The 56284-nt window shown below is 62.3% G+C and carries 53 protein-coding genes, 3 tRNA genes, 1 other RNA gene and 1 pseudogene (2 of these 58 cut by a window edge); 32 read left to right on the plus strand and 26 right to left on the minus strand.

The annotated features are described in order from the left end of the window. Positions 1-448: the 5' portion of a TetR/AcrR family transcriptional regulator gene (locus HUK73_RS05135; RefSeq protein WP_176590942.1), read on the minus strand. The gene continues 140 nt to the left of window position 1, outside the view; only the first 448 of its 588 coding nucleotides appear in the window; its start codon is at positions 446-448; its stop codon lies beyond the left edge, outside the window. 118 nt (positions 449-566) lie between these two features. Here HUK73_RS05135 and HUK73_RS05140 point away from each other — a divergent pair, with 118 nt between their 5' ends. The 4 genes from HUK73_RS05140 (at position 567) to HUK73_RS05155 (ending at position 6904) form a co-directional block, all read left to right on the plus strand. Then, positions 567-1742, plus strand: a complete 1176-nt coding sequence (locus HUK73_RS05140) for an efflux RND transporter periplasmic adaptor subunit (protein WP_176590943.1) — start codon at positions 567-569, stop codon at positions 1740-1742. A gap of 3 nt (positions 1743-1745) precedes the next feature. Beyond that, entirely contained in the window at positions 1746-4922 is a 3177-nt protein-coding gene (locus HUK73_RS05145) for an efflux RND transporter permease subunit (RefSeq protein WP_176590944.1), read from the plus strand. Positions 4923-4928: 6 nt separating this feature from the next. Then, entirely contained in the window at positions 4929-6329 is a 1401-nt protein-coding gene (locus HUK73_RS05150) for an efflux transporter outer membrane subunit (RefSeq protein ID WP_176590945.1), read from the plus strand. Between the two features lie 80 nt (positions 6330-6409). Next, positions 6410-6904 (plus strand): methylated-DNA--[protein]-cysteine S-methyltransferase, encoded by a 495-nt coding sequence (locus HUK73_RS05155; protein WP_176590946.1) that lies wholly within the window; start codon positions 6410-6412, stop codon positions 6902-6904. Positions 6905-6908: 4 nt separating this feature from the next. Here the strand turns inward: HUK73_RS05155 and HUK73_RS05160 are convergent. From HUK73_RS05160 to dapB, 4 genes are all read right to left on the minus strand, one after another. After that, positions 6909-6985: transfer RNA gene (locus tag HUK73_RS05160), tRNA-Arg, on the minus strand. A gap of 74 nt (positions 6986-7059) precedes the next feature. After that, positions 7060-7443, minus strand: a complete 384-nt coding sequence (locus HUK73_RS05165; protein WP_176590947.1) for a hypothetical protein — start codon at positions 7441-7443, stop codon at positions 7060-7062. Positions 7444-7538: 95 nt separating this feature from the next. Further along, positions 7539-8189, minus strand: coding sequence for an endonuclease III (nth, locus tag HUK73_RS05170; RefSeq protein ID WP_176590948.1), 651 nt, complete (start codon positions 8187-8189; stop codon positions 7539-7541). 4 nt (positions 8190-8193) lie between these two features. Then, positions 8194-8958 (minus strand): 4-hydroxy-tetrahydrodipicolinate reductase, encoded by a 765-nt coding sequence (gene dapB, locus HUK73_RS05175; protein WP_176590949.1) that lies wholly within the window; start codon positions 8956-8958, stop codon positions 8194-8196. An 83-nt stretch (positions 8959-9041) separates the two neighbouring features. On the opposite strand from dapB, the gene HUK73_RS05180 reads away from it, so the two are divergent. Further along, the gene (locus HUK73_RS05180; protein WP_176590950.1) at positions 9042-9740 is read left to right on the plus strand and encodes an NAD-dependent deacylase; all 699 of its coding nucleotides are present in this window, start codon (positions 9042-9044) and stop codon (positions 9738-9740) included. A gap of 16 nt (positions 9741-9756) precedes the next feature. On the opposite strand, the gene HUK73_RS05185 is transcribed toward HUK73_RS05180, so the two are convergent. From HUK73_RS05185 to HUK73_RS05195, 3 genes are all read right to left on the minus strand, one after another. Further along, the gene (locus HUK73_RS05185) at positions 9757-10782 is read right to left on the minus strand and encodes a FecR domain-containing protein (protein ID WP_176590951.1); all 1026 of its coding nucleotides are present in this window, start codon (positions 10780-10782) and stop codon (positions 9757-9759) included. After that, positions 10700-11305 carry a sigma-70 family RNA polymerase sigma factor gene (locus HUK73_RS05190; RefSeq protein WP_176590952.1) on the minus strand — a complete coding sequence of 202 codons (606 nt, stop codon included), beginning with the start codon at positions 11303-11305 and terminating at the stop codon, positions 10700-10702. The genes HUK73_RS05185 and HUK73_RS05190 overlap by 83 nt, the downstream gene beginning before the upstream one ends. Before the next feature lie 159 nt (positions 11306-11464). Further along, positions 11465-11656, minus strand: a complete 192-nt coding sequence (locus HUK73_RS05195) for a hypothetical protein (protein WP_176590953.1) — start codon at positions 11654-11656, stop codon at positions 11465-11467. 144 nt (positions 11657-11800) lie between these two features. On the opposite strand from HUK73_RS05195, the gene HUK73_RS05200 reads away from it, so the two are divergent. The 6 genes from HUK73_RS05200 to HUK73_RS05225 all read left to right on the plus strand — a co-directional run bounded on the left by HUK73_RS05200 (position 11801) and on the right by HUK73_RS05225 (position 19697). Next, positions 11801-11885, plus strand: a tRNA-Leu gene (locus HUK73_RS05200). Between the two features lie 67 nt (positions 11886-11952). After that, the gene (gene tig / locus HUK73_RS05205) at positions 11953-13563 is read left to right on the plus strand and encodes a trigger factor (RefSeq protein ID WP_176590954.1); all 1611 of its coding nucleotides are present in this window, start codon (positions 11953-11955) and stop codon (positions 13561-13563) included. Between the two features lie 160 nt (positions 13564-13723). Further along, the gene (locus tag HUK73_RS05210; protein ID WP_176590955.1) at positions 13724-14701 is read left to right on the plus strand and encodes a glycosyltransferase family 2 protein; all 978 of its coding nucleotides are present in this window, start codon (positions 13724-13726) and stop codon (positions 14699-14701) included. 93 nt (positions 14702-14794) lie between these two features. Further along, positions 14795-15430, plus strand: coding sequence for an ATP-dependent Clp endopeptidase proteolytic subunit ClpP (gene clpP / locus HUK73_RS05215; protein WP_176590956.1), 636 nt, complete (start codon positions 14795-14797; stop codon positions 15428-15430). 133 nt (positions 15431-15563) lie between these two features. After that, positions 15564-16832 carry an ATP-dependent Clp protease ATP-binding subunit ClpX gene (gene clpX, locus HUK73_RS05220; RefSeq protein WP_176590957.1) on the plus strand — a complete coding sequence of 423 codons (1269 nt, stop codon included), beginning with the start codon at positions 15564-15566 and terminating at the stop codon, positions 16830-16832. Positions 16833-17195: 363 nt separating this feature from the next. Next, complete coding sequence (locus HUK73_RS05225) at positions 17196-19697, plus strand: TonB-dependent receptor (protein WP_176590958.1); 2502 nt, start codon at positions 17196-17198, stop codon at positions 19695-19697. Positions 19698-19756: 59 nt separating this feature from the next. Here the strand turns inward: HUK73_RS05225 and mtgA are convergent, their stop codons facing one another. Together mtgA and HUK73_RS05235 are read right to left on the minus strand one after the other, a co-directional pair. Continuing rightward, positions 19757-20452, minus strand: a complete 696-nt coding sequence (mtgA, locus tag HUK73_RS05230; RefSeq protein WP_176590959.1) for a monofunctional biosynthetic peptidoglycan transglycosylase — start codon at positions 20450-20452, stop codon at positions 19757-19759. A 50-nt stretch (positions 20453-20502) separates the two neighbouring features. Continuing rightward, positions 20503-21264: a molybdopterin-binding protein gene (locus HUK73_RS05235; protein ID WP_176592822.1), complete on the minus strand. Its 762-nt coding sequence runs from the start codon at positions 21262-21264 to the stop codon at positions 20503-20505. Positions 21265-21353: 89 nt separating this feature from the next. Here HUK73_RS05235 and map point away from each other — a divergent pair, with 89 nt between their 5' ends. From map to HUK73_RS05255, 4 genes are all read left to right on the plus strand, one after another. Beyond that, the gene (map, locus tag HUK73_RS05240; protein WP_176590960.1) at positions 21354-22184 is read left to right on the plus strand and encodes a type I methionyl aminopeptidase; all 831 of its coding nucleotides are present in this window, start codon (positions 21354-21356) and stop codon (positions 22182-22184) included. 241 nt (positions 22185-22425) lie between these two features. Further along, positions 22426-22764 carry a P-II family nitrogen regulator gene (locus HUK73_RS05245; RefSeq protein WP_150291796.1) on the plus strand — a complete coding sequence of 113 codons (339 nt, stop codon included), beginning with the start codon at positions 22426-22428 and terminating at the stop codon, positions 22762-22764. Positions 22765-22860: 96 nt separating this feature from the next. Further along, positions 22861-24273, plus strand: a complete 1413-nt coding sequence (glnA, locus tag HUK73_RS05250) for a type I glutamate--ammonia ligase (RefSeq protein WP_176590961.1) — start codon at positions 22861-22863, stop codon at positions 24271-24273. A gap of 127 nt (positions 24274-24400) precedes the next feature. Next, positions 24401-25459, plus strand: coding sequence for a nitronate monooxygenase family protein (locus HUK73_RS05255; protein ID WP_176590962.1), 1059 nt, complete (start codon positions 24401-24403; stop codon positions 25457-25459). On the opposite strand, the gene HUK73_RS05260 is transcribed toward HUK73_RS05255, so the two are convergent. Together HUK73_RS05260 and HUK73_RS05265 are read right to left on the minus strand one after the other, a co-directional pair. Next, a complete protein-coding gene (locus HUK73_RS05260) occupies positions 25456-26109 on the minus strand; it encodes a histidine phosphotransferase family protein (RefSeq protein WP_176590963.1) in 654 nt (217 codons plus the stop codon). The genes HUK73_RS05255 and HUK73_RS05260 overlap by 4 nt on opposite strands. Before the next feature lie 96 nt (positions 26110-26205). Then, the gene (locus HUK73_RS05265) at positions 26206-26604 is read right to left on the minus strand and encodes a Mov34/MPN/PAD-1 family protein (protein ID WP_176590964.1); all 399 of its coding nucleotides are present in this window, start codon (positions 26602-26604) and stop codon (positions 26206-26208) included. 17 nt (positions 26605-26621) lie between these two features. Between HUK73_RS05265 and HUK73_RS05270 the strand changes: the two genes are divergently transcribed. Together HUK73_RS05270 and rpoH are read left to right on the plus strand one after the other, a co-directional pair. Continuing rightward, positions 26622-27572 (plus strand): RluA family pseudouridine synthase, encoded by a 951-nt coding sequence (locus HUK73_RS05270; RefSeq protein ID WP_176590965.1) that lies wholly within the window; start codon positions 26622-26624, stop codon positions 27570-27572. Between the two features lie 75 nt (positions 27573-27647). Beyond that, positions 27648-28562 (plus strand): RNA polymerase sigma factor RpoH, encoded by a 915-nt coding sequence (rpoH, locus tag HUK73_RS05275; protein ID WP_176590966.1) that lies wholly within the window; start codon positions 27648-27650, stop codon positions 28560-28562. Between the two features lie 81 nt (positions 28563-28643). Here the strand turns inward: rpoH and HUK73_RS05280 are convergent, their stop codons facing one another. Continuing rightward, positions 28644-30299, minus strand: coding sequence for a M28 family peptidase (locus tag HUK73_RS05280; RefSeq protein ID WP_176590967.1), 1656 nt, complete (start codon positions 30297-30299; stop codon positions 28644-28646). A 118-nt stretch (positions 30300-30417) separates the two neighbouring features. Here HUK73_RS05280 and HUK73_RS05285 point away from each other — a divergent pair, with 118 nt between their 5' ends. Beyond that, the gene (locus tag HUK73_RS05285; RefSeq protein WP_255326199.1) at positions 30418-32403 is read left to right on the plus strand and encodes an alpha/beta fold hydrolase; all 1986 of its coding nucleotides are present in this window, start codon (positions 30418-30420) and stop codon (positions 32401-32403) included. A gap of 221 nt (positions 32404-32624) precedes the next feature. On the opposite strand, the gene HUK73_RS26515 is transcribed toward HUK73_RS05285, so the two are convergent. From HUK73_RS26515 to rpsD, 4 genes are all read right to left on the minus strand, one after another. Then, positions 32625-33287 (minus strand): reverse transcriptase domain-containing protein, encoded by a 663-nt coding sequence (locus tag HUK73_RS26515; RefSeq protein WP_369805511.1) that lies wholly within the window; start codon positions 33285-33287, stop codon positions 32625-32627. 46 nt (positions 33288-33333) lie between these two features. After that, entirely contained in the window at positions 33334-33951 is a 618-nt protein-coding gene (locus HUK73_RS26520; protein ID WP_218036423.1) for a reverse transcriptase domain-containing protein, read from the minus strand. Positions 33952-34505: 554 nt separating this feature from the next. Then, positions 34506-35948 (minus strand): group II intron reverse transcriptase/maturase, encoded by a 1443-nt coding sequence (gene ltrA / locus HUK73_RS05295; RefSeq protein WP_176590909.1) that lies wholly within the window; start codon positions 35946-35948, stop codon positions 34506-34508. A gap of 474 nt (positions 35949-36422) precedes the next feature. Beyond that, a complete protein-coding gene (gene rpsD / locus HUK73_RS05300) occupies positions 36423-37037 on the minus strand; it encodes a 30S ribosomal protein S4 (protein ID WP_176590968.1) in 615 nt (204 codons plus the stop codon). Between the two features lie 181 nt (positions 37038-37218). On the opposite strand from rpsD, the gene HUK73_RS05305 reads away from it, so the two are divergent. Continuing rightward, positions 37219-37518, plus strand: coding sequence for a chorismate mutase (locus HUK73_RS05305; RefSeq protein WP_176590969.1), 300 nt, complete (start codon positions 37219-37221; stop codon positions 37516-37518). 101 nt (positions 37519-37619) lie between these two features. Here the strand turns inward: HUK73_RS05305 and HUK73_RS05310 are convergent. The 4 genes and pseudogenes from HUK73_RS05310 to rpiB all read right to left on the minus strand — a co-directional run. Beyond that, positions 37620-38333 (minus strand): annotated as a pseudogene (locus HUK73_RS05310) (RNA methyltransferase); the annotation flags it as partial. A 19-nt stretch (positions 38334-38352) separates the two neighbouring features. Beyond that, positions 38353-38814, minus strand: coding sequence for a transcriptional regulator NrdR (gene nrdR / locus HUK73_RS05315; protein ID WP_176590970.1), 462 nt, complete (start codon positions 38812-38814; stop codon positions 38353-38355). Positions 38815-38820: 6 nt separating this feature from the next. Continuing rightward, positions 38821-40134 (minus strand): serine hydroxymethyltransferase, encoded by a 1314-nt coding sequence (gene glyA, locus HUK73_RS05320; RefSeq protein ID WP_176590971.1) that lies wholly within the window; start codon positions 40132-40134, stop codon positions 38821-38823. 11 nt (positions 40135-40145) lie between these two features. Next, positions 40146-40583, minus strand: coding sequence for a ribose 5-phosphate isomerase B (rpiB, locus tag HUK73_RS05325; RefSeq protein ID WP_176590972.1), 438 nt, complete (start codon positions 40581-40583; stop codon positions 40146-40148). Positions 40584-40686: 103 nt separating this feature from the next. On the opposite strand from rpiB, the gene HUK73_RS05330 reads away from it, so the two are divergent. After that, the gene (locus tag HUK73_RS05330; protein ID WP_176590973.1) at positions 40687-40881 is read left to right on the plus strand and encodes a hypothetical protein; all 195 of its coding nucleotides are present in this window, start codon (positions 40687-40689) and stop codon (positions 40879-40881) included. Here the strand turns inward: HUK73_RS05330 and HUK73_RS05335 are convergent. Together HUK73_RS05335 and HUK73_RS05340 are read right to left on the minus strand one after the other, a co-directional pair. Continuing rightward, positions 40878-41963, minus strand: coding sequence for an HPP family protein (locus HUK73_RS05335; RefSeq protein WP_176590974.1), 1086 nt, complete (start codon positions 41961-41963; stop codon positions 40878-40880). The two genes, HUK73_RS05330 and HUK73_RS05335, sit on opposite strands and share 4 nt — an antisense overlap. Positions 41964-42108: 145 nt before the next feature. Next, complete coding sequence (locus tag HUK73_RS05340) at positions 42109-42765, minus strand: alpha/beta hydrolase (protein ID WP_021319762.1); 657 nt, start codon at positions 42763-42765, stop codon at positions 42109-42111. A gap of 146 nt (positions 42766-42911) precedes the next feature. On the opposite strand from HUK73_RS05340, the gene HUK73_RS05345 reads away from it, so the two are divergent. The 12 genes from HUK73_RS05345 (at position 42912) to HUK73_RS05400 (ending at position 52843) form a co-directional block, all read left to right on the plus strand. Then, positions 42912-43955, plus strand: coding sequence for a cysteine desulfurase family protein (locus HUK73_RS05345; RefSeq protein ID WP_176590975.1), 1044 nt, complete (start codon positions 42912-42914; stop codon positions 43953-43955). Continuing rightward, a complete protein-coding gene (locus HUK73_RS05350) occupies positions 43952-45040 on the plus strand; it encodes a cysteine desulfurase family protein (protein WP_255326201.1) in 1089 nt (362 codons plus the stop codon). Before HUK73_RS05345 ends, HUK73_RS05350 begins: the two co-directional genes overlap by 4 nt. Before the next feature lie 74 nt (positions 45041-45114). Then, complete coding sequence (locus tag HUK73_RS05355; RefSeq protein ID WP_176590977.1) at positions 45115-45450, plus strand: 2Fe-2S iron-sulfur cluster-binding protein; 336 nt, start codon at positions 45115-45117, stop codon at positions 45448-45450. Between the two features lie 31 nt (positions 45451-45481). Then, the gene (gene blaSGM, locus HUK73_RS05360) at positions 45482-46384 is read left to right on the plus strand and encodes an SGM family class A beta-lactamase (RefSeq protein ID WP_255326333.1); all 903 of its coding nucleotides are present in this window, start codon (positions 45482-45484) and stop codon (positions 46382-46384) included. 42 nt (positions 46385-46426) lie between these two features. Beyond that, positions 46427-46524, plus strand: an RNA gene (ffs, locus tag HUK73_RS05365) — signal recognition particle sRNA small type. 96 nt (positions 46525-46620) lie between these two features. Further along, on the plus strand, positions 46621-48234 hold the full coding sequence (locus HUK73_RS05370) for a DNA polymerase III subunit gamma/tau (protein ID WP_176590978.1): 1614 nt from the start codon (positions 46621-46623) through the stop codon (positions 48232-48234). Continuing rightward, a complete protein-coding gene (locus HUK73_RS05375; RefSeq protein WP_176590979.1) occupies positions 48231-48554 on the plus strand; it encodes a YbaB/EbfC family nucleoid-associated protein in 324 nt (107 codons plus the stop codon). Before HUK73_RS05370 ends, HUK73_RS05375 begins: the two co-directional genes overlap by 4 nt. A 130-nt stretch (positions 48555-48684) precedes the next feature. Next, positions 48685-51081 carry an endopeptidase La gene (gene lon, locus HUK73_RS05380; protein ID WP_176590980.1) on the plus strand — a complete coding sequence of 799 codons (2397 nt, stop codon included), beginning with the start codon at positions 48685-48687 and terminating at the stop codon, positions 51079-51081. 178 nt (positions 51082-51259) lie between these two features. Then, positions 51260-51532, plus strand: a complete 273-nt coding sequence (locus HUK73_RS05385; protein WP_013846598.1) for an HU family DNA-binding protein — start codon at positions 51260-51262, stop codon at positions 51530-51532. Positions 51533-51809: 277 nt separating this feature from the next. Further along, positions 51810-51886 (plus strand) — tRNA-His (locus tag HUK73_RS05390). Between the two features lie 65 nt (positions 51887-51951). Then, positions 51952-52323: a phosphoribosyl-AMP cyclohydrolase gene (gene hisI, locus HUK73_RS05395; RefSeq protein WP_176592826.1), complete on the plus strand. Its 372-nt coding sequence runs from the start codon at positions 51952-51954 to the stop codon at positions 52321-52323. Then, the gene (locus tag HUK73_RS05400) at positions 52310-52843 is read left to right on the plus strand and encodes a hypothetical protein (RefSeq protein WP_176590981.1); all 534 of its coding nucleotides are present in this window, start codon (positions 52310-52312) and stop codon (positions 52841-52843) included. The genes hisI and HUK73_RS05400 overlap by 14 nt, the downstream gene beginning before the upstream one ends. A 48-nt stretch (positions 52844-52891) precedes the next feature. On the opposite strand, the gene HUK73_RS05405 is transcribed toward HUK73_RS05400, so the two are convergent. The 3 genes from HUK73_RS05405 to HUK73_RS05415 form a co-directional block, all read right to left on the minus strand. After that, positions 52892-53554 carry a L,D-transpeptidase family protein gene (locus HUK73_RS05405; protein ID WP_176590982.1) on the minus strand — a complete coding sequence of 221 codons (663 nt, stop codon included), beginning with the start codon at positions 53552-53554 and terminating at the stop codon, positions 52892-52894. A 97-nt stretch (positions 53555-53651) separates the two neighbouring features. Beyond that, on the minus strand, positions 53652-55919 hold the full coding sequence (locus HUK73_RS05410) for an NADP-dependent malic enzyme (protein ID WP_176590983.1): 2268 nt from the start codon (positions 55917-55919) through the stop codon (positions 53652-53654). A 9-nt stretch (positions 55920-55928) separates the two neighbouring features. After that, on the minus strand, positions 55929-56284 hold the final stretch of the coding sequence (locus tag HUK73_RS05415; protein WP_176590984.1) for a LysR family transcriptional regulator. Its footprint extends 568 nt past the window's final position; only the last 356 of its 924 coding nucleotides appear in the window; the start codon falls outside the window, past its right edge; it ends in the stop codon at positions 55929-55931.

A 56284-nucleotide genomic window follows, 5' to 3' on the forward strand; every position in this document is an offset into this window, starting at 1 on the left:
ATGTTTCCCCCGACAGGTTCGGGTTGATGACGCGGCTGATCTCACCGATTGAATCACGGGCCTGTATGCACATCTCGCCAATGCTGTTGCCGACGCGCGGGTTACGGAAACTTTCGGCCAATATGTCGAAAGACAGGGCTTCGTGCGGATTGTCCGTAACCTCCAGCAGCAGCAGTTCGAAGGCGCGTTCGCCATCGATTTCACCGGCCTGGAGCCGTTGTTGCAGACCGCGGATCAGGACTTCGCGTTCGCGCGTGTCATTTGCCACGATGGCGTCGATGACATCTTCCTTGCCCTTGAAAAGGCGGTAGATCTGGCCGACTGAAACCTGGGCGGCGGCGGCGAGTTCGGCCATGGAAGTCTGGTGAAATCCATGGGCGGCGAACAGGTCGCGGCCGGCATTCAAAATACGATTCCGACCAGTCTGCTCTTGCTGCACCGCAACCAAAATTTATTCCTCTGGGTTTTTTACTCTTGAACAAATTGTGCCATGTTCCTACCTGCGACGCAAGCGGAATGAACGTTCATTCCGGGTCTGTCAGATTTGTGAAATGGAGCATCGGCCGATGCAAAAGGGGATTTTTGTTGGGTTGCTCGCCTGCGTGTCGACTCTGGCGCTGGGCGCTTGTGGAGAGAAGCAGCAGACTGCGCCGCCGCCGCCCGCCGTGGGCGTCGTGACGATGAAGAGCGAGTCCGCACCCCTGATCAACGAGCTTCCTGGGCGCATCGCCGCTCTGGAAACGGCGGAAGTGCGGCCCCAGATCAGCGGAGTCATCCGTCGTCGCCTCTTTACCGAGGGCGCCTATGTGCGCGCGGGACAGTTGCTCTATGAGATTGAAGATGCCCCCTACCGTGCTGCACTGGGGCAGGCCCAGGGTGCTCTGGCGCGAGCGCAGGCCTCGATCCGGGCGACTGGCCTTCAGGCGCAGCGCTACAAGGATCTGGTTGGCATAAATGCCGTGAGCAAACAGGAGGCCGACAACGCGGCTGCCTCCGCCCAGCAGGCGCGCGCTGACGTGACGGCGCAGCATGCGGCGGTGCAGGCCGCCCAGGTCAATCAGGATTTCACGCGCATTCGGGCGCCCATTTCGGGCCGCATCGGTCGGTCGCTGTTCACCCCCGGCGCGCTGGTGCAGGCCGGGCAGGCGGATGCGTTGGCGACGATCCAGCGGACCGACACGGTCTATGTCGATGTGACCCAGTCGGCGGCGCAGATCATCGACCTCAAGCAGGCGATGGGCGCCGGGGGCGTCAGTGCCGAACAAGGCGCGCGGGTTCAATTGTTGCTGCCCAACGGCAGTGTCTATCCGATCGAAGGTCGGCTGCAATTTTCCGAAGTGACGGTCGATCCCAGTGCGGGCACGGTGACGTTGCGCGCGACCTTCGCCAATCCGGACGGCTTGCTGTTGCCGGGCATGTATGTCCGCGCCAGGCTGGTCGAAGCGCAGCGGACGCAGGCCATTCTAGCGCCGCAGCAGGGTATCACCCGTGATGCTCGCGGTCGGGCGACCGCAATGGTGGTCGGCGCCGATAACAAGGTGGAAATGCGCGAGGTTGAAACCGACCGGCCCGTTGGCGACAAGTGGATCGTCACCAAGGGGCTGAAGGCTGGCGACCGGCTGATCGTCGAGGGGCTGGTCAATCTGCGCCCCGGTGCAGTGGTGCAACCCGGACGGCCGCAGCAGGTGACGGCGGGGCAGGCACCGGCCACCCATATCCTGGCTCAGGGCGGGAAGCGCTAAATCATGGCCCGCTATTTTATCGACAGGCCCATTTTCGCGTGGGTCATCGCCATCGTCATCATGCTGGCCGGTCTGCTGGCGCTGCGGTCGCTGGCCGTGGCGCAGTTCCCGGAAATCGCGCCGCCCGCCGTGACGATTTCCACCACCTATCCGGGCGCCAACGCGGAAACGCTGGAAAGCACGACGACGCAACTCATCGAGCAGCAGCTCAAGGGCATCGACAATCTCCGCTATTTTTCGTCGAGCAGCGATTCCGCGGGCAATTTGAGCATCACCCTGACCTTCGAGCAGGGCACCGACGCAGATATCGCCCAGGTGCAGGTGCAGAACAAACTGGCCCAGGCAACGCCACTGTTGCCGCAGGAAGTGCAACAGCAGGGGCTGCGCGTTACCAAGTCCACGTCCAGCTTCCTGATGGTCATGGCCGTCTATGCCGATGACGGCATTCATGACCAGCAGGACGCGGGCGATTTTGTTGCGTCGACGCTTCAGGACCCGCTCAGCCGTGTCAACGGCGTGGGCGATACCCAGCTTCTGGGCGCGCAATATGCGATGCGGATATGGCTGGACCCTTATAAGATGGCCAATCTGGGCATCACCACCGGCGATGTGAAGGCGGCCATCCGCGCGCAGAATGCGCAGGTTTCGGCAGGGCAGATCGGTGGAACGCCTTCCCCCAAGGGGCAGGCGCTGAACGCCACTGTGACGGCGCAGTCACGTCTCAGGACGCCTGAACAGTTCCGCCAGATCATGCTTCGCAATAATAGCGATGGGTCGGTCGTTCATCTGTCGGATGTGGCGCGGGTTGAGCTGGGCGCGGAAAATTACAGCTTCAGCGCAAAGTTCAACGGGCATCCGGCCGCGGGTTTCGGCATCAAGCTGGCGCCCGGCGCCAATGCGCTGGACACGGTGGAGGGCGTCAAAAGCCGCGTCGCCGAATTGTCCAAGACCTTTCCGGGTTGGGTGAAATATGACTTCCCGGTCGACAATTCGACCTTTGTGAAGCTGTCGGTCGAACAGGTCATCCATACCCTGTTCGAAGCGATCCTGCTCGTTTTCGTGGTGATGTTCCTGTTCCTTCAGAACTGGCGCGCCACGCTGATCCCAACCATTGCGGTGCCGGTGGTGTTGCTGGGTTCGCTGGCCGTTCTCTATGCGGCGGGCTTCACGATCAACACGCTGACCCTGTTCGGCATGGTTCTGGCCATCGGCCTGCTGGTCGACGACGCCATCGTCGTGGTCGAAAATGTCGAGCGCATTATCCAGGAAGAGGGCCTCAGCCCCAAGGAAGCCGCGAAAAAGTCGATGGACGAGATCAGCGGCGCGTTGATCGGCATCGGCCTGGTGCTGTCGGCGGTGTTCCTGCCCATGGCCTTTTTCGGTGGGTCGACGGGCGTGATCTTCCGCCAGTTCTCCATCACCATCGTCTCCTCGATGGTATTGTCGGTGCTGGTTGCGTTGATCCTGACCCCGGCGCTCTGTGCGACGATCCTCCAGCCCAAGGGGCACAGCCATCAGTGGACGGGCTTTTTCGGCTCGCGCTTCGGCCGATTTTTTGACTGGTTCAACCGGACCTTCGACCGCAATGTCGTGCGGTACGGCAATACGGTGGACAAGGTCGAGCGCCGCTGGGGCAGGACCATGCTGGTCTATGCGCTGATCGTCGTGGGCATGGGGCTGGTCTTCCTGCGCCTGCCGGGCGGTTTCCTTCCCGATGAGGATCAGGGGATCATCATCAATCAGGTATCGTTGCCGACCGGATCGACGCTGGAGGAGACCGAGCGGACGCTGACCAAGGTACGCGACCATTATCTGGTCGATGAAAAGAAGAATGTCGAAGCTGTCTTCACCATTTCCGGCTTCGGTTTCGTGGGGCAGGGCCAGAATGTCGGTATCATCTTTACACGCCTGAAGGACTGGTCGGTGCGAAAGGGCGCCGATAACAAGGCTTCCGCCATCGCCCTGCGCGCCAATAAGGCCTTCCGCAAGATTTCCGCCGGTATGGCAATCGCCTTCGTGCCGCCCGCGGTGCAGGAACTGGGCAATGCCACCGGATTCGATTTCCAGCTCGTGGATCGAGGCGGGCTGGGGCATGACAAGATGGTGGCCGCGCGCAATCAGTTGCTGGGCATGGCGATGGCCGACAAGCGGCTGGCGCAGGTGCGGCCCAATGGGCTGGAGGACACGCCCCAACTCAAGCTGAACGTCGATCAGGCGGCGGCCGGAGCACTGGGCATCGCGCAGGCCGACATCAACGACACGATCAGCACCGCGATGGGCAGCAGCTACGTCAACGACTTCATCGACCGCGACCGGGTGAAGCGCGTCTATGTGCAGGCCGATGCGCCCTTCCGCACCACGCCGGATTCCATCGGCGTGCTGCATGTCCGGGGCGGCAAAGGCGTGATGGCGCCGATCTCCTCCTTCGCGACGACGGAATGGATCTATGGCCCGGCCAAGCTGGAACGTTTCAACGGCGTCTCGTCGATGCAGATCATGGGCGCGCCCGCGCCGGGCGTTTCGACCGGCGACGCGATGAAGGCCATGGAGGAAATGGCGGCCAAGCTGCCGGCGGGCGTCGGCTATGAATGGAACGGCATTTCCTATGAGGAGAATAGTTCAGGCGGACAGGCGCCGGCGCTTTATGCGCTGTCGATGCTGATCGTGTTCCTGTGCCTTGCCGCGCTTTATGAAAGCTGGTCGGTGCCGATCGCGGTCATGCTGGTGGTGCCGTTGGGCGTGTTGGGCGCGGTGATCGCGGCGACCCTGGTGGGCCTCAACAACGACATTTATTTGCAGGTGGGTCTGATCACGACCATCGGCGTGTCGGCCAAGAACGCGATCCTGATCGTCGAATTTGCCGAGGAGAAGATGCGTGCGGGACTGTCGCCTGCAAGAGCGGCGCTGGAGGCGGGCAAGCTGCGCCTGCGACCGATCCTGATGACCAGCTTTGCCTTCGTCTTCGGCGTGGTGCCGCTGGCGGTGGCGAAGGGTGCCGGCGCGGGCGGTCAGAACGCCATCGGCTGGGCCGTGGTCGGCGGCATGCTGTCCGCGACGATACTCGCGATCTTCTTCGTGCCGGTCTTCTTTACCGTGGTGAAGCGGTTGTTCCGCGAACATCATGGCAAGGATGAGGCGGGACATGAGGGCAGCGCTCTGGCAGCGCCGCAGGAGGCTTAAAGGACAATGAACAAGATCAAGCTTTTCTCGGCCGCTGCTCTGGCCCTGACGCTCGCCGCCTGCGACATGGCGCCCAAATATGTGCGGCCTGCGCTGCCCGTTCCCGAGGACAGTCCGCAGGGGCCGTCCTATGCGGGGGCGGAGGGGCAGGCGATCCTGCCTGCGGATACGGCGTGGAAGGATTTCTTCGTCGATCCCCGTCTTGGCCGGGTGATCGAGGTGTCGCTCGCCAATAATCGCGACCTGCGCGTGGCGCTCGCCAATGTCGAGCAGGCGCGGGCCCAATATAAGGTGCAGCGGGCGGACATATTCCCGACCCTTGGCGCCAGTGGCAGCGCCACCTATCAGGACTCGCCCTTTTCTCAGGCCGGGTCGGGGCGAACCGACACCTATTCCGCTTCGGTCGGCGTGTCCTCTTGGGAAATCGACCTGTTCGGGCGGGTGCGCAACCTGACAAAGGCGGCGCAGGAGCAATATTTCGCGTCGGTCGAGAACCGGAACGCAGCGCAGACCGCGCTGATAGCGGAAGTGGCCAATGCGTGGCTCAGCATGGCGGCGGATCAGGAACGATTGAAGATCGCCCGCGATCTGGAAAAGGCCTTTGGGCAGACGCTGGACCTCACCAAGGCGCGCTTTGCGAAGGGGATCGCTTCGGAACTGGAAGTGAGGCAGGCGCAGACCAGCTATGATCAGGCGCGGTCCGACATCGCCCAGGCGACGACGCTGGTGGCGCAGGACCAGAATGCGCTGAACCTGCTGGCGGGAGCGACGGTGCCGGCGGACGATCTGCCGATGGCGATGCCGGAGAGCGATGTGACGTTGGCCAATCTGCCTGCGGATCTTCCTTCCACGGCCTTGTTGCGGCGGCCGGACATCATGGCGGCGGAGCATCAATTGCTTGCGGCCAACGCCAATATCGGTGCGGCGCGGGCGGCTTTCTTCCCCAAAATCTCGCTGACGGCGGCTTTCGGGACGTTGAGCCTGGGCCTCTCCAATCTGTTCAAGTCGGGCAGCGAAAACTGGTCGGTGGCGCCTTCGGCGGCCCTGCCGATCTTCGATTTCGGGCGCAATCAGGGCAATCTGCGCTATGCGCGGGCGACCTATGACGCGTTGGTCGCGACCTATGAGAAGAGCGTGCAGACCGGCTTTCGGGAGGTTGCCGATGCGCTCGCCCGGCGCGGCACGATGACGGCGCAACTGGAGGCGCAGACTTCCCTGCGGGATTCCGCGCGGGTCGGCTATCGCCTGTCGGAGGCACGGTTCCGGGCGGGGATCGATGCGTTCCTGACGACCCTCGATGCGCAGCGGACGCTTTATAATGCGGAACAGAGCCTGTTGGCGACGCGGCTGACGCGGGCGACGAACATGGTCGAACTGTATCGCGCCATGGGTGGTGGCCTCAAATAATCTTTGACCGCAAGGAGCGGGAAGGCGGTTTCGTCGGCCATGCCCTATGTTCACGCCATCAATGGTGGAAAGGATAGGGCATGAGCTACGCATATCGGACGATGGCGTCGCCCGTCGGCAAATTGACGCTGGTGGCGAGCGAAAACGGGTTGGCGGCCGTCCTGTGGGAAAATGACGATCCGAGGCGCGTCAGGCTGGAACCGCGGGTCGAGGGCGGCGAGCATCCTGTGCTTGATGGGGCACGGCGGCAACTAGGCGAATATTTCGCCGGACAACGGACGGCGTTCGACCTGCCGCTCGATTTCAAGGGCACGGATTTTCAGCGGCGCGTATGGGCGGCTTTGCTGACCATCCCCTTTGGCGAAACGCGCAGCTACGCCGATATTGCAGCCCAGATCGGAAAACCTTCCGCCTGCCGGGCCGTGGGTGCAGCGAACGGGCGCAATCCCATCTCGATCATTGCGCCATGTCATCGCGTGGTGGGCGCCAATGGCGCGCTGACCGGCTTTGCTGGTGGCCTGAAGGCCAAGCGATATCTGCTTGGACTGGAAGGAAAAATCTTCGCAGCCATTTGAAAAATGGCGCACCCAAGAGGATTCGAACCTCTGGCCTTTGCCTTCGGAGGGCAACGCTCTATCCAGCTGAGCTATGGGTGCGTGTCGCTGCTGCGAAGGGCCGCTTAGCAAAGCCCAATCGGTCGCGCCAGCACCAAAATCACCTCAGGCCAAAGTTATTTCGCCATTTTCTGCATCGGCTGGAAGCTGCCAAGGCCGCAACTGGCCCCGCGCTGCAATCCGTTGGTCTGGTAGAGGACGGTAATGATGTCGACCGAACAGAGCTGCGACAGGCTGGTCTTGTACATGAAGCGCTTTTCGAAGCCCAGGCTGGGGCAACTGTTGGGCAGCGTGTTCCGGTAGACCTTGTTCCCGTTCATGATGAAGTCGATGGTGCGGTCGTCGCGGACGTCGGTGGAGCGAATCGACGTGATCTGGACGCAGTCGACCGGCTTGCCGGCGGGGACGAGATTGTCGGGCGCGGTCTTGGCGAGGGCTGGGCTTGCTGCACATGCCAATGCCATGGCCAGGGCGAGCCGACGGGGACGATGGGCGGACATGATGTCTCTCCTTATGACTATAGGGATGACGGCGCGCGAACGCTTCATCCGTTATTCCGCTCCTTCTAGCAGCGTTCGGCTGAACCGCACGATAATCAGTTCGCCGTGCCGGGCGCGGGTGTCTTGGGCTTGAAGCGGCAGAGGTCGGCCACGATGCAGCGCCAGCATTCGGGCTTGCGCGCCTTGCAGACATAGCGGCCGTGCAGGATCAGCCAGTGATGCGCATCGCGGCGGAAGGGGCCGGGGACGCGCTTGTCCAGCTTCAGTTCCACCGCCAGAGGAGTCTTGCCGGGCGCAAGGCCAGTGCGGTTGCCGACGCGGAAGATGTGGGTGTCGACCGCGAACGCTTCCTGCCCGAAAGCGGTGTTGACGACGACATTGGCGGTCTTGCGCCCGACGCCGGGCAGGGTGGTCAGCACGTCGCGATCCTGCGGCACTTCTCCATGAAAATCGCGGACCAGGATTTCCGACAGGGCGATGACATTCTTCGCCTTGGCATTGAACAGGCCAATGGTCTTGATGTGCTGTTTCAGACCCTCTTCGCCCAGATCCACCATCTGTTGCGGGGTGTGGACTTCGCGGAATAGGGCGCGGGTCGCCTTGTTGACGCCGACGTCGGTCGCCTGCGCCGACAGGACCACAGCCACCAGCAACTGATAGTCATTGCCATATTCCAGCTCTGTCCGGGGCGCCGGATTGGCTTCCGCAAGGCGGCTGAAAAAGTCGAAGATCTGGTCCTTTTTCATGCGCTTAAAGACCCAGAACGCCCTTCATGTCATAACGGCCCACGGGCTGGCCGATCAGCCATTGTGCGCCCTTCACCGCGCCGCGGGCGAAGATGATGCGATTTTCGGCGCGGTGGCCGATCTCGATCCGTTCGCCCTCGGTGGCGAACATCACCTGATGATCGCCGGCGACAGAACCGCCACGCAACGCAGCGAAGCCGATGGCGCCCTTGGCTCGCGCGCCGGTGATGCCGTCGCGGCCCCGCTCGCTATGATCGGCGAGCGTGATGCCGCGTCCACGGGCGGCCGCCTCGCCCAGCAACAGGGCGGTGCCCGAGGGGGCGTCGACCTTGTGGCGGTGGTGCATCTCGACGATCTCAATGTCCCAATCGTCGCCCAGACGCGAGGCGGCCTGCTCCACCAGCGCCGCGAGCAGGTTGACGCCGAGTGAGGTATTGCCGGTCTGGAGGATCGGAATCTGCCGGGCGGCCTCGTCGATCAGGGCGTGATGTGAAGACTCAAGTCCGGTGGTGCCCACCAGCACGGGCTTCTTTGCGGCGATGCAGGCATCGAGATGGGACGACAGAGCGCCGGGCACGGAAAAGTCGATCAGCACGTCACTCCGCTGGGCCAGTGCGAGGGGATCGGTGGTGATGGCGATGCCGGGGGCGAGTTCGCCTTCCGCGCTGCGATCGGTGCCTCCGGCGATTTTCAGCCCGGCTTCCTGCGCGATCTGCGCGATGGCGCGTCCCATGCGGCCTGCTGCTCCGAAAATCCCGATGCTGGTCATGGTTCTTTCCTTTTTCTGTCCGGCTGGCCGATGCCAGAGCGGGGAGGCTTTGTCATCCCTTGGCGAGCGGCTAGAGAGGAGGCATGGATGACATTCGCAATATCGTGATCCTGACCGGCGCAGGGATTTCCGCCGAGAGCGGGCTTGCCACTTTTCGCGGGCCGGATGGTCTGTGGGAAGGGCATCGGGTCGAGGACGTCTGCACGCCCGAGGCTCTGGCACGCAATGCGGCGCTGGTGCACCGCTTCTATGATGAGCGGCGGGCGAAGCTGGTGGAGGTGACGCCCAATGCGGCGCATGAGGCGCTGGCGGCTTTGGACGCGCAATGGCCGGGGGAGTTGCTGATCGTCACGCAGAATGTCGATGATCTGCATGAAAGGGCGGGAGCGAAGCGGCTCATTCACATGCATGGGGAGTTGCAGTCGGCGCTTTGCGCGGCTTGCGGAAAGGCAACGCGCTGGACGGAGGCTTTGCCGCCGGCTTCGGTCTGCGACGGCTGCGGGCGTCCCGATTTGCGGCCGGACATCGTGTTTTTCGGTGAGATGCCGTATGAGATGGCGTTGATCGACGAGGCATTGCGGCGGGCCGATCTGTTCGTTTCGGTGGGGACATCGGGCGCGGTCTATCCGGCGGCAGGGTTCGTGCAGACGGCGCGTCATGTAGGCGCGCGGACGCTGGAGCTTAATCTGGAGCCTTCGGCGGGGAGCTTCTATTTCGAGGAAAGCCGCATGGGGCCGGCAAGTGCGTTGGTGCCGGAATTGGTGCGGGAGTTGCTCGGCTGAAATTGCTCGCCTTGCTTTATTCGCGAGCGGTGTTGGCGGCCAGTTCCGGCTCGTCCCGATAGAGGAGCATGACCGATCCGTCCTGTCCGTCCACCACCCGGACCGGCAGGCCGCGTTGCACGGCGGAGAGAAATGCCTTGCTGTCGGTGATGCGGAAGCGGCCGCCGATGCGCAGAGAGGAAACGCGCGTATCGCCGATCAGGATCGGCGCCCAGCGGTAGCGGTTGAACTCGCCAGTGGCTTGTTCGATCGTTTCGTCGTCCAGTTCCACCATGTGCGTGCGCCAGGCGGTGCGCTGGCTGACCAGACGCGAATCGAGGCGCGTGAGTGCAATGCTGCGCGGCTGGATGATGGCGCCGCTGCCTGCACTGACCCGTTCAGCCACCTTATTGCCTGAATGGACCGTCACCACGCCACGGGTCACGGTCAGTTCGACGAGCGAAGGACGCAGGCGCACATTGAAAGTGGTGCCCTTGGCGCGGATGACGGCGGATCGTGCCTCCACATCGAAGGGGCGGGCGGGGTCGCGGGCGACATCGACGGAGGCTTCGCCCTTGAGGATGCGGACCTTTCGGCCATGATCGGTGAAGCGCACCTCTGCAGCGCTGTTGCTGTTGAGGTGCAGGATGGACCCGTCGTTGAGGGTTACGTCGCTGATCTGGCCGATGCGGGTTTCATGGCGATCGACGCCATTGAAGGTGCAGATCGTGACGATTGCCGCGATGATGAACAATATCACCGCAACGGCGGCGGCGATCATGATGTTGCGCGACAGGCGGCGCTGCTGCTCTTCGCTGGTGATGGCTTCCAGCGGGGGCAGATTGACTTCGGCGGCGGCGCTCTTGAGCCGTTCGGCGGCTTCCCACGCGGCTTCGGCTCTCGCGAACGCTACGGCATGGCGGGGATCCGACTCGATCCAGCGGCAGATTTCCGCTTCATCCTTGGGAGAAGGATCGCTGTTAAGCCTTGCCAGCAGGCGCGCGGCTTCCGCCTCGATCTTGTCCCTGCTTTCGTAGCCCGAATCTGGTTCCGACGCCTGCACGTTCGAAATCCGTTTCCTCACGTTCTGCCCAGGCCCGCATAACTATTGCGATCGCTTTGGCCAGATGTTTTTCAACTGTAGAAACGGAGAGAGACATTTCCTCCGCTATTTCCAGCATCGATTTTTCATGGATGCGGCGAAGAATGAAGACCCGACGGCATTGCGTAGGCAGCGAATCGACGATCGTTTCGACCTGACGCAATGCTTCGCGGGCGTGGAGTTGTGCTTCCACGTTATTTTCGCCTTGCAGCAGTTCCAGATCGGCAATGGTTTCGAAGCTCACCACCTTGTTGCGGCGGGCGGCATCGATGACGAGGTTGCGGGCGATCGTGAACAGATAGGCACGGCCCGTCGTCACATTTTCCCAATTTTCGGTGGCATAGGCGCGTGCGAGTACCTCCGCGACCATATCCTCCAGTTCCTGATTGGCAGGAAGTATCCGCCTGAGCCGCCCGCGTAGAGCAGCTTCCTGTGGCAGGATCACTGTCTTGAACCATTCCAGCTTAGCGCGAACCCTGTGCACGTTGACCCCCTTGCTGTCAGCCGCGCCTCTCCCGCAATTTCATATGTTTGTCATAGTTCAATCATGGATGCAGGGGGCTGTCTAGCGCTACCAAAGACATTATTGCCCGTTTCTGTGGAAAACTTGCCCCCTGTTGCCAAATTGCGTCGATAGAGCCTGCTAAATCGGCGGCAGTTCAGACGGCGCGCTGTCGGGTTGGTCGAAATCGGGATTTTGTGGCACGATTTCGGGAGGTTCTCCCGCCGGCGTTTCCGCGGGCGTGGCCGGGGCGGGGGTTTCCGGTGGGGATTGCGGCTCGATCTTGTCGGGTTGGGGGACGCCGTCGGGGGCGGGATCGGGCTGGGTCGCCATGATTGTCTCTCCTTCAATATGCGGCTACGCTTGGGTAGCCGAGCGGGTTCCCCACGAACTTATCCCCAGCTTATCCACAGCCTTGACCCGTGGGCCTTGCTTCGCGAGACTCTTTTCTCTATGCCGCGCCGACCGGCGACCGATGCGGGCGTGGCGAAATTGGTAGACGCGCCAGATTTAGGTTCTGGTATCGCAAGATGTGGGGGTTCGAGTCCCTTCGCCCGCACCAGTGCGCCAGACTGATGGATGCGCAGGCGCCAACGAAATTCAGCTGAAGAAAGCGTTTGAGAGAAGAGATGCAGACTGTTGAGACGTTGAACGAGGGGCTGAAGCGCGCCTACACCGTGACCATCACGTCGAAGGACATCGACGCCCGCGTGGAAAAGGAAGTGGCCGCTATCGCGCCGCAGGTCCGCATGCCCGGCTTCCGTCCCGGCAAGGTGCCCGCCAATCTCGTCAAGAAGATGCACGGCGAATCGCTGCAGCGCGACGCGCTGAACAGCTCGATTCAGGACAGCATCCAAAAGCTGATCGCCGACAACAAGCTGCGCCCCGCGATGCAGCCGTCCGTCGAACTGGATGAAGGTTTCGAATTCGGCAAGGATGCCGAGATCAAGGTTGCGCTGGAAGTGCTGCCCGAAATCGCCGCGCCGAGCGTCGATGGGCTGAAGCTGGAGCGTCTGACCGCCGACGTCGCTGACGCGCAGGTCGATGAGGCTGCCGGCCGTATCGCGACCCAGCAGGGCGCTCTGGAAGAGCATGCCGCCAGCCACAAGGCGAAGGACGGTGACACGCTGACCATCGATTTCGTCGGCAAGATCGACGGCGAAGCCTTTGAAGGCGGTTCCGCCGAAGACGTGAAGCTGAAGATCGGCTCCGGCCAGTTCATTCCGGGCTTCGAAGAGCAGCTGACCGGCGTCAAGAAGGGTGAGGAAAAGGTCATCACCGTGACCTTCCCCGAGGATTATGGCGCTGCGCACCTTGCCGGCAAAGAAGCGACCTTCGATATCACGGTCAAGGCGATCCTGAACGCCGACAAGCCCAAGCTGGACGATGATTTCGCCAAGTCGCTGGGTCTGGAAGGTCTGGACAAGCTCAAGGAGCTTCTGAAGGGCCAGATCGAGCAGGAACATAATGGCCTGACCCGCACCTATATGAAGCGTAAGCTGCTGGACCAGCTCGCCGCCGCTCATGATTTCGACGTGCCGCCGAGCATGGTCGAGGCCGAGTTCAACCAGATCTGGGCGCAGCTTCAGCATGAAGCCGGCCATGAGGAAGATCCGGAAGCCGCGCTGGCCGAGATGGAAGCGGAAAAGGAAGACTATCGCGGCATCGCCGTGCGTCGCGTCCGCCTGGGCCTGCTGCTTTCGGAAATCGGTCAGGCGAACGGCGTGGTCGTGTCGGATCAGGAAATGAACCGCCTGATCATGCAGGCTGCCCAGCAGTACAGCCCGCAGGATCGCGAGCGTTTCGTGCAGTACGTCCGTCAGGACCCGATGGCCGCCGCCCAGCTGCGCGCGCCGCTCTATGAGGACAAGGTCGTCGACTTCCTGTTCGACAAGGCCGAGATCACCGACCGCGCCGTCAGCCGCGAAGAGCTGGAAGCTGCGATCGAAGCCGAAGATGGCGATCTGAAGCCGCACGTCCATGGTCCGGGTTGTGGTCACGATCATGACCATGACGAGAAGCCCAAGGCGAAGAAGGCTGCTCCCAAGAAGAAGGCAGAGGCTGAGGAAGCCGCTCCGGCCGCTGAAGCGGACGCTGCTGAGGAAGCGCCGGCCAAGAAGGCGCCGGCTAAGAAGGCCGCCGCCAAGAAGGACGAGGCTGTTGCTGAAGAAGCTGCCGCTGAGGACAAGCCCAAGGCCAAGAAGGCTCCTGCCAAGAAGGCTGCCGCCAAGGCTGAATAAGGCCGTTTCGGTCTGAATGGAAAAGCGCCCGGCTTCGCAAGGAAGCCCGGGCGCTTTTCGTTTCCTCCGCTTTTCATTTCTGCCGCGACATGGCAGACGAAATATTAATCAGGCCCGTTCATGTCGACAGGGGGCAGGGCGCCAAGAAGGTTATGGGTCGATGAAGGAATTTCCGGCAGTGGAAAGCGGGGAGGGGGTTGCCGCGCCGCGGATTGCGGTCATTCTGCCTTGTTATAATGAGGCGGGGGCCATTGTGCAGACGGTGGAGGATTTCCGTCGCGCGCTGCCTTCTGCCGAAATCTACGTCTTCGACAATAACAGCACGGATGGCAGTCGCGAACTGGCAACTGGGGCGGGGGCCATCGTCCGCCGCGTCACGCAGCAGGGCAAGGGGCATGTCGTGCGCCGCATGTTCGCGGATGTGGATGCGGACATCTATATCATGGCCGATGGCGACGCGACCTATGAGGCCGCCGCCGCGCCGAAGATGGTTGCGGCTATGCTGGACGGCAATCTCGACATGGTGGTCGGGTCGCGCAAGAGCGAGATCGAGGAAGCCTATCGGCGGGGGCATCGGTTCGGTAATTGGGCGCTCACCAGCCTGTTGAAGCGCCTTTTCGGGCGCAGTTTTACCGACATTCTTTCGGGCTACCGCGTATTTTCCCGGCGGTTCGTGAAGAGCTTCCCGGTCCTTTCCGCCGGTTTCGAGATCGAAACGGAAATCAGCGTCCATGCGCTGGAACTCGCCATGCCGGTGGCCGAGGTCGTCACCGCTTATGGCGCGCGGCCGGAAGGGTCGGTGAGCAAGCTCAGCACCTATCGCGACGGTTGGCGTATCCTGCGGACGATCATCACGCTTTACCGCATCGAGCGGCCGATCCTGTTCTTTGGGATGATCGCGGCCCTGCTGGCGGCGACGGGTCTGATCCTGGCGGCTCCGCTGATCCTCACCTATATGAAGACCGGGCTGGTGCCGCGCTTCCCTACGGCCATATTGGTGACGGGGCTCATGATTCTCGCCACGCTTTCAGGCATGTGCGGCCTCATATTGGATACGGTGGTGCGCGGACGTCGGGAGGTCCGGCGACTCGCTTATCTCACCTTCCGCGCGCCGGCGGATTTTGCCCGGCGCGGCTGACCTGACCCAAGCGTTTCACGCGACCCCTTGAACGATCTGTCTTTTGTCCCGATGTAGGGGTTGGGCAAAAGCAACATATCCTGAAAGAGCAAAATGACCGATATCATGTCCGATCCCATGGCCGCTCTGGTCCCCATCGTCATCGAACAGTCGAACCGGGGCGAGCGCAGCTTCGACATTTATTCGCGCCTGTTGCGTGAGCGGATCATCTTCGTGACCGGTCAGGTCGAGGATCATATGGCCTCGCTGATCGTTGCCCAGCTGCTGTTCCTTGAGTCGGAAAATCCGAAGAAGGACATCTGGATGTACATCAACTCGCCCGGTGGCGTGGTGACGTCCGGCATGGCGATCCACGACACGATGAAATATATCCGCCCCCAGGTCGGCACCGTCTGCATCGGCCAGGCCGCCTCGATGGGCAGCTTCCTGCTCGCCGCTGGTGAGCCGGGCAAGCGCATCGCGCTCAGCAACGCGCGTATCATGGTCCACCAGCCTTCGGGCGGCGCGCAGGGCATGGCGTCCGACATCGAGATTCAGGCCAAGGAAATCCTGCGAATCCGCAGCCGCCTGAACAACCTCTACGTCCAATATACCGGCCGTTCGCTGGAGGAAGTGGAGCGGGCGATGGACCGCGACACCTTCCTGGAGGCGGAGGAAGCCAAGGCGTTCGGTCTGGTCGATGAAGTGTTCGACCGCCGCCCGGCCTTGCCCGAAACGAGCGAAGGCTAAAACATAGGTTTACCGCACGCGCCCTTTTCTCCCCTTGTGAAACGGGCGCGTCGCGGTCTAGGATGATCCTAGGACCAGAATATCCCTCGCCGACGCGGCGGTTCGCGAAAGGGCAGGGAAGAGAGATTGGCGAATGACTAAGCTTACGGGCTCCGATTCTAAAAGCACGCTTTACTGCTCCTTCTGCGGGAAATCGCAGCATGAGGTGCGGAAGCTGATCGCGGGGCCGACCGTGTTCATCTGCGATGAGTGCGTGGAACTGTGCAACGACATCATCCGCGAGGAGACCAAGGGCGGTCTCGTCGGCAAAAAGGATGGCGGCGTGCCGACCCCGCAGGAAATCTGCGATGTGCTGGACGATTATGTGATCGGCCAGAACCGGGCGAAGCGCGTCCTGTCGGTTGCCGTCCACAACCATTACAAGCGCCTCAACCACGGCACCAAGCCGGGTGAGGTGGAACTGGCCAAGTCGAACATCCTGCTGGTCGGTCCGACCGGCTGCGGCAAGACGCTGCTGGCGCAGACGCTGGCCAAGACGTTCGACGTGCCCTTCACCATGGCCGACGCCACGACGCTGACCGAAGCGGGCTATGTCGGTGAGGATGTCGAGAACATCATCCTGAAGCTGCTTCAGGCCTCCGACTATAATGTCGAGAAGGCACAGCGCGGCATCGTCTATATTGACGAAATCGACAAGATCAGTCGTAAGGCCGAAAATCCGTCGATCACTCGCGATGTTTCGGGCGAAGGCGTGCAGCAGGCGCTGCTCAAGCTGATGGAAGGGACGACCGCGTCGGTTCCGCCGCAGGGTGGCCGCAAGCATCCGCAGCAGGAGTTCCTTCAGGTCGACACGACCAATATCCTGTTCATCTGCGGCGGTGCGTTCGCGGGTCTGGAAAAGATCATCGGCGACCGTCTGGAAGCCAAGTCGATTGGCTTCGGCGCTCATGTCGCGGCACCCGAAGAGCGCAAGACCGGCGAATTGCTGCGTCAGAGCGAGCCAGAGGATTTGCTGAAGTTCGGCCTGATCCCCGAGTTCGTCGGCCGTCTGCCCGTCATCGCGACGCTGGAAGATCTGGACGTGGCCGCACTGGTCAAGATTCTGGTCGAGCCGAAGAATGCGCTGGTGAAGCAATATGCCAAGCTGTTCGATATGGAGAATGTCGAACTGAGCTTCACTGATGACGCGCTGACCGCGATTGCCAGGAAGGCGATCGAGCGCAAGACGGGTGCTCGTGGTTTGCGTTCGATCCTGGAGGCGATTTTGCTCGACACGATGTTCGATCTGCCTTCGATGGAGGGCGTGGGCGAAGTCGTGGTGGACAAGGATGTGGTTGCCGGAAACAAGGAACCGATTCGCGTCTTCAGCGAAAAGGACAAGCGGGCCGAAGACGCCGCCTGAAGCGATCCTTAACATCTTGAAATTCAGGGGGTCGGCGATGCTTCGTCGGCCCTTTTTTTATGGTTTTTGCGCAATCGCACAAAAATTCCTGTTGCGTTGCAAAATTGCACCACTGTTCAACAGAGAGGTTGTGATTTCATAAAATTATCTAAAATCAAATACTTAAGTGAAATTTGGTAGATCCCTTCTGTAGTGTTTTGGTGGCGTAAGGCCCGATGTCATCTGGTGGCTATTATATTGTCGTAAAACTGTAATCAGAGCATCACAGGTCCGTCGCCGTCGGCCGCCACAGGCGGTGCCAGCTCCACAGAGCAAAACAAAGCTGGCGCGACACGCCAAACTTTCAAAAGGGACAAAAACAAAATGAAACAGCTTCTTATGTGTAGCGCCGCGGCTGTCGCCGTGGCGGCTCCCGTTGCTGCGCTTGCGCAGTCGACCGGTTCGATCGAAGCCGAAAACACCATCATCGTCACCGGCGGCCGTTCGGCATCCAACGGCGTCGAAGGCATTGTCATTCCGGATTCGACGAAGGCTCGCGCAGTCCTGACACAGGAAATCATTGCACGTCAGGCCGCTGGCCAGACGATCCTGAACGCGATCAACCTGGTTCCCGGCGTGAACTTCACGAACTCGGACGCCTATGGTTCTGCCGGTGGTAACCTGCGCATCCGGGGCTTTGACGGCAATCGCGTCTCGCTCACCTTCGACGGTATTCCGCTGAACGATTCGGGCAATTATGCCATCTATCCCAATCAGATGCTTGATCCCGAACTGATCAAGGAAGTGAACGTCAATCTGGGCGCGACTGACATCGACAGCCCCACCGCTTCCGCTGCTGGCGGTACGGTCAATTACCGCACCATCGTGCCCAGCGACGATTTTGGCGCCATGGTGTCGGGTTCCGCGGGCGAAAACAATTATTTCCGCCTGTTCGGCAAGATCGAAACCGGCGAAATCGGCCCCTGGGGCACGAAGATGTTCTTCGCTGCAAGCACTGCCCGCAACGATAAGTTCAAGGGGCCGGGTGAGATCGAGAAGCAGCAATATAATGCGCGCATCTATCAGCCGCTTGGCAGCAATGGCGATTTCATTTCGCTCGCCGGCCACTGGAGCGTGAACCGTAATAATTTCTATCGCAATCCCAGCGTGAACGACATGCGCACGCTGTTCGGGACCGGGACCGTTCCGGCTGCCGGCAATATTTCCTCCAGCAACCCGCTGAGCCTCGACCTGAGCAGTGCGCAGAAGGATGCGCTGTTCAACTTCGAAAATGACGCGGTCTGCAATGCGGGCGTTGCGGGTTGTACCAACTATTACAAGGTGCGCATCAACCCCTCCAACACCGGTAATGTGCGCTTGAATTCGCGCTTCACCTTGGCTGACAATCTGATCTTCACGCTCGACGGCGCCTATCAGTACACGCTGGCCAATGGCGGTGGCTTCACCGCGATCCGCGAAGATGCGGCCCTGATCAAGGGTTCGAAGAGCACTGGCGTCGACTATAATGGCGACGGCGATACCACCGACACGATCGGTTTCTACACGCCGAACAACACCAACACCAATCGCTACACACTGCTCGCATCGCTGATCTGGGACATCGCCCCGGAACATCGTGTGCGCCTGGCCTATACCTATGATCGCGCCCGTCATCGCCAGACCGGCGAATGGGGCTATCTGAATGCCGATGGCAGCCCGGAAAACGTCTTCGGTGGCCGCAACGGTCGTCCGGTGCTGAACGCCGATGGCTTCCAACTGCAACAGCGTGATCGTCTGTCGATCGCCCTGCTGAACCAGGTGGCCGGCCAGTATATCGGTAAGTTCATGGACGAGAAGCTGCGTGTCGAGCTGGGCGTCCGCGCACCCTTTTTCAAGCGCGATCTGGAAACCAATTGCTATATCCAGACCTCGGGCAGCGGCTTTGCGACCTGCACTAGCCAGCCGGCGAGCCAGTTGGTCATCGTACCGCCTACCCAGGTTGCCCCGTTCCCGGCGAACTCGCTCTATGCGCCCTTCGAGGCCAACTACAAGTTCAACAAGGTTCTGCCGAACGTCGGTTTGACCTACAGCCTGACGCCGGAAGCCAGCCTGTTCTGGAGCTACGCCAAGGGTTTGTCCGCGCCGCGCACGGATAATCTTTATCGCGCGCCGGTCGTCACGGTGACGCCGGAAACGACCGACTCTTTCGATCTGGGTGCGCGCTACACCTCGTCGAAGATCCAGGCACAGCTGACCACCTGGTATATCAGCTTCAAGAACCGGATCGTGACCTCCTACGACCAGGAACAGGGCATTTCTGTCGACCGCAATGTCGGCAAGGTCGAAGCCTATGGCGTCGATGCGAACATCGCTTACCAGCCGATCAAGGAACTGACGCTCTACGCCTTCGGTTCGTACAACCACAGCCGTCTGAAGAGCGATATCCAGATCGGCAGCTGCTCGGCTGTGAGCGTCGCCAATGGTTGCGCGACGGTGGGTCAGGCGATCTATGCGCCGACGTCCGGCAAGCGCGTCACCGAAACGCCCGACTGGACGGTTGGTGGCCGTGCGCAGGTTGAGGTCGGCCCGGTGTCGGTCGGTGCTCAGGCGAAATATGTGGGCAGCCGCTATGCTACCGACGTCAACGACGTGAAGGTCCCGAGCTATACGCTCGTCGATCTCGACGCTCGCTTCAGCCTGGCGCAGTGGGGCGCGGACAAGACCTACTTCCAGCTGAACGTCATGAATCTGTTCAACAAATTCTATTTCGGCAACATCAGCACGCAGATCAACGCTGGCACGATCCAGGGTCTTGCGGGTGCGAACCCCAACTTCTCGATCGGCGCGCCGCGCACGGTCATGGGGACACTGACCGTCGGTTTCTGATCGCTATCAGAAGAGTAGAAGAGGGAGGCGCGGGCATTGTCCGCGCCTCTTTTTTTGGGTCAATGCAGGCAGCTATCCAGTCCGTCGCGCTGGACGATGCCGATGCGGGCGGCGATGCTGTTGCCGTAGCGGCGGGTGAAGCCGTGAGGGTCGATGGCCTCGCGCTTTTTGGGCAGCGGCAGGACGGCGGCGAGGCGGGCTGCTTCCGGGCGGGTTAGGCGGCTCGCGTCATGGTGGAAATAGCGTAGCGCCCCCGCATTGGCGCCATAGGTGCCGATGCCGGTTTCCGCGACGTTGAGATAGACTTCCATGATCCGTCGTTTGCCCCAGATCGCTTCGATCAGGACGGTGAACCAGGCTTCGAACCCCTTGCGGAGGAAGCCGCCGCCCTGGAACAGGAAGACGTTCTTCGCCGTCTGCTGGCTGATGGTCGATCCGCCGCGGATACGGCCGCCGCTCGCATTGTGGCGCAAGGCCTGGGCAATGGCGACGGCGTCGAAGCCATGATGGCTGCAAAAGCGGCTGTCCTCCGCCGCTATGGCGGCGCGGGCCATGTCCGGGTCCATCTCGTCCAGGCTCATCCAGCCCTTGGTGATGCCATGGGGATCGAAGATCATCGTCCATGTCACGGGTGGCGGCACGAAGCGATAGATCACGACCATCAGCAGCGAGAGGGCAATGAAGCCGCCGAGAATCTTGAGAGGAATGCTGATCCAGCGGGACCAGCGGCGCGGAGCGGAAGTTTTTGCGAGCATCGCGCCGTGGTAGCGCGATATCTGGCTGGTTCAAGCGTGCGCTGTATCGATCAGATGCCGCCCGGCACGGCAGGCCATCCGCCTTGTTCCAGCGCGGCGCTGAGGTCGGCAACGCAGCGGTCCAGCGCTTCCGCATCGGTGGAGCGGATCACGAAATTGGCGCCTGTCCGGCCTTCCCGGAAGAAGGGATAGCTGCCGATCTGGCACCCTTCATGCGCGCGTTCGGTGGCGCCGAGCAGGTCCGCGATTTCGCTTTCCGCCACCCAGCAGCCGATGCTGGCCGACAGAACCGGCAGGCCGCCTTCCAACTTGCCGGTCAGGCTATCCAGCATTCCGGCGGTGATATGCGGCACGCCGGCCATGATGAAGATGTTGCCGTGCCTTATCCCCGGCGCGCCCGACATGCGATTTTCGATCAGGCTTGCTCCGGCCGGGACCCGGGCCATGCGCAGCCGCGCTTCGGTCAGCCCGCCGCGCGTTTCGTAATAGCCCGATAGCATTGCCCGCGCTTCGGCGTGGATTTCCACCCCGACGCCCAGCGCGCGGGCGATGGCATCGACGGTGATGTCGTCATGGGTCGGCCCGATGCCGCCAGTCGTGAACAGATAGTCGTTGCGCGCCCGCAGCGTGTTCACCGCCTCCACAATGGCGTCGCTGTCGTCGGCTACGACGCGCACCTCGCGCAGACGGATGCCCTGCACGTTGAGCCAGGTGGCGATCTGGGAGACGTTTTTGTCCTGAGTGCGGCCCGACAAAATCTCGTCGCCGATGACGACCAGCGCTGCGGTCCAGATGCGGTTGGGATCGGCCATGGACAGGCCATAGCCTGTGCCGCGCGCCGTGCCTAGTCCGGGGAGGCGACCCCCTCGCATTATGGTGCGTCTCTGCCTATAATCGGTGCATGACCGAATATATGACGATGACGGCGGACGCGCCGATTTCCCGCTCGACCGCGATCAAGCTTTATGACGCGGCCGGTTTTGAAGGCATGCGCAGGGCCGGGCGGCTGGCGGCGGAGATATTGGACGCGCTGGTGCCGCATGTCGTGCCGGGTGTGACGACCGGCGAACTGGACGACATCGTCCGCCGCATGACGCTGGGGGGGGGCGGGGTGCCGGCGACGCTGGGCTATCGCGGCTATACCCACAGCTGCTGCATTTCGCTCAACAATGTCATCTGTCACGGCATTCCGGGCGATACCCGGCTGAGGGACGGCGATATCCTGAATATCGACGTGACCCCGCTGGTCGATGGCTGGCACGGCGACACCAGCCGCATGTATATTTGCGGCGAAACCTCCATCAAGGCGCGGCGGCTGGTCGAAGTGACTTATGAATGCCTGATGCTGGGTATCGAGCAGGCGAGGCCCGGCAATCATCTGGGGGATATCGGCCATGCGATTCAGCGCCATGCCGAGAAGCACCGTTATGGCGTCGTTCGCGATTTCTGCGGCCATGGCCTTGGCCGCGTGTTCCACGACAGCCCGGAGGTGGTCCATGTCGGTCGCCCCGGCACCGGGCCGGAACTGAAACCTGGAATGTTTTTCACCATCGAACCGATGATCAACATCGGCAAGCCGGGGGTGAAGATGTTGGAGGATGGCTGGACCGCGGTGACTCGGGACCGGACGCTGTCGGCGCAGTTCGAGCACAGCATCGGCATCACCGAAACCGGCTGTGAGATCTTCACCAAGAGCCCCGCCGGTCTCGATGCGCCGCCTTATATGTTCTGATTGTCGCAGCGCTGCCTAAAAAATGGGCAACATGTCATGATATTGCCCGGAATCCGGGCAATATGGACAAAAGTTGCTGCATCGCAGAAAGCAGTTTCAGGCGATTCGCCATTTGGCACGGTAATTGATTGGGAAGAGAGGCGGTGCGTGCCTTCGGGGGGCATGATGATCGTCACTCGATGGGAACGAAGGGCGGGATCATTTCCGCCATTCTGCGCGCGTTTGGTTGGGATTACTAAAGATGAAAAAGATCGAAGCGATCATCAAACCGTTCAAGCTCGATGAAGTGAAGGAAGCCCTTCACGAAGTCGGCGTTTCGGGGATCACCGTCACCGAGGCCAAGGGTTTCGGCCGTCAGAAGGGACATACCGAGCTATATCGGGGCGCGGAATATGTCGTCGACTTCCTGCCCAAGGTGAAACTGGAGGTCGTCGTCGACGATTCGCTGGCCGAACGGGTGGTGGAGGCGATCTCTTCGGCTGCGCAGACCGGCCGGATCGGTGATGGCAAGATCTTCATCTCCAACATCGAGGCTGCGGTCCGCATCCGCACTGGCGAACGCGACAGCGACGCCATCTGATTTTTTAACAGGTTCTCGCCGGGTTACAGGGGTCTGGCGGACGCATATCCACGCACCCCTTCGGGGGGGTATTTTTTGAAAGAAGGGCAAGTTCACATGGCCAACACGCCTAAAGACATCCTGAAGATGATCGAGGAAAAGGAGATCGAATGGGTCGATCTGCGTTTCACCGATCCCAAGGGCAAGTGGCAGCACCTGACCATGGTTTCGACGGTGCTGGGCGAGGATGAGCTGACCCAGGGCCTGATGTTCGACGGTTCGTCGATCGAAGGCTGGAAGGCGATCAACGAGTCGGACATGATCCTGAAGCCCGACCTTGATGCCGTTTATGTCGATCCGTTCAGCGCCACCCCGATGCTGATCCTGTTCTGCGACATCGTGGAACCCGACACCGGCGAACTTTATGCCCGCGACCCGCGTTCGACCGCGAAGCGTGCGGAAGCCTTCGTCAAGTCGGCCGGTTTCGGTGACACCGTCTATGTCGGCCCGGAAGCCGAATTCTTCATGTTCGACGATGTCCGCTTCAATTCGGACTATAACGAATCCTTCTTCAAGATCGACGATATCGAGCTGCCGACCAACACCGGCCGCGAATATGAAGGCGGCAATCTGGGTCACCGTCCGCGCGCCAAGGGCGGCTATTTCCCGGTTGCGCCGGTCGATCCGGCTACCGACATCCGCGCCGAGATGGTCACCACCATGCTCGAAATGGGCCTGCCCTGCGACAAGCACCACCATGAAGTGGCCGCTGCCCAGCACGAACTCGGCCTGACCTTCGGCACGCTGGTCCAGACCGCCGACCGCATGCAGATCTACAAATATGTCGTGCAGATGGTCGCCCAGGCCTATGGCAAGTCGGCAACCTTCATGCCGAAGCCGATCGCGCAGGACAACGGTTCGGGCATGCACACCCACATGTCGATCTGGGACGGTGGCAAGCCGCTGTTCGCGGGTGAGGGCTATGCCGGTCTGTCGGACATGTGCCTCTACTTCATCGGCGGCGTCATCAAGCACGCCAAGGCCCTGAACGCCTTCACCAACCCGACCACCAACAGCTACAAGCGTCTGGTGCCGGGCTTCGAAGCGCCGGTTCTGCTGGCCTATTCGGCTCGTAACCGTTCGGCCTCCTGCCGTATTCCTTACGGCGCGGGTGCCAAGGCGAAGCGCGTGGAATTCCGCTTCCCCGACGCGATGGCCAACCCCTATCTGTGCTATGCCGCGCTGCTGATGGCCGGCCTCGACGGCATCGAGAACAAGATCCATCCGGGTTCCGCGATGGACAAGAACCTCTATGACCTGCCGCCGGAAGAACTGAGCCAGGTGCCGACCGTCTGCGGTTCGCTGCGTGAAGCGCTGAACTCGCTGGCCGCCGATTACGACTTCCTGCTGAAGGGCGACGTGTTCACCAAGGATCAGATCGAGGCCTATCTCGAACTGAAGTGGCCGGAAGTGTACCGCTGGGAAATGGCGCCGTCGCCGGTCGAATTCGACATGTACTACAGCCTCTGATCCTTTCGGAGCTGTTTGGAAAAAGGGCTCGGTCGCGAAAGCGGCCGGGTCCTTTTTTATATCGAAGGAAGGCACTGCTACATTCCGCCCATTGCCGGGAACGTCCGATGGGTGGACAAATGCGGCCATGTCGCTGATCGAGTCGCTGGGCCTTGCCCATCCCATCATTCAGGCACCCATGGCGGGCGTTTCGACGCCGGATATGGCGGCGGCGGTTTCCAATGCCGGCGCTCTTGGGTCTATCGGGGTGGGAGCGACCGATGCGGAGGGCGCCCGCGCGATGATCGAAGCGGTCAGGGCCCGGACGGATCGGCCCTTTAACGTCAATCTTTTCACGCATCGGCCCGCACAGGGGGATGTGGTGCGGGAGCAGGCCTGGCTGGAGGCGTTGGCGCCGCTCTTCCACCATCATGATGCGGAGCCGCCCGCGAGCCTGTGCGAAATCTACCGCAGCTTTGTGGAGGATGACGCGATGCTGGCGGTGCTGGTCGATCTGGCGCCGGCAGTGGTCAGTTTTCATTTCGGTTTGCCCGATGCCCGACGCGTTGCAGCGCTCAAGGAGGCGGGTTGCCTCTTGTTCGCGACCGCGACCAGCCTGGATGAAGCCCGGCAGGTGCGCGAGGCCGGGGTCGATGCCGTGGTCGCGCAAGGATATGAGGCGGGCGGGCATCGCGGGGTGTTCGATCCCGATGCGCCGGACGACCGGCTTGGTTGCCTTGCCCTGACGCGGCTGTTGGTGGCGCAGGCGGGGCTACCCGTTATCGCTGCCGGTGGAATCATGGATGGGGCAGGGGTGCGCGCGGCGCTGGATCTGGGCGCGGTGGCGGCGCAACTGGGCACTGCCTTCATCGCTTGTCCGGAAAGCAGCGCCGATGCGGCCTATTGCGCGGCACTGTCCGGTCCGGCGGCGCTTCACACCATCATGACCCGCGCCATATCGGGGCGCCCGGCGCGCTGCCTTGCCAATCGCTTCACGCAATGGGGCGAAGATTGTGGGCTGGAGCCGCCCGCCTATCCCATCGCTTATGATGCTGGAAAGGCGCTCAACGCGGCGGCAAAGGCGAATGGCGAGGGTGGCTTTGGCGCGCAATGGGCCGGGCAGGGCGCTCCGCTGGCGCGGGCTTTGCCTGCCGCTGATCTGGTCGCGGCGCTTGCGGCTGAGTTGGCCGCGACCCGAAGGGGTTAATGCGCGTCCGGAATGGATGCACCGAAGAGCAGCATCGGCTCGCCCGCCGGGGACAGGACGATTTCGCCGCCCGCACTGGTGACGAGCGTGCGCACCATCCAGGCCGCCGAAGTGCGCGAGGCCAGCCCCTCTGGCGGCAGCGTTCCCGCCAGAGCCGAACGCAGATCGGGATCGAGCACCAGCTTCGGCCCTTCCGCACGAACCACGATTTCCGTGACGCCCGGCCGCCGTTCCGCACCGATATCGAGCTGTCCGCCACGCACCAGTGCATCGCCGGCGATCAGCGCAAGGTTCAGCAGCACCTTTGCCGGCAACTTGTCGAGCATATCCTCCTCGACCAGCCAGCCGATCTTCACCCGGCCGGACGCGGCAAACATGCCTTCAATGGCGACGCGCGCTTCATGCGTCGGCACGGCGTCGCCGAAGCCGCCCGCCGAACCAAAGGCCAGACGGAAGAATTTGAGTTTGTTGGCTGATGTCCTGGCGCTGTCCGCCAGCAGGTCCAGGCAGCGTTGCCGCATTTCCGGGTCCGTTTCATCCGCCATCAGCTCAAGCCCGTTGTTGAGCGCGCCCACGGGGCTGAGCAGGTCATGGCACAGCCGCGAGCAGAGCAGGCTGGCAAATTCGATGCTGTCGGTCGGATTGGTCATGAAGGTTCGCTGCCGCCGGAGAAGAAAACAGGAAGGGAATGAAAGGCTAATGCGCTGCCCTGTCGCATGATGCAACCCCGGCCCACCGCCTTTCCTTCACATGATATCGAGCAAAGCCTCAACAAATCGTGCATTTTCGTCTTTCCCGGTTGCGAGCCAGAGGCGCGCCGTACCGCCCCCGACGATCAGCCACAAACTGCCGTCCGGTGTCGCGCAGGCCGCATCCGTGGCCGAGGGAACCGGCATGCCGCCGGGGTGCGAGTGATAATGGCCGATGATCGGCGGACCGCCCGACCGTGCCGCCCGATGTGCCGCGATCAACGCCGTCGGGTCCAGTTCGAAATGGCGGGACGGATCGGGCGCGACATTGGCGGCAGGCTGGATCGAGTCGATCCGGCCCGCCCGTCCGAACAGCAATCCGCAGACCTCATGGGGGTCGGCGGCTGCTTCGGACATGATTTGTTCCAATATCCCTCTTGAAATCCTGACCCTCATTCCTACATCCCTACGCAATGAGTTTGGGGGTTTCCATCATTGAAGCGACGATAAGCGAGGCGCAGGACGGCATGCGGCTCGACAAGGCGCTTGCCGATCTGGTGCCCGACCTGTCGCGGGAGCGGCTGAAAGCGTTGATCGTCGAAGGGCAGGTGACCACTTCGGGCCGCGCGCTCAACCCTTCGATGAAAGTCGCGGCAGGGCAGGCCTTCGCCATCGCCGTACCACCTCCGGTCGAGGCCGAGGCAGTGGCGCAAGACATTCCGCTCGCGATCGTCCATGAAGATGCCGAGTTGATCGTCATCGACAAGCCTGCCGGGCTGGTGGTCCATCCGGCGGCGGGCAATCTGGACGGCACGCTCGTCAATGCGCTGCTGCATCATTGTCAGGGGCAGCTTTCCGGCATTGGCGGGGTGGCAAGGCCCGGAATCGTTCATCGCATCGACAAGGATACTTCCGGCCTTTTGGTCGTTGCCAAGTCAGACCGTGCTCATGAGGGGCTGGCCAGACAGTTCAAGGATCATAGCATCGACCGGCTCTATGCCGCGATCGTCTATGGGGTGCCGCAGCCGGGCGCGGGTATGGTGGATACGTGGATCGGCCGTTCCGACGCCGATCGAAAGAAGATGGCCGTTCATCGGGAAGGGCGTGGCAAGCATGCCGTGACCCATTACCGCACGGTGCAGAAATTGCGCGGCGCTGCGCTGGTCGAATGCAGGCTGGAAACCGGGCGAACGCATCAGGTTCGCGTCCATATGGCGCATCTGGGGCACCCCTTGATCGGGGACCCGGTTTACGGTAGAGAGAGAAAAGGTTTCAAATCGATACTGGAAACGCTGGGTTTCAAAAGGCAGGCATTGCACGCGAAAAGGCTGGGGTTCATACATCCTGTAACGGGTGAGGCCCTCAGCTTCGACAGCCAGCTCCCTGCCGACATGCAGGAACTGTTAAGCGAGCTTCACGTATAGATTTGGATAAGTTTGCGACGGCGCTTCGAACGCCTCTTCTGGGTTCCGCCGCGCATGAAAGGGAAAGGTGACGACATGGCCGGAAAGACCAATGTCCCTGCGGTTCCTGCGCTGGGCGGTGAAGCCAGCCTCAACCGCTATCTGTCGGAAATCCGTAAATTTCCGATCCTGACGCCCGAGCAGGAATATATGCTCGCGAAGCGCTATGCCGAGCATGCGGACTCCGAAGCCGCTGCCCAGCTCGTGACCTCGCATCTGCGTCTCGTGGCGAAGATCGCCATGGGCTATCGCGGTTATGGCCTGCCGGTCAGCGAGTTGATCAGCGAAGGCAATATCGGCCTGATGCAGGGCGTGAAGAAGTTTGAGCCGGATCGCGGCTTCCGCCTGGCGACCTACGCCATGTGGTGGATTCGCGCGTCGATCCAGGAATTCATCCTGCGGTCCTGGTCCCTCGTGAAGATGGGCACCACCGCCGCGCAGAAGAAGCTGTTCTTCAACCTGCGCCGGATGAAGAACAATATCGAAGCCTTTGAGGATGGCGACCTCCATCCCGATGACGTGGCCAAGATCGCGAAGGATCTGGGCGTTACGGAAGATGATGTCGTCTCCATGAACCGGCGCATGGCGATGGGTGGCGACACGTCGCTCAACGTGCCGATGCGCGAGGATGGTGAGGGGCAGTGGCAGGACTGGCTGGCCGATACCGATCCGCTTCAGGACGAGCGCGTGGCCGACCGGCAGGAAAGCGAGTTGCGCCATGACATGCTGGTCGAGGCGATGGACGACCTCAACGATCGCGAGAAGCATATTCTTGCCGAGCGGCGGCTGGCTGAAGAACCCAAGACGCTGGAGGAACTGAGCCAGGTCTATGGTGTGTCGCGGGAACGCGTCCGTCAGATCGAGGTTCGCGCCTTCGAAAAGCTGCAAAAGGCGATGATGCGGATCGCGGGCGACAAGCTGAGCAAGGTAGCGCGTCTGGCGACCATCTGATCCGTCGAAAAGGCAATATGGCAAAAGCCCCGGAGCGATCCGGGGCTTTTTTTGTCAAGGCGATGGCTGAAGGGACGGGGATTATTTCCCCGCTCGGCTCCTGTCGCGAATGGCGCGGAATTCGTCGCCCGGCGCCCAATTGGGCCAATCCGTCGTGTTCGCCAGCGCCCGCCCGACATCATAATAGAGCTTGAGGTCCGCCTTCACCCCGCTCCAGTCCCATTTCGGGTCATATTCGTCCTTGGGTCCGTGATAGCGGTGCTCCTCATAATCCTTGGCCGCCGCAGCGCCTGCCGCCGGGCCACCCTTCACCAGATCCTGCCCGCCTTCGAAATAGAGCATCGGCACGCCATGCTTGGCGAAGCTGAAATGGTCGGAACGATAGTAAAAGCCCTTTTCCGGCGTCGGTTCGGTGCTCGCCACCCGCTTCTGCGCGGCGAGCGCCCGGTCGAGATAGGCGTCGAGTTGCGACTTGCCCTTGCCGATCACGACGACATTCTTCGCCGCCCCCGCCATGCTGAGGGCATCCATATTCACCCCGCCCACGGTCTGTCCCAATGGGAAGACGGGATGATTGCCATAATAGGCCGATCCCAGCAGGCCCGATTCCTCTGCCGTCACGGCCAGGAACACCTGGCTGCGATCGGTCGGCCCGGCTTTCACATTCGCTTCGGCCAGCGCCACCAGCGCCGCCGTTCCGGTCGCATTGTCGATCGCGCCGTTGCAGATGTCGTCGCCATCCGGCGCCGCCTGGCAATGGCCCAGATGATCCCAATGCGCGGCATAGAGCACATATTCATTCGGCCGCGCCCTGCCCGGCAGCAGGGCGACGACATTTTTCGAACTATGCTTGCGGATGGCGTTGTCGAAGGAGACGCTGGCCTTCACGCCCTTCAGCGGCACTGCCTTGAAGCCGCGCTTCTTCGCCGCCGCCATCAGCGTGTCGAGGTTGAGGCCGGCGCTTGCTATCAGCGCGGCCGCCTTGTCCTTCTGTATCCAGCCGATGGCGGCGGACTGGTCGGCATTGCCGTTGGCGCTGTCCGCGACATGCTGGGCGCCGGTCCAGCTCGATTGCACGACATTCCAGCCATAGGCGGCCGGCACGGTGTCGTGCACGATGATCGCCGCCGCCGCGCCTTGCCGTGCGGCTTCCTCGAACTTGTAGGTCCACCGGCCATAATAGGTCATCGCCCGACCGCTGAACGGGCCGCTGAGCGTCGGGGATTGGTAATCGGGGTCGTTCACCAGAATGATGACCGTCTTGCCCTTTACATTGACGCCGGCATAGTCGTTCCACTTCTTCTCCGGCGCGTTGATGCCATAGCCGACAAAGACAACCGGGCTGTCCTTCACGTCGATATGCGGTTGGCCGGTGCGATAGGTGGCGATCACCATTTCCGGGCCGTAATTGGCGGATACCGCGCTCTTGCCCCCGGTGAAGCGCAGTGGTGCGATGTTCTTTGCAGCGATCTCCACCAACGGCACGTCTTGGAACCAGCTGCCCTTGTTACCAGGCTTCAGCCCCAGCGCCTCGAACCGCTGCACCAGATAGGCGAGGGTCTTTTCCTCGCCCACGGTGCCCGGCGCGCGTCCTTCATACGCGTCGGACGAAATCTCCTTCACGACCTCCTTCATCGTGTCGATGGAAGGGCCGTTGTCGGATGAAGCGGCGGCAGCGGACAGGGCGCAGGACAGCGCGACCAGCGGCAGCGTGAACTTGGCGAAGGACAGGCGCATCTCAATAACCTCGGTAGGGATTGGCGGGGATGATGGCATCGCGCACTGGGGGCCGCAAGCGCCCCCGTTGACAGTTTTACTGCTGTATATATTCCTGATCCCGCAAGGGGGAATTTTCATGCAATTGAAGTATGTTGGTTTTTTGACCTTGGCCGCGATGTCCATGCCTGCTCATGGTCAAAGCCCGGCGGCCAAGGCGTTTGGCGCACGAGCGCTTATCGACGTCAGCATTTCACCGGACGGCAAATCGATTGCGCTGGTCCAGCCGCTGGCCGGGCGGGGTTCGGTCGTGTCGGTGGCGCCCGTTGACGGGAGTGTGGAGCCCAAGCCGGCCTTGCTGTCGGATGGTAAGGAGGACAGGCTGTTCAACTGCGCCTGGCCCGGCAATGCGCGTCTGGCCTGTAATGCCTATATGATCAGCGCCGTCTATGGCGAGAAAATGGGATGGACGCGCATGCTGGCCGTCAATTCGGACGGCAGCGATCTCAAAGTCCTCAGCGCGCGCGGTAATGACGAAGCGCTCGGCTTCGTTCTGGGCGGCGGCAAGATCATCGATTGGCTGGGCAAGGATGGTGCCGACAGCGTGTTGATGGATCGCTTTTATGTGGCGGAAAAGTCTACCGGTCGAATGATTTCCAATCAGCGCGAGGGTTTGGGTGTGGACCGGGTGAACATCCGCACGCTTGCCCGCACTATGGTGGAACCGCCGCGTGGCGATGCCGAAAGCTACATCACCGACGGGCACGGCAATGTCCGCATCATGGTCACTCGTCCGAAGACCAATCTGGGTTATGGGGGGCATCGCTACAATTATTTCTATCGCAAGAAGGGGGAGCGCGAATGGCTACCGCTTTCGACGCAATCGGTGTCCGGGATCGTCGCGACCGGGTTTGAGGCCTATGCTGTCGATCCTGATCTCGATGTCGTCTACGGTGGCGATACGGTCGATGGACGGAATGGTATCTACCGTATCAGTCTTGATGGCAGCATGAAGAAGGAACTTCTGTTCGAACAGCCCGGCATTGACGTAAACGATCTGATCCGCATTGGGCGGCATCGGCGCGTCGTTGGTGTCAGTTGGGTCACGGATCGACGGCAGTCGGTGATGTTCGATCCTGAGCTGAAGAAATTCGCGGCTGCGCTGGGCAAGGCGCTACCCAATGCGCCGCTTGTCACCTTCGTCGATGCCAGCGAAGATGAAAGCAAGCTTGTCCTGTTGGCGACGAGCGATGTCGATCCCGGCAAATATTATCTGTTCGACAAGCAGACCCGGAAATTGGCCGAAATCGCATCAGTGCAGGAGGCGCTGAACGGAATCGGGCTGTCGGAGGTCAAATCTGTCGCCTATCCTGCATCCGACGGCAAGATGATCCCCGGCTATCTGACCCTGCCGCCTGGCAGTGACGGCAAGGGGCTGCCAGCCATCGTCATGCCCCATGGCGGACCCTGGGCGCGGGATGAATGGGGTTTTGACTGGCTCGCCCAGTTTTTCGCGCATCAGGGCTATGCCGTGCTCCAGCCAAATTTCCGTGGCTCGACAGGCTTCGGCGCGGAATGGCTGGGCAGTAGCGGGTTCAAATCCTGGCAGCAGTCGGTCGGTGACATCAACGATGCCGGCAGATGGCTGGTCGATCAGGGTATTGCGAAACCTTCCCAGTTGGCCATCGTCGGCTGGTCCTATGGCGGTTATGCCGCGCTCCAGTCCGCCGTTGTCGATCCACAGCTCTACAAGGCGATCGTCGCCATTGCGCCGGTGACGGACATTGGCGATCTGCAGGCCGAATGGAAGGGCGATTACAGCCCCGCCACGCTGGAGGCGCTGTTCGGCGACATGTCGGTGGCGCAGGCCGGATCGCCCGCGCGTCATGCCGACGCCTTCGTCGCGCCCGTTCTGATGTTTCACGGGGACATCGATCAGAATGTGTCGGTTGCCGAATCCCGCCTCATGGCGTCTCGCTTGCGGGGTAAGGGCAAGTCGGTTGAACTGGTCGAATATAAGGGGCTGGACCACCAGTTGGTCGACGGTGAGGTGCGTAGCCAGATGCTGGATCGGGCCGATCGCTTCCTGCGCGATGCGCTCCATCTTCCTCCAGCGAAACCCTGAGCGGTAAAGGAAAAGGCCGCGGAGCCGGAAAAACTGAAGAGCGGTTGATCTGATCGTTTCGGATCGACCACTCTTCTTTTTAACGCCTGACTGCAATCGGCAATCGAGTAGGAGGGATCCTCTCGGGTCCCCCACCGGGTCACCGGAGGGCGGTCACCCGCCCCCGGTTCCCACAGAACGTAGCGTGCGGATTTCCCGCACTACGCTCTTCGGCAGTTGGTTTACAGCACTGCGAGTGCTTGCAACGCCCGATGCGGGAGCCGCAGCTTTGGTCGCAATAGCGGGGTCCGTTCTTTGATCTGGTAAAACGCATCCCAGGTGAGGCGGCCGCCGTTACGGCTGCGACTGCACAGCATCTTGTACCAGTAACGTTCCGCCACCTGATACACCTTGATAAGCGACCGGAAATTTCCGGCGATGCCGTAGTAGGCGTAGTGGCCACGCAGGGCGGCGTTTATGGCGCCGACCTGGTCACTGATTGAGTGATGCCGTATTTGTCGCATCAGTTCCTGCAACGACACCATGCTCCGGCGAAGCCGAGACTTCTCCGTGCGCATGCCAACCTTGAAGTTGCCCTTCAGGTTCCGCGTGCAGTACAGCGTCATGCCCAGAAAGTAGATCGTCTCCGGGCGGTTTCGGCCGCGCATGCTAGCGTGTCCTTGCGCGAACCGACCAAATTCGACCAGTTTGGTCTTGGTCGGCTCCAGAGTGAGGCCGAACTTCCCCAGCCTGTGACGTAGGGCATTCTCGACTTGGAGCGCGTCCGAGCGGTACTGGAAGCAGATCACAAAATCATCGATGTAGCGTACCAGCCGAGCTTCGCCCCCTAACCGGGGCTTCACTATGCGCTCGAACCAGAGGTCGAGCACATAGTGCAGGTACACGTTGCTCAATAGGACGCTAATCGAACCACCCTGTGGAGTTCCTTCGTCACTCGGGTGAACAGCCCCGTCCCTCAAGGACGCCTGCCTTCAGCCAGCGCCTGATCAAGCTGATCAGGCGCGGATCCCCGACTCGATGTTCAACAAACTGGAGCATCCACGCATGGGACAAACTCCCAAAGAAGTTCTTCAGATCCGCCTCCAGCACCCAGCTCGTCCGGCCGCCGGCGATGGCCTCGTTGAGGGTCGACAGGGCATGATGGGCGCTGAGCTTTGGCCTGCCCCCGAACGAACAGGGCAAGAAGTCCTGCTCGTAGATCGCGGACAAGACCTCGGCCGTGCTGCGCTGGAGCGCCCGGTCGGAGACAGTTGGCACCCCTAATGGGCGCTTCTCCGTCTTCCCGGGCTTGGGGATATAGACACGCCGGACAGCCGGCGCGCGATATCCCTGACGGTGGATGGATTGAAGCATAGGCTCAATCCACCCTCCAAAGCTTTCCTTCGCCGCCTCCGCCGTCTGCCCATCCACCCCGACCGCCGAGTGGTTTGAAATCCTTGAGAGATTCCTCTGCACCCGGTCGCGCGTGATGTGATGGGCAAGCGACGTAAAGCGGAGCTTCGGCTCACACCGAGCTTTCACTGCTATGCGTTCCAGTTCCGTTTCCATGGCCAGCTTGATCTTTCCTTTGGATGAAAGGCTTTGTCTCCCGTTGGATGGAGCCCATGTTGCCCAAGAACACTTCAACTACCGCTGACCGCTTCCCCATGTGGCCGGCTCTCCCGTCCTCGGAGTACTATCAGTCAGTCTGACTTCCACCCGGCCGTCAGATCCTTCTCGCCTCATCAGCTTGTCAGACCCTACAAGCTCGCGCTTGAACCGGATGGATCTCCCTTGTTCACGACAAATCACTTGGTTGCATGCTGGCGGTACGAACCCCGGGAGCATCTCAAGCCACTCGCAATAGCGCAGCCTACAGATTCCGCCTTCCCCTTAGAGAGATAGGGTCGGCTACTCCGATCACGTTCGATTTCGGGGCTATCTATCCGTTCACATATGTTCCGGCCTACAACCTCCTTGTCTACGCTTCGCAGTGGCCGTTACCGGACACCACGCAAGACTCAGTACACGGCTGCTTGCTAGGCTTTGCCGCGGCCGCCATCCCAGACGGCTAAATTTGTCGCGCTTGCAAGGCGCAACTCTCACACCACCGGGCGTACGTTCTACGTACCACGGCGGTTTTCGGTCTTGTTTAACCTGCTGTGATGGGCAGCGAGACTGACGAGGCCCTGCCGTTCAAACCATGCGATGGTCATAGCTTCCGCAGCTGGAGGGCTACCCGCCATACGCCACCATCCTTTGCCCGACCGCGCCAAAAGCCACGCCCGCCATTCCGGGACGCCCTCCTTCTGCAGGAAGGTGGCGACCGTCATGACGCGTTTGCACTGCTTGAGCCTTACGCAGCGGAGTTTCCGCCTGAGCCATCTATCGAGCTCGGTCAGTGGCGTCCGTGCTTGGGCGTGCCGGTAATATGTAACCCATCCCGTGGTGAATGCGTTCACCTGCGCCACCATCGATGCGAGAGATATCCCTCGGTTCCGGCGAGTGAGCTGACGAAGACGTCCCTTCATGCGGGCGAGGCTCTCAGGCGCTACCCCCAGACGCCCACCTGGCAAAAGGCGGTGCCCGAGGAACTTGCGCTTCCGGATCGGTGCGACCGCGCTCTTGTCCTGGTTGACGCGGAGGCGGAGCTTGCCTTCCAGAAAGGCAGACACCGAAGCCATGACGCGCTCCCCCGCCACCTGTGACCGCACGTAAATGTTGCAGTCGTCAGCGTAACGGCAGAACCGGTGGCCCCGGCGTTCGAGCTCCTTGTCGAGGTCATCCAGAATGAGATTCGCGATTAATGGCGAGAGAGGACCGCCTTGCGCGGCTCCTTCCTGCCGTTCGACGAACACGCCGTTCGAGAACATTCCTGCTTGTAGGAAGCGACGGATGATCCCGAGGAGACGCTTATCGCCGACGTGCCGGGCCAGACGGGACAGGGCGATGTCGTGGTTCACTCGGTCGAAGAATTTCTCCAGATCGAGATCGGCGACAATCCCGTATCCCTCCGATACATATTCCCGGGCCTGACGTAGCGCGTCATGTGCACTACGTCCCGGGCGGAACCCATAGCTCGATGCCGAGAAGGTCGGATCAAGCAGGGGCTCCAGGACTTGCAGTATCGCCTGCTGGACCAGCCGGTCCATTACCGTTGGAATGCAGATTTGCCGCATCCCTTTGCCGCCAGGCTTGGGAATTTCCACCCCGCGCACCGGTTGGGGTCGGTAGCTGCCGTCAAGCAGCGAGACGATCAGCCTTTCACGGTTGTTAGCGATCCAGCCACGCAGGTCGTCAACGGTCATCCCGTCCACCCCCGGCGCGCCCTTGTTCGCTTTTACCCGTTTATAGGCCTGGTTGAGGTTAGCCGAACTGGCCACCTGTTCCATCACATCATACGCCAAGGCGAGTTTCTCGGACCGTGCCGCAGGTGATTGCCGCTCCTCGTACGTCCCAGCGCCGGTTCCGCCTTTGCCAGTTACGCCGTGGCGCAGCGATGCCCTCAGGGCTTCATCGAAGAAGTCCTGCTGCTTCCCGCTGCCTTGCTGCCGCTCCACACCCATCGAACGACCCCAGTCGTGCTCCTTGAAAACCGAATTCAGCCCTTCGCCCGGTCGCCCGAGCTACTATGGCCTCTGCTGACTTCTCCCTGCCCATTTGTCGCCGTCGCCGCCGCCATACTCCGGTTTGTCCAGAGAGGCAGAGAGATCTCCCAGAGTAAGGCGTTGCTCCTTCGCTCGGTCGCTGCCGGATTTACCTGCGCGTGTGTCTGTCTGAATATCGGGCGTCCCGGTCCATTGCCCAGTTACCCCACCGCACCGGCCTTATATCCGATTCCTGTTCGTCAGCTCCAAGCTTTGCCTAAGGCTTCCTCCCCACCCCGCCTCGCGGCGACGCAGTTGCCTTTAGCTGGCGGTTCCGTTCAGCCGGCCCGCAGAGGACTCTCACCTCCAACATCAACGCCATGTCTGGCACACAAACAAAAAGGGGCGGTCCATCGGACCGCCCCTTCCTTGTTCGGATACTCGCCGCTGAAATTAGCGCGAATAGAATTCGACGACCAGATTCGGTTCCATCTTCACCGGATAGGGCACTTCGTCCAGCGACGGAACGCGGACATAGGTGACCTTGGCAGCGCCATCGGGCGACACATAGTCGGGAATGTCACGCTCGGGCAGGCTCTGTGCTTCGAGGACCAGCGCCATTTCCTGCGCCTTCTTGCCCAGGGTGATTTCGTCGCCCGGACGAACCAGACGCGAGGCGATGTTGCACTTCACGCCGTTCACATAGATGTGGCCGTGCGAAACGATCTGGCGGGCCGAGAAGATGGTCGGCGCGAACTTGGCGCGGTAGACGACGGCGTCCAGGCGGCGCTCGAGCAGGCCGATCAGGTTCTGACCGGTGTCACCCTTCATGCGGGCGGCTTCGATGTAGCTCTTCTTGAACTGCTTTTCGGTGATGTCGCCATAATAGCCCTTCAGCTTCTGCTTGGCGCGCAGCTGGATGCCGTAGTCCGACATCTTGCCCTTGCGGCGCTGGCCGTGCTGACCGGGGCCATATTCGCGCTTGTTGACCGGGCTCTTGGGGCGACCCCAGATGTTCTCGCCCATGCGGCGGTCGAGTTTGTACTTTGCGCTGGAACGCTTCGACATGATAATTTCCTAAACAATTGCTTCTAACGTTATCCCCGGTATCGCCTGCGATCCATATTTCAGGGACAGGGCCACCGCTTCACCGGGATGCGGGACCAATCGCGAAGCGGCGCCTATGACGAAGGGAAGGGGGTATGTCAACCCTCGACAGGCCGGATTTCCGGCCTTAGTGCCACTCCCCATGAACCCCGAAAGTTACACGACCATGGCCGAAGTCCGCGCAGGTGTGGACGAAATCGACCGGCAGCTTGTCGCGCTGCTCGACCAGCGCTTCGCCCATATGCGCGCCGCCGCCCGCATCAAGCCGGAACGCGGGGCTGTGCGGGATGAGGCCCGCAAGGCGGAGGTGATTGAAAACGCTCGCGCTGAAGCGGAGCGCCTCGGCGCCCCTGCTGGTGTCATTGCGGAACTGTGGGACCAGTTGGTCGAAGCATCGATCGCCTATGAAATGACCGAGTTCGATCGGCTTCGCACCGCCTAACCCGTCGTTCCCGCGAAGGCGGGAACCCATCTCCCATAAGAAGGATCAGGGTGTGAGGTCAGGAGATGGATTCCCGCCTTCGCGGGAATGACATTAGCTTCCTAGCGCGTGCGCGGGTTCCCAAGTGCGGAGAGAACCCCGCGCAGAGTCCGCACCTCCAGGTGATTCCAGCCCGGCTTGGTTAGCAGGTTGCGCAGCGTCCGCTTGGTCGCGGGCGCTCGATCCGGCGGGAAGAAATAGCCAGCGCCTTCCAGCAGGATCTCAAACTGGTCGATCATCCCTTCCAGTTCAGCCTGAGGCGCCGGTTCACCCAGATCAACGATGGTTGGCTGTTCCAGCGAAGCCTGTTTCGACCACTCATAAGCGCAGAGGATCACCGCCTGCGCCAGATTGAGCGACCCGAACTCAGGATTGATCGGCACCGTCAGAATCTTGCGCGCCAGCGCCACATCTTCGGTCTCCAGCCCTGACCGCTCCGGCCCGAACACATAGGCCGAACGCCCGGCGGCGGCATGGATTTCCCGCGCAGCCTCATCCGGCGTCACCACCGGCTTGGTCACGCCCCGCTTGCGCACGGTGGTCGCATAGACATGCGCGCAGTCCGCCACCGCATCCGCCAGCGTCTCGAAAACCTCGGCCTTGTCCAGCACTATGTCTGCGCCAGCCGCGGATGGCCCGGCATCAGGATTGGGCCAGCCGTCACGCGGCGACACCAGTCGCATTTCGGTCAGCCCGAAATTCAGCATGGCCCGCGCCGCCTTGCCGATATTTTCGCCGAGCTGCGGCCGGACCAGAACGATGACGGGAGGCGGGGAACCAGCCTCAGTCGCAGCTTTAGTCACTGCCGACTTCCTTCACGGTCGAGGCAAAATCCTCGAAATCCCGCGCGTCGGTGAAGTCCTTATAAACGCTGGCGAAGCGGATATAGGAAACGCTGTCGAGGCGCTTCAAACCCTCCATCACCATTTCGCCAATCGCGCGCGCCGGAACTTCGCCGTCGCCGGAGGTTTCCAATTGCCGCTGGATGCCGGAAATCAGCTTTTCCAGACGGCTGGGATCGATGGGCCGCTTCCGGCAGGCGATGCCGATGGAGCGCGCCAGCTTGTCGCGATCAAAGGCTTCCTTGCGCCCCTCGCTCTTTACCACCCAGATATCGCGGAGCTGAATCCGTTCAAAAGTGGTGAAGCGCGCGCCACAGGCTTCGCACTGACGCCGACGGCGAATGGCGGCGCCATCCTCCGTCGGGCGGCTGTCCTTTACCTGACTGTCGTCATGGGCACAGAAGGGGCAACGCAAGGGGTGTCAGCCTTCGTAGATCGGGAAACGGGCGCAAAGGGCCGAGACGCGCTCACGCACGCTGGCTTCCACGGCGGCGTCGCCATGCTCACCATTGTCGCGCAGGCCTTCCAGAACGTCGGCGATCATGTCGCCGATGGCCTCGAACTCGGCCACGCCGAACCCGCGCGTCGTTCCCGCAGGGGAACCAACCCGAATACCGCTGGTCTTGGTCGGCGGCAGCGGGTCGCCCGGCACGCCATTCTTGTTGCAGGTGATGAAGCTGCGTTCCAGCGCTTCGTCCGCATCCTTGCCCGAAATGCCGTAGGGGCGCAGGTCGATCAGCGCCAGATGCGTGTCGGTGCCGCCGGAAATCACGGCCAGACCGCGCTGTTCCAGCTTGCCTGCCAGCGCCTTGGCATTGGTGACGATCGCCTTGGCATAGGTCTTGAACTCGGGACGCAGCGCCTCACCGAAGGCAACGGCCTTCGCCGCGATCACATGCATCAGCGGGCCGCCCTGAAGGCCGGGGAACACCGCCGAGTTGATCTTCTTCGAAATGGCTTCGTCATTGGTCAGGATCATGCCGCCGCGCGGACCGCGCAGGGTCTTGTGCGTGGTGGTGGTCACGACATGGGCATGGCCGAAGGGCGTCGGATGCTCGCCACCGGCGACCAGACCCGCGAAGTGGGCCATGTCGACCATGAACAGCGCGCCGACCTTGTCCGCGATCGCGCGGAAGCGCGCGAAGTCGATATGGCGCGGATAAGCCGAACCGCCCGCAATGATAAGCGAGGGCTTGTTCTCGACCGCCATGGCTTCGACGACATCATAGTCGATCAGGTGCGTGTCTTCACGCACGCCGTACTGCACGGCATTATACCATTTGCCCGACAGCGCAGGCTTCGCGCCATGCGTCAGGTGGCCGCCGGCATCGAGCGACAGGCCCATGATGGTGTCGCCCGGCTTGGTCAGCGCCAGCATGACCGCGCCGTTCGCCTGCGCGCCCGAATGGGGCTGCACATTGACGAAGCCGCAGTTGAACAGTTGCTTGGCGCGGTCGATGGCGAGCTGCTCGACCTCATCCGACGGCGCGCAGCCCTGATAGTAGCGCTTGCCCGGATAGCCTTCCGCATATTTGTTCGTGAAGACCGAACCCTGCGCCTCCAGCACCGCCTTCGAGACGATATTTTCCGAAGCGATCAGTTCGATCTGATTCTGTTCGCGCTTCAGTTCCTTGGTGACGCCCGCGAAGACCGCCGGGTCGGCATCGGCCAGGCCGCGCGTGAAATAGCCTTCCGAACGGATTTCGGACAGGGTGTCGAGGGTGGCTGTGCTCATGCAGAGTCTCCTTACAGCGCGGGCTGGGACAGTTTTTCGACGCGGCCAGCATGGCGGCCGCCGCCGAATTCGGTGGAAAGGAAGGCGGTGACGCAGGCCTTGGCCATGTCAACGCCGGTCAGGCGAGCGCCCAGAGCGAGGACATTGGCGTCATTATGTTCGCGGCTGAGCGCGGCGGACAGCGGTTCGGAAACCAGCGCGCAGCGGCAGGCGGGATTGCGGTTGACGGCGATGGAAATGCCGATCCCCGATCCGCACAGCGCAATGCCGCACTCGGCCGCGCCGGACGCAACCGCTGTCGCCAGTTTGTAACCGAAATCGGGATAATCCACCCGATCCGCGGTGGCCGGACCCAGATCATCGACATCATGGCCCTCTGAGCGCAGCCATTCTGCAAGTTCCGCCTTCAGGTCGACGGCGGCATGGTCGGAAGCAAGGGCTATTTTCACGGCTCGGTTGTCCACTCACGCAAAAGGTGATTCGTTCTGCGCGCCTATTAGGGGGTGCGCCGCAATATTGCCACCGTCCACCTGTCTGCCTATGGCCTGTTCCATGGCAGGCACGATTTTATCGATATTGATGCTGGCAGGCATAGCCCTGACCGGCGGGGGCATCTACGCCATAGTGAAGCAGCGCGACCGCAAGCGCGGCATGCTGATGATCGTCGCGGGCCTCGTCATGTTCGCCAATGTCGCGATCACGGCCATTCCCGGCCCCGACCTGCCGGTCATGGAAAACAATCGTTAGGCCCGCAGCGCCACTGCCGCCAGCAGATCGGTCTGCGTGATGAGGCCCCGTAGCATGCGGTCTTCATCCACCACAATCGCCTCGCGCCATCCTCCACCCGTCAAGGGGCGCAGGAGTGCGGCGACCGGCGTATCAGCATGGACGACATAGGGTTCCGCAGCGATGTCGCGCACGGTCTCGCCTTCCCGCGCCAGGTCCAGAGGCCCGATCCGCCCGCGCACGCGACCGGCATTGTCCAGCACGGGCAGGGACAGCAGCCGCCGTTCATGGAGCAATTGCCGGGCGTCGGCCACCGGCTCGCTTTCCCGCACGGAAATCACGTCGCGGGACATGATCTCACCGCAGGTCAGCCTACCATGCGCGCGTTCGGCCGCCCGCATCTCCGCATCGTGCAGCACGACCTGCAAGTCCGCCGCATCCACGTCCAGCGTGTCGCCATAGGCGTGTAGCGCTTCCTCGACATCCTGCTCGGACGGCGTGCGCAGGATCGGGGCGGGATCGCTGGTGCCATGTGTGCTGGCGGCCTTGGGCACGACATGGGGATAACTGTGGCCCGCCAGCCGATGGAAGATGATTGCAACGGCTACCAGCAGCGCCGTATTCACCGCCACCGGCACGAAGGCGAACATATAGCTCGGCGCGCCATGGGTGGCGCCGAGAACAGTGGACAGCGCCACGGCGCCGCCTGGTGGATGCAGGCAGCGCATCAGCGACATGACCCCGATCGCGCACCCAACCGCCAGCGCCGCTGCGATGGTCGGATCGGGGATCAGTTTCGCGATGGTGATGCCTGTCAGGGCTGAAACCACATTGCCGCCGAAAACCGACCAGGGCTGGGCAAGTGGACTGGCCGGCACCGCGAAGAGCAACACCGCCGAAGCCCCCATCGGCGCCACCAACAGGGGATGAGCGATCCCGTTACCCAGCATCAGCCCGCAGAGCAGGCCGGTAATGGCAATGCCGCCAATGGCTCCGCTCGCCGCCTTCAGACGGTCCAGAAAGCCGGGCCCGGCCGGTGCGGGAATGAAAGCGCTGTAATAGCGGCTCCAGATCAGGCGGACGTCGTTTTTCGGATCATTCATCGCGCGCCGCCGCTAAAGCCGGTCGGGCGAACCGCCAAGCGCGAATTTTCTGGGAGGCGCCAACCCCAGCTTCACCCCCGGTGAGGCGCGCAAAAGAAAAGGGGCCGCCGAAGCAGCCCCTTAACTCCAAACCCTTGAACCCAATTCACCGGATCGGCGAATCCGGCGACAGCCGCATGTCGAGATAATTGTCCACCGACTTCATCAGCTGATCCAGCTCATGCTCGAAAAAGTGGTTTGCGCCACGGATTTCGTCATGATGGATGGTGATGCCCTTCTGCGTGCGCAGCTTGTCCACCAGCTTCTGCACGGCGCTGGCGGTCACGACCTCGTCCGCCGTTCCCTGCACGATGATGCCCGAGGACGGGCAGGGCGCCAGGAAGGAGAAGTCATACATGTTCGCCGGCGGCGCGACCGAGATGAAGCCGCGAATTTCCGGACGGCGCATCAGAAGCTGCATGCCGATCCACGCGCCGAAGGAGAAGCCTGCAATCCAGGTCGTCTGCGCCTCCGGATGGAAGCTCTGCACCCAGTCGAGCGCCGCTGCCGCATCGGACAGTTCGCCAATGCCGTTGTCGAACGTGCCCTGGCTGCGCCCGACGCCGCGGAAGTTGAACCGCAGCACCGCAAAGCCGCGCTTCACGAAGGTCTTGTAGAGCGCCTGGGTGATCCGGTCGTTCATCGTGCCGCCGCCCTGAGGGTGCGGGTGCAGGATCATCGCGACGGGCGCGCGGGGGCGGGGCGGGGGGCTGAAGCGGCCTTCGAGGCGACCTTCGGGACCGGGAAAGATTACGTCGGGCATGGCACCTGTTATGGTTCTGGGCGGCCCAACCCCAGAAAGGAGGAACCGCGAATGGAGAAGGCGCAGCAGCCAGTGCTGGCGCTGCGCGACAGACCGCCTATATAGAAGCCGCTACCATTTCCGCAATCAATGAGTGTTTTCCGGCCTTGGCCTCCGACCGTCTCTATCTGGATCACGCCGCCACGACGCCGATGCTGCCTGCCGCCAAAGCGGCCATGGTCGAGGCGCTGGAGAACTGGTCGAACCCCTCCAGCCCCCATAGCGACGGAAGAGCCGCCCGCGCCGCGCTGGAAGACGCCCGCCGCCGGATCGGCGTCGCGCTGGGTTGGGAAGGGCAGATCATCTTCACATCCGGCGCCAGTGAGGCCGTCGCGATTGCGCTGACCCGCGCCAAGGCGGACCGTGTCCTGACCTCGCCGGTCGAGCATGATTCGGTCCTGCGCGTCACGCCGAGCACCCAGCGGCTGCCGGTGGATGGGAACGGCCTTGTTCGTCCCTCTTCCCTCCATGGGAATGATGCGGGGCCGGTTCTGTTGGCCATTCAGCATGTCAACAACGAAACGGGCGTGATCCAGCCGCTGGACGCGATCGACCGGGACGGCGTCACCCTCTTTGCCGACTGCGCCCAGAGCGCCGGGAAACTCCCGCTTCCGGACGCTGACATGATCGCCATCAGCGCCCATAAATTCGGCGGTCCTCCGGGTATCGGCGCGTTGCTCATCCGGGACCTCACCCTGATCCACCCCAGTGGCGGGCAGGAACAGGGCTATCGGGCAGGGACGGAGAACCTCCCCGCCGTGCTGGCCATGGCAGCGGCGCTGGAGGGGCGCGCCGACTGGCTGCCTCAGGCCGCCCTGCTGCGCGCCAGACTCGATGCCGCAATCGAGGGTTCTGGCGGCCAGATCGTCGCCCGCGACGCCGCGCGCATCCCTGCCATCGCCAGCTATCGCATGCCCGGCCTTTCGGCGCGCGCCCAGCTTATCCAGTTCGACCTTGCGGGCATATCCGTCTCGGCGGGCAGCGCCTGTTCTTCCGGTTCGCTCAAGACCAGCCATGTACTCCACGCCATGGGCTGGGACGAAGCACAGGCCGGCGAAGTCATTCGCGTGAGTTTCGGTCCCGCCACCAATGAAGCCGACATGGATCGCTTCATCGCCCAATGGACCAAAATGGCCGAGCGCGCCCGATGACCATCTATCTCGACTATCAGGCGACGACCCCACTCGCGCCCGAGGCCTTCGACGCGATGGTCCCGCTGCTTCGCGACCAGTTCGCCAACCCGCACAGCCCGCACAGGCTGGGCCGCGCAGCCACCGCGCAGGTCGAAATCGCCCGCGCCGAAATCCTCAAATTGCTTCCGGAGGGCGGTCGGCTTCTCTTCACCTCCGGCGCTACCGAAGCGCTCAACTTGGGCGTTCAGGGCGCGCCCGCAGGTGGCATCATTACCCTCGCGACCGAACATGCCGCCGTTCTCGACACGGTCGAAGCGCAGGGCAGGGCGGGGCGCGGCATCGCGATCCTGCCCGTGGGTCCCGATGGTCTCGTGGACCTCGATCAGGCGGCCAGGGCCATCCGTCCCGGCGTGGCGCTGGTCGCCGCGATGCTGGTGAACAATGAAATCGGCGTCGTCCAGCCCATCGCCGAACTGGCGGACCTTGCCCATAAGGCAGGCGCCCTGTTCCTTTGCGATGCCGTTCAGGGCTATGGTCGCGTTCCGATTCCGCCTCAATGCGACATGGTGGCGATCAGCGCCCACAAGATCCATGGCCCCAAGGGCATCGGCGCGCTCTGGTTGCGGGAGGGCGTGACCCTCACCCCCATCATCCACGGCGGTGGGCAGGAAGGGGGGCTGCGTTCCGGCACCCTTTCGCCCGCTCTTTGCGCCGGTTTCGGCGTTGCCGCCCGCCTGATGCGGGAGCGTGCCGAATCCGATCGGGCGCATGTCGAATCGCTCTGGACGGCGGCGCGTGCGCTCTACTGCGAATGGACACTCAACGGCAGCGCGGATCGGCGCTATCATGGCAATCTCAACCTGCGCCGGGCGGGCGTGGACGGCGCGCGGCTGTTGTCGGATTGCCGCGATGTCGCTTTTTCGCTCGGCAGCGCTTGCGCAAGTGGGTCCGGGCGGCCTAGCCATGTGCTGCGCGCACTCGGCCTGTCAGACGCCGAGGCGCGAGGATCGGTGCGGATCGGCTTCGGCCGCTATACCACACTGGCCGAGTTGGAGGATGCCGCGGGGATAATGAACAGGGCAGCCCAAATATGGGCGCGTTAAAAGCATCGTGCGGGAAAGAGGGAGCCGATTTTCCGCGATAGCGATGCGACAACAAATGCGGGGAACGTCGCACCATGACCAGGGTAGTCTTCATCAGCGCGGACGGGGAGTGCAGGCAGGAAGTCGAAGCGCCGGCAGGATCGGTCCTGCTGGAAGTTGCGCAGGCGGCGGGCCAACCACTCGAAGGCACTTGCGAGGGGCAGATGGCCTGTTCCACCTGTCATGTCATCGTCGACGCCGCCGACTTCCCCAAGCTCAAGAAAGCCAGCGAGGATGAAGAGGATATGCTCGATCTCGCCGCCGCCGCGACCCGGACCAGCCGCCTGTCCTGCCAGATCGTGCTTGATGAGAAGCTCGAAAGCCTGACCGTCCGTATTCCGGGCGAATTCTGCAATATGCAGGGGATGTAATTTGATCAGACCCCTGCTTCTTTTCGCCTGCTTGCTGGGGGCTGCTCCGGCTTTGGCGCAGGATGCGGCTCCCCGCCAATCGCTCCTTCCGCCCGCCCCGCGCTATATGGTGAGCGAATCGGCGATGAAGTCGGTCCGCAATCCTAAGGAGATCGAGACCGAGACCGGGGGTCGCCTGGGTGTCGCGCTGGTCGACGGCAAGGGAGGGTTGATCCTTGGCTTCAATCGCGATGAGCGGTTTGCCATGTGTTCGACCTTCAAGGCGCCGCTGGCCGCTGCTGTCCTGACTGGCGCCGAAGGCGGAAAATTCGGCCTTGAGGGGCAGGTCAGTTTCACCAAGGCGGACATTCTGGATTATGCGCCCGTCGTCAAAAAGAACGCCAAGCGCGGCCGCATGTCGATGGATGAGCTGGCCGCCGCCGCTGTAGAGGTCAGCGACAACAGCGCCGCGAACCTGCTGCTTCCCATGGTTGGCGGCCCCGAGGGGCTTACCCGATATATGCGTGCGCATGGCGACATGGTGACGCGCCTCGACCGCACCGAACCCACGCTCAACGAAAATGCGGAGGGGGACGAGCGTGACACCACCAGCCCCGCCGCCATGGCCGGTCTGATGGCGCGTCTGATCTTCACCGATCTGAAGCCGGCAAGCGCCGACAAGCTGCGCGGTTGGCTGAACGCCAGCACCACCGGCGACAACCGCATCAAGGCGGGGTTGCCCAAGGGCTGGACCTCCGGCAGCAAGACCGGCAGTTGCGGCACCGCCTATAATGATGTGGCGCTGGTGAAGGCGCCCTCGGGCGAGGAATATGTCCTCGCAATCTATCTCGACCGGCCCACTGTGGATTCCAGGGCGGCCGAAGCAGCCATTGCGGAAACAGCCCGCGCCGCACTGGATTTCGTAGGGAAAGCGCAGAAAACAGGGTTGGAATAAGCCAACCCCTTGCCATCCCTTCCGCCTTTCGCCATATGCCGCGCCGGGAGTCGGGCGGACGTAGTCGTCGCGAACCTGGTCAGGTCCTGACGGAAGCAGCCACAGTGATTTCGCTGCGGGTCGTTCCGGCTCCCACCTCCAATCTCCGCCAATGATCCGACGGCTGCGAAACAAATCGCGCCGTTCAAAGGCTTTCCGGCTTCGACAGCCTCGCACCAACCCGCTAGACTGGCCCGATGTCCGATTCACCCCAGCCCTATCGCGTGCTTGCGCGCAAATACCGACCGCGCAACTTTCGCGAGCTGATCGGGCAGGACGCCATGGTCCAGACGCTGGGCAATGCGATCCGTCGCGGCCGTCTGGCCCATGCCTTCCTGATGACCGGCGTGCGCGGGGTGGGGAAGACCTCTACCGCCCGCCTGATCGCGAAAGCGCTGAACTGCATCGGCCCGGATGGGCAGGGTGGCCCGACCATCGACCCCTGCGGTGTCTGCGAACCCTGTCAGGCCATTGCCGAGGGACGGCATATCGACGTGGTCGAAATGGACGCCGCCAGCCACACCGGCGTCGACGACGTGCGCGAGATCATCGAGGCGGTGCGCTATGCCGCCGTTTCGGCCCGCTACAAAATCTACATCATCGACGAAGTCCACATGCTGTCGAAGAACGCGTTCAACGCGCTTCTGAAAACGTTGGAGGAACCGCCGGCGCATGTGAAATTCCTGTTCGCCACGACCGAGGTGAACAAAGTGCCGGTGACGGTGCTGTCGCGTTGCCAGCGTTTCGATCTGCGCCGCATCCCGGCGGAATTGCTGGCCGCCCATTTCGCCCATGTGGTGGAGGCCGAATCGGTTGCGGCCGAACCTGACGCCTTGTCGCTCATCGCACAGGCGGCTGAAGGTTCCGCCCGTGACGGCCTCTCGATCCTCGACCAGGCGATCGCCCATGCCGAGATGGGCGAGGGCGCGCCAATGGTCACAGCCGCTCAGGTGCGCGACATGCTGGGCCTGTCGGATCGTGGCTCGACCCGCCGCCTGCTCGGCCTGTTGCTGGAGGGGGATAGCGGCGCGCTGCTGGGCGCCGTGCGCGACCAATATGCGCTGGGCGTCGAACCGCTGTCGCTGATGCGCGGTCTGCTCGAACTGGTCCATGCCGTCACGCTGGTGAAGGCCGGGCGCGACATCGCCAATCCCGGCCAGTCCGCCGAGGAACGCGAAGCCTTGGCCGACTGGGCCTCGCAACTGGGCTTCGCGCCGCTCCATCGTCTCTGGCAATTGCTGCTCAAGGGGCATGACGAAGTCGCCAGCGCGGCGCTGCCCATCGAAAGCTGCGAAATGGCGCTGCTCCGCGTGATGCACGCCGCCACCATGCCCGATCCCGGTGAGATCGCCCGGCTGCTCCGTGAAGGCGCACCCGCCGCCGCGCCCGGCCAGCTGCCCGCCGCCGCGGCCTCCGGCGCGCCCGTCAGCCAACTGCCCGCCAGCTTTGAGGAGCTGATCGAATTGCTCTATGCCCGCGGCAGGGGGCAAATTTCGCAGCACCTCAAGGATTGCGCCGGTCTGTCGCAATTTGCGCCGCCGTTGCTGGAGATCAGCCTGACTGACCCATGGTATGGCGAGGGCGATTTTTTCCGCGAAACGGCGCGGGCGCTCAAGGACATTACCGGCGTCCTGTGGCAGGTGCGGCAGACCGAAGGTCCCGTGGCGCCCACGTTGATGGCGCAGGAAAATCAGCGGCGCGAAGACGTCCGCGCGGAAATCATGGAAACCCCGGTGGTCAAGGCGGCGATGGCGGCCTTCCCCGATGCCGAGCTTGGCGATGAGCTCGAACAATGGAGTGCAGAGCAATGAAGGATCTCAACGAAATATTGGGCATGGCGAGCCGCGTGCAGGAGGAATTGCAACGTGCGCAGGAAAATCTCGACAAGCTGGAGGTTGAAGGCAGCGCGGGCGGCGGCCTGGTCAAGGTCCGCGCTTCGGCCAAGGGCCGCATCCTGGGCGTCGCCATCGATGACAGCCTGCTTTCCCCTACGGAAAAGCAGATGTTGGAAGACCTCATCACCGCCGCTTTCAACGACGCGCGCAAGAAGGCCGATGAGGTCAGCAGCGCCGAAATGGGCAAGATGACCGCCGGGCTGCCGCTGCCCCCCGGCTTCAAACTGCCTTTCTGATCGTTTTTATCGCAGGATCAGCCCTTATTCATCATTCCGGATCTATAAGGCATGATTGAACCATGCGGTGACTGTCCCCATAAAGGCGATGAACCGCATGACTGGGTGGAATGATCGCCCCGGAGAGTGAATGACTACACAATATCCCCTGCTGCCCCTGCGCGACATCGTCGTCTTCCCGCAGATGATCGTGCCGTTGTTCGTGGGCCGCGACAAAAGCGTGTCCGCGCTCGAAGCGGCGATGGAAGGCGACAAGGAAATCTTCCTCGTCTCGCAACTCGACCCCGCAGAGGATGATCCGGGGCAGGATTCGCTCTACGATACCGGCGTTATCGCGGTCGTCCTACAACTGCTGAAACTGCCCGACGGCACGGTCCGCGTGCTGGTGGAGGGGAAGCAGCGCGCCCGTCTCGACGGCATCGCCAATGCCAGCGGTCACATGGTTGCTGACGTGACCGAGGTGGAGGAACTGGCCGCCGAAGGACCGGAAGCCGCCGCGCTGATGCGCTCGGTGGCCGAGCAGTTCGAAAATTACGCCAAGCTCAACAAGAAGCTGCCCGCCGAAACTCCGGTGCAGTTGCGCGAGATCGAGGATGCGGGGCGTCTGGCCGATGCCGTCGCCGCGAACATCAACGTCAAGGTCGCCGACAAGCAGTCGCTGCTGGTCGAGGCCGATCCGGTCAAGCGTCTGGAAATGGTCTTCGCCTTCATGGAAGGCGAACTCGGCGTGCTCCAGGTCGAGAAGAAGATTCGTGGCCGCGTGAAGCGGCAGATGGAGAAGACCCAGCGCGAATATTATCTCAACGAGCAGTTGAAGGCGATCCAGCGCGAACTGGGCAATGGCGAGGGTGAGGAAGGCGACGAGCTCGCCGAACTGACCGAGAAGATCGCCAAGGCCAAGCTGAGCAAGGAAGCACGCGCCAAGGCGACGGCAGAGCTGAAGAAGCTCAAGGGCATGCAGCCCATGTCGGCCGAAGCGACGGTCGTGCGCAACTATCTCGACGTGCTGCTCGGCCTGCCCTGGGGCAAGAAGGGCAAGGTCAAGACCGACCTCAAGAAGGCGCAGGCGATCCTGGATGAGGATCATTTCGCGCTGGAGAAGGTCAAGGACCGGATCATCGAATATCTGGCCGTGCAGGCGCGCACCAACAAGCTGAAGGGACCGATCCTGTGCCTCGTCGGCCCTCCGGGCGTCGGCAAGACCTCGCTTGGCCGTTCGATCGCCAAGGCGACGGGCCGCGAGTTCGTGCGCCAGTCGCTGGGCGGCGTGCGCGACGAAGCGGAAATCCGGGGCCATCGTCGGACCTATATCGGCTCGCTGCCGGGCAAGATCGTGACCAATCTCAAGAAGGCCGGGACGATGAACCCGCTCTTCCTGCTGGATGAGATCGACAAGCTGGGTCAGGACTTCCGTGGCGATCCGGCATCGGCGCTGCTGGAGGTGCTGGACCCTGAACAGAACAGCAAGTTCCAGGATCATTATCTGGAGATCGACGTCGATCTTTCCGATGTGATGTTCGTGACCACCGCCAACTCGCTGAACCTGCCGCAGCCCTTGCTCGACCGCATGGAGATCATCCGGCTCGAAGGCTATACCGAAGATGAGAAGGTCGAGATCGCTCAGCGCCATTTGCTGCCCAAGCAGGTCGACGCTCATGGTCTTAAGGAAGGCGAGTTCGAAGTCACCGAGGAAGCGGTCCGGGACCTGATCCGCTATTACACCCGCGAAGCCGGCGTCCGCACGCTGGAACGCGAAGTGGCACGCCTCGCCCGCAAGGCGCTGCGCAAGATCCTTGAAGGCGCCTATGACAAGGTGACGATCACGCCGGACAATCTGGCCGATTATGCCGGCGTGCGGAAATTCCGTCATGGCGTGGGCGAGGAAGAGCATCAGATCGGCGCGGTGACGGGTCTTGCCTGGACCGAGGTGGGCGGCGAACTGCTGACCATCGAGGCCGTGACCGTCCCCGGCAAGGGCGCGATCAAGACCACCGGCAAGCTCGGCGAGGTCATGAACGAGTCGGTTCAGGCGGCCTTCTCCTATGTGAAGGCGCGCTCACCCGGCTATGGGATCAAGCCCAGCATCTTCAACCGCAAGGACATCCATATCCACCTGCCCGAAGGCGCGGTGCCCAAGGATGGTCCGTCGGCGGGCATCGGCATGGTGACGACCATCGTGTCGACGCTGACCGGCATTCCCGTCCACAAGGATGTGGCGATGACCGGCGAGGTCACTCTGCGCGGGCGCGTCCTTCCCATTGGCGGCTTGAAGGAAAAGCTCCTTGCGGCGCTGCGCGGCGGTATCAAGACGGTGCTGATCCCGCAGGAAAATGAGAAGGATCTGGCCGAGATACCCGCGAACATTCGCGAGGGGTTGGAGATCGTGCCTGTGTCCCATGTGGATGAGGTGCTGGCGCGGGCGCTGGTGTCCAAGCCGGAGGCGATCGCCTGGACAGAGGAAGACGACCTCGCCGCCCAGCCGAATCCGGCGCAGGGGCGGGACGGAGAAGCCTCTATTCGCCACTGATTCAGGTCAATGAACAGCGCATTTGGGGGCTGGTCAGCCAGGTTTTGCCTTAAAATCTGGTCTGAGTAGCCACCTATGCAGCTTTCTCTTTGACAAGGGTAAAAAGCTGGGCCTTATTGCCGCGCCTACGCCGCGATTCCTAAACTTATCCAAACAGCTAGAAGGGGGTTCCCAAGGCATGAACAAGCAGGATCTTATCGGCGCGGTCGCTGAAAGCAGCGGCCTTTCCAAGAGCGACGCCAGCAAGGCCGTCGAGGGTGTTTTCGACGCCATCACCGGCGCCCTGAAGAAGGGTGACGAAGTGCGTCTGGTCGGTTTCGGCACTTTCTCCGTCTCGCAGCGCAAGGCGTCCACTGGCCGCAACCCGCGCACCGGCGAAACGATGACGATCAAGGCTTCGGCTCAGCCGAAGTTCAAGGCCGGCAAGGGCCTGAAGGATTCGGTCAACTAAATGGTGTTGGCGCTCCCTGACGGAGCGCCTTTGCCCGTTTGAGCCGGCATCGTGGTGGGCAGGAAAGTTTTGTGGAGAGACAAGGCGCAGCAGCCGGGTGACATGATCCCCATGGCGCGCGCTGATTTTCTGGAAGTGCGAAAAGGGGCGGGAAGCGGTGTGCTTCGCGTCCCTTTTCTTTTTATTTCGTTCCGACGCCTTTTTCCGCATCAGGCCGCTTGACGGCGCGGGAAGGGCCGCATATGTGGCCCTTCTCTCGGGGCGAACGGCCCCTGTGGCGATCGTAGCTCAGTTGGTTAGAGCGCCGGTTTGTGGTACCGGAGGTCGCGGGTTCGGATCCCGTCGATCGCCCCATTTTCCTTATTCTTCCCCGACAAACGGGGCTTCGCATGAAGCCCCCGGCGCTCTATAGGCCATGCATGGACGAAGCGCGCGACAAGGGTCTGACCCTCAATCCCAAATATGACAGAGACGGCCTCATCACCGCCGTCGTGACTGATGTCGACAGCGGCGATGTGCTGATGGTCGCGCATATGAATGCAGAGGCGCTGAAGCTGACGCTGGACACCGGCCTCGCGCATTTCTGGTCGCGCAGCCGTCAATCGCTGTGGAAGAAGGGCGAAACGTCCGGCCATATGCTGCAAGTTCGCGACATCCGCATCGACTGCGATCAGGATGCCGTCTGGGTGAAGGCTGTGCCGGCTGGTCCCACCTGCCACACCGGCGCCCGTTCCTGCTTCTTCCGCCGCGTCGGTGCGGAAGGCCTTACGCCTGTCGATGCGGCTGACTAGCCTTGCCGCGCTGGTCCTGCTCGCGGCGTGTCAGCGCGAAGCGGCGCCTGCGCCCAGGCCGCGCGAAACCGGGGGCCAGACCAGTTCCGGGCTGGAGCGCGCCGCCATCGAAACCGGCGTGATCGCGGATACGGCAAAGGTCCCCGCAATCGGCCTCTACCGGCGCACCCATGAGGCGGGCCGCGACACGCTTTGCGTGATCCCGGCTAAGAATGGCGACTATCGCTTCGGGCTGGAGGCGAACTTTGGCGAAGATCAAAGTTGCGCGGGCAGGGGGGCGGCCCGTAGCGCCGGGGACAAGCTGATCCTCAGCTTCTCGCGCGCCGATCATTGTATTGTCGTCGCGCAATATGACGGCGATCAGATATCGATTCCCGGCGTGGTCGACATGAAATGCGCGGAAGTCTGCAAGGGGCGGGGATCGTTGGAAGGTGTCAGCTTCCCACGCGTGGCGTCTGACGCCGCCTCCGCACTCCAGATGCGGGATAGCGGTGGCAATCCGCTCTGCCAGCCCGATTGATCACAGGCCGCTCATTCGCAGGGAATGGCCGCCAGCCGCCAGCGGAAATCACCCCCTGCTGGCACGGCTTGTGTCCAACATCTTCCCGTTGGTGATGACCACCAAATCGCCCAGCTTCGTCACGCCGAACAGTCGTTGCGCGAAAGCCTTGGGCACGCCGATACAGCCATGGGTGGCATTGCCCCACTGCACGTCGCTACCATGGATCGCCACGCCGTCGCTCGTCAGCCGCAGCATATAAGGCATGGGGGCATTATTATAGGTCCGGGAAAAATGGTCCGCATCCTTCTCCGTGATGGGAAAGGCGCCCAGTGGGCTTGGCTTGTCATCCGCGCCATAGATGATCACGGCCGATCCGATTTCATAGCCCGCGCGGAAGACGGAAAGCGTCTGGGCCTTTAGATCCACCGTGATGACGACGGGTCCGCTGGCTGGAGCGCCGGTTTCATCCCAGACATAGTCGCCATGGCGGAAAGGGCCGTCGATCGGCAATATACGCTTCACTGTCAGGGCATGTGGATCAATCGCGACCGGCTGCGCGCGGGTTCGCTCGACGGGCCTTGCGGGTTTTGCCGCTTCGGCTGGAACCGCCTCCGCCACGTTCGGTTTCAGATCGCGCCCGCGTCCGATGGACAGGCCGAGCAACAGCAGCACCGCAGCCGCACCGCCGCCGATCGCCAGCTTCACCCCTGTCGAAAACCGTTCCGCCATGAACCGTCCATCAATCCTTTTCCTGTCGTCCCCGCCTTGGCGGGGACGATGCGCAAATAAGATCAGGGACGGTTCCTGACATGAAAAGGTTAAGCCTTCAGCCGTCGCGAGCCACTTCGGCGGCGGCGATGGCGGTCAGGTTCAGGATGCCGCGCGCCGTCACGCCCGGCGTCAGCACATGGATCGGCTGCGCCAGACCGACCAGCATCGGCCCGACCGTGGGAGAACTGGACGAAGCCGACAGAGCCGTCAGCGTGATGTTCGCCGCGTCCAGATTGGGCATGACCAGAAGATTGGCCGAACCTTCGAAACGTGAATCGGGGACCAGCCGTTCGCGCAGCGATTGACTGAGTGCCGCATCGGCGTGCATTTCGCCGTCGACCATCAGGTCCGGTGCGGCCTTCTTCACCAGCTTGAAGGCTTCGCGCATCTTGCGTGCGCTGGGCGAATGCGATGCTCCGAAATTGGAATGGGACAGCAAGGCGACCCGCGGCGTCAGGCCGAAATGCTTGAGCTCCGTCGCGCCCAGCAGGGTCATTTCGGCAATCTGATCAGGCGTTGGATCGGGCACCATGTGGGTATCGGTGATGAACAGCGCACCGGCGTCCAGGATCAGCCCCGACAGCGCATAGACGCGGCTGCTGCCCGGCGTGCGGTCGATGATGCGCAACGCATGTTCGACCTCACCCCAATAGTCGCTGTTGCCGCCGACAATCGCCGCGTCGACCCGTCCGGTGCGAAGCAGCATCGCGGCGGTCGCGCTGGGCCGGCGATAGACATGGCGGACCACCTCGGCAGAGGCGACACCCTTGCGCGCGGCGACGGCGCGATAGGCTTCGACCAGTTCGCCCATCAGCAGATGATCGGTTTCCGGGTCGACCACCTCCACATCGCGGTCCAGTTGAAAACGCAGCCCCAGATCGGGCAGCTTCTGTTCCAATATCCGCCGCCGCGCGACGATCACCGGGCGGACAATGCCTTCGTCCAGCGCGTCCTGGATGGCGCGCAGCACGCGTTCATCCTCGCCTTCCCCATAGGCGATCCGCCGCTGCGTCCCGCGCGCCGCCTGGAATACCGGCAGCATCAACTGGGCTGAGCGGGTGTTCTGCTGGGTGAGTTGGCGCTTATAGGCTTCAAGGTCGAGCTGACGCTTGGCGACGCCGCTGTCCATCGCCGCCTTGGCGACGGCGGTGGCGATTTCCGCGATCAGGCGCGGATCGAAAGGCGTGGGAATGATGTAATCCGGCCCGAACACCAGCTTGGTCCCGCCATAGGCCTGAGCGACGCTGTCATGAGCGGGCATGCGGGCGAGGTTGGCGATGGCATCAGCGGCGGCGACCTTCATCGCCTCGTTGATCTCGGTCGCCCGCGCGTCCAGCGCCCCCCGGAAGATATAGGGGAAGCACAGGACGTTGTTCACCTGATTGGGATAATCCGAGCGCCCGGTCGCGATGATAGCGTCGGGGCGTGTCTCCCGCGCGACTTCGGGGCGGATTTCCGGCTCCGGATTGGCGAGCGCGAAGATCAGCGGATTGGGTGCCATCAGCGGCAGCCATTCAGGCTTCAGCACGCCGGGCGCCGACAGCCCCAGGAACAGGTTCGCCCCCGGCAGCACTTCGGGCAGCGTGCGCGCATTGGTGTCGCGGGCATAGCGCGCCATGTTCGGCAGCATGCCCTCTCGCCCGGAATGGATGACGCCGTCCTTGTCGGTCAGCGTCACATTCTCGATGGGCAGGCCCATGGATACCAGCAGATCGACGCAGGCCAACGCCGCCGCGCCTGCGCCGGACGTCACCAGCTTCGCATCGGCCAGGGTCTTGCCCTGCAGCACCAGCGCGTTGCGCACGGCGGCGGCCACCACGATGGCGGTGCCATGCTGATCGTCGTGGAAGACGGGGATGTTCATCCGCTTCTTCAGCTCCGCCTCGATGGCGAAGCATTCAGGGGCCTTGATATCCTCCAGGTTGATGCCGCCGAAAGTCGGCTCCAGCAGGGCGACCGCGTCGATGAATTTTTCCGGGTCGGTGGTGTCGACCTCGATATCGAACACGTCGATATCCGCGAATTTCTTGAAGAGGACAGCCTTGCCCTCCATCACCGGCTTGGAAGCGAGGGCGCCGATGGCTCCAAGCCCCAGCACCGCCGTGCCGTTGGAGATTACGGCGACCAGATTGCCGCGCGCGGTATAATCCATCGCCTTTTCGGGATCTTCGGCAATGTCCACGCAGGGGGCGGCGACGCCGGGCGAATAGGCCAGCGCAAGGTCGCGCTGGTTGACCATGCGCTTGGTCGGTTCGATCCTCAGCTTTCCGGGTTGCGGATAGCGGTGATAGTCGAGGGCTGCACGCCGGGTGTTTTCGTCCATGGGATGGCCTTAAAGCTGGTTTTCAGGAGGGGCAATGGTGGAGCGCTCCCAAGGGGGGCTGGGGGCGTAGAGCTGAAGGAGAAAATCGACGAAGGCGGTGATGGCCAGCGGCGGATTGCTTTGCGGCAGGTGTACGGCATAGAGACCGACATCCGCCGACCCTTCATGATCCGGCATGATCTGCCGAATATCACCGCGGTCCAGCGCATCGCTCACGTCCCAGAGCGAACGCAGCGCGACGCCCACGCCAGCCATTGTGAGTTCGCGCACCATTTCGCTGCTGTTGGTGCGGACATGGCTGACACCCTCGACCGTGACCGATCCTTTCGGCCCGCTCAGCCGCCAGGGCAATTGCCCATCGGCTG

It is taken from the genome of Sphingobium sp. EM0848 (genome assembly GCF_013375555.1).
Taxonomy (GTDB): domain Bacteria; phylum Pseudomonadota; class Alphaproteobacteria; order Sphingomonadales; family Sphingomonadaceae; genus Sphingobium.

Excerpts from the sequence above, each read along its gene's own strand:
- HUK73_RS05140 (WP_176590943.1), top strand. The coding sequence starts at position 567 with ATGCAAAAGGGGATTTTTGTTGGGTTGCTCGCCTGCGTGTCGACTCTG.
- HUK73_RS05145 (WP_176590944.1), top strand. The coding sequence starts at position 1,746 with ATGGCCCGCTATTTTATCGACAGGCCCATTTTCGCGTGGGTCATCGCC.
- HUK73_RS05150 (WP_176590945.1), top strand. The coding sequence starts at position 4,929 with ATGAACAAGATCAAGCTTTTCTCGGCCGCTGCTCTGGCCCTGACGCTC.
- HUK73_RS05155 (WP_176590946.1), top strand. The coding sequence starts at position 6,410 with ATGAGCTACGCATATCGGACGATGGCGTCGCCCGTCGGCAAATTGACG.
- HUK73_RS05165 (WP_176590947.1), bottom strand. The coding sequence starts at position 7,443 with ATGTCCGCCCATCGTCCCCGTCGGCTCGCCCTGGCCATGGCATTGGCA.
- nth (WP_176590948.1), bottom strand. The coding sequence starts at position 8,189 with ATGAAAAAGGACCAGATCTTCGACTTTTTCAGCCGCCTTGCGGAAGCC.
- dapB (WP_176590949.1), bottom strand. The coding sequence starts at position 8,958 with ATGACCAGCATCGGGATTTTCGGAGCAGCAGGCCGCATGGGACGCGCC.
- HUK73_RS05180 (WP_176590950.1), top strand. The coding sequence starts at position 9,042 with ATGGATGACATTCGCAATATCGTGATCCTGACCGGCGCAGGGATTTCC.
- HUK73_RS05195 (WP_176590953.1), bottom strand. The coding sequence starts at position 11,656 with ATGGCGACCCAGCCCGATCCCGCCCCCGACGGCGTCCCCCAACCCGAC.
- tig (WP_176590954.1), top strand. The coding sequence starts at position 11,953 with ATGCAGACTGTTGAGACGTTGAACGAGGGGCTGAAGCGCGCCTACACC.
- HUK73_RS05210 (WP_176590955.1), top strand. The coding sequence starts at position 13,724 with ATGAAGGAATTTCCGGCAGTGGAAAGCGGGGAGGGGGTTGCCGCGCCG.
- clpP (WP_176590956.1), top strand. The coding sequence starts at position 14,795 with ATGACCGATATCATGTCCGATCCCATGGCCGCTCTGGTCCCCATCGTC.
- clpX (WP_176590957.1), top strand. The coding sequence starts at position 15,564 with ATGACTAAGCTTACGGGCTCCGATTCTAAAAGCACGCTTTACTGCTCC.
- HUK73_RS05225 (WP_176590958.1), top strand. The coding sequence starts at position 17,196 with ATGAAACAGCTTCTTATGTGTAGCGCCGCGGCTGTCGCCGTGGCGGCT.
- mtgA (WP_176590959.1), bottom strand. The coding sequence starts at position 20,452 with ATGCTCGCAAAAACTTCCGCTCCGCGCCGCTGGTCCCGCTGGATCAGC.
- HUK73_RS05235 (WP_176592822.1), bottom strand. The coding sequence starts at position 21,264 with ATGGCCGATCCCAACCGCATCTGGACCGCAGCGCTGGTCGTCATCGGC.
- map (WP_176590960.1), top strand. The coding sequence starts at position 21,354 with ATGACCGAATATATGACGATGACGGCGGACGCGCCGATTTCCCGCTCG.
- HUK73_RS05245 (WP_150291796.1), top strand. The coding sequence starts at position 22,426 with ATGAAAAAGATCGAAGCGATCATCAAACCGTTCAAGCTCGATGAAGTG.
- glnA (WP_176590961.1), top strand. The coding sequence starts at position 22,861 with ATGGCCAACACGCCTAAAGACATCCTGAAGATGATCGAGGAAAAGGAG.
- HUK73_RS05255 (WP_176590962.1), top strand. The coding sequence starts at position 24,401 with ATGTCGCTGATCGAGTCGCTGGGCCTTGCCCATCCCATCATTCAGGCA.
- HUK73_RS05260 (WP_176590963.1), bottom strand. The coding sequence starts at position 26,109 with ATGACCAATCCGACCGACAGCATCGAATTTGCCAGCCTGCTCTGCTCG.
- HUK73_RS05265 (WP_176590964.1), bottom strand. The coding sequence starts at position 26,604 with ATGAGGGTCAGGATTTCAAGAGGGATATTGGAACAAATCATGTCCGAA.
- HUK73_RS05270 (WP_176590965.1), top strand. The coding sequence starts at position 26,622 with ATGAGTTTGGGGGTTTCCATCATTGAAGCGACGATAAGCGAGGCGCAG.
- rpoH (WP_176590966.1), top strand. The coding sequence starts at position 27,648 with ATGGCCGGAAAGACCAATGTCCCTGCGGTTCCTGCGCTGGGCGGTGAA.
- HUK73_RS05280 (WP_176590967.1), bottom strand. The coding sequence starts at position 30,299 with ATGCGCCTGTCCTTCGCCAAGTTCACGCTGCCGCTGGTCGCGCTGTCC.
- HUK73_RS05285 (WP_255326199.1), top strand. The coding sequence starts at position 30,418 with ATGCAATTGAAGTATGTTGGTTTTTTGACCTTGGCCGCGATGTCCATG.
- HUK73_RS26520 (WP_218036423.1), bottom strand. The coding sequence starts at position 33,951 with ATGGAAACGGAACTGGAACGCATAGCAGTGAAAGCTCGGTGTGAGCCG.
- ltrA (WP_176590909.1), bottom strand. The coding sequence starts at position 35,948 with ATGGGTGTGGAGCGGCAGCAAGGCAGCGGGAAGCAGCAGGACTTCTTC.
- rpsD (WP_176590968.1), bottom strand. The coding sequence starts at position 37,037 with ATGTCGAAGCGTTCCAGCGCAAAGTACAAACTCGACCGCCGCATGGGC.
- HUK73_RS05305 (WP_176590969.1), top strand. The coding sequence starts at position 37,219 with ATGAACCCCGAAAGTTACACGACCATGGCCGAAGTCCGCGCAGGTGTG.
- glyA (WP_176590971.1), bottom strand. The coding sequence starts at position 40,134 with ATGAGCACAGCCACCCTCGACACCCTGTCCGAAATCCGTTCGGAAGGC.
- HUK73_RS05330 (WP_176590973.1), top strand. The coding sequence starts at position 40,687 with ATGGCAGGCACGATTTTATCGATATTGATGCTGGCAGGCATAGCCCTG.
- HUK73_RS05335 (WP_176590974.1), bottom strand. The coding sequence starts at position 41,963 with ATGAATGATCCGAAAAACGACGTCCGCCTGATCTGGAGCCGCTATTAC.
- HUK73_RS05340 (WP_021319762.1), bottom strand. The coding sequence starts at position 42,765 with ATGCCCGACGTAATCTTTCCCGGTCCCGAAGGTCGCCTCGAAGGCCGC.
- HUK73_RS05350 (WP_255326201.1), top strand. The coding sequence starts at position 43,952 with ATGACCATCTATCTCGACTATCAGGCGACGACCCCACTCGCGCCCGAG.
- HUK73_RS05355 (WP_176590977.1), top strand. The coding sequence starts at position 45,115 with ATGACCAGGGTAGTCTTCATCAGCGCGGACGGGGAGTGCAGGCAGGAA.
- HUK73_RS05370 (WP_176590978.1), top strand. The coding sequence starts at position 46,621 with ATGTCCGATTCACCCCAGCCCTATCGCGTGCTTGCGCGCAAATACCGA.
- HUK73_RS05375 (WP_176590979.1), top strand. The coding sequence starts at position 48,231 with ATGAAGGATCTCAACGAAATATTGGGCATGGCGAGCCGCGTGCAGGAG.
- lon (WP_176590980.1), top strand. The coding sequence starts at position 48,685 with ATGACTACACAATATCCCCTGCTGCCCCTGCGCGACATCGTCGTCTTC.
- HUK73_RS05385 (WP_013846598.1), top strand. The coding sequence starts at position 51,260 with ATGAACAAGCAGGATCTTATCGGCGCGGTCGCTGAAAGCAGCGGCCTT.
- hisI (WP_176592826.1), top strand. The coding sequence starts at position 51,952 with ATGGACGAAGCGCGCGACAAGGGTCTGACCCTCAATCCCAAATATGAC.
- HUK73_RS05400 (WP_176590981.1), top strand. The coding sequence starts at position 52,310 with ATGCGGCTGACTAGCCTTGCCGCGCTGGTCCTGCTCGCGGCGTGTCAG.
- HUK73_RS05405 (WP_176590982.1), bottom strand. The coding sequence starts at position 53,554 with ATGGCGGAACGGTTTTCGACAGGGGTGAAGCTGGCGATCGGCGGCGGT.
- HUK73_RS05410 (WP_176590983.1), bottom strand. The coding sequence starts at position 55,919 with ATGGACGAAAACACCCGGCGTGCAGCCCTCGACTATCACCGCTATCCG.